The sequence below is a fragment of the Paeniglutamicibacter sp. genome, from assembly GCF_046714615.1.
GTDB lineage: Bacteria > Actinomycetota > Actinomycetes > Actinomycetales > Micrococcaceae > Paeniglutamicibacter.
This window is the reverse complement of sequence record NZ_JBKKAP010000052.1, coordinates 1-52,163: the sequence shown is the minus strand read 5'-3', so window position 1 is coordinate 52,163 and position 52,163 is coordinate 1. Positions and strand designations below refer to the sequence as shown.

The window sequence follows — 52,163 nt, the reverse complement described above, 5'->3', positions numbered from 1 at the left end:
CGCGGCGGCCCGGCCACCGGGGCGCACTATGGAACCCGGTGTCTTGGTGGTATCTACTTCCCAGTAGCCTATGCCGCGCGCCACTGCGTCCGCCAGTGAAATCGGCACAGTCGGAATCCCGGATTCCAGTGCAAATGCACAGGCGTGTTGGGTCTGGTCCTTAAGCACGATCGGTCCGTTGCGGCCGCAGGAATCACCTGCCGCCGCAACGGACCGATCAATGGGTTGACGTGTGGCTACACGCCGGTGGGCCTAGAGTTCCGGCGCGATGGTCTCGGGCAGGTGCCCCTCATCTTCCGGGTGCCGGACCAAGTTGACCAGGGCGAGGCCAAGCCCGCCCCAGACGGTCACGATGGCGATGACCATCATGACGATTGCGATGGGTGTCATCGTGTTTCCTCCGCTTCATCTGCGGCCACCATGGCCGCGTATTCGGGGTCGTTCAATTTGGAATTGGAGCTCCACGGAATCAGCGTGAGCAGCAGCGCGCCAATCACCAGCGCACCTGCCATCCCCCAGCCAAACACGCCAACAAACCAAACGGGGTAACCCTCATAGGTCTCGGCGATCTTGGAAGAGAACTCGTTGTACAGGATGTAGCCCAACACCAGCGGGGCCACCACGGAGACCAAGGCAATCCAGGTCGTGCGCATGCGCACCGAGGACACCTTGTTGAGGTGGTCCGAGAGCATCGGCAGCTTGCGCAGGAACCAGGCGATGAGGATGACGGCGACCAAGGCGCCGGCGAGGATGCCGAAGCTGTTGACGAATGCATCGAAGGTGTCCAACAGGTACAGGCCGGTAGCCGTCGGGAAGAGCAACAGCGACACGAAGGCCACCGGTACGCTCACCACCAACGAGGCCTTAATGCGCGACCAGCCGAGCTTGTCCTGAACTGCGGCGACGATGACCTCAAGGATGGAGATCAGCGACGTGACCCCGGCGAAGACCAGGGAGCCGAAGAACAGCACGCCCATCAATGCTCCGAAGGGTGCCGCGGAAACGATCGTCGGGAAGGCGATGAAGGCCAGGCCGATGCCCGGCACCGCCACGTCTCCCACGGCCGTGCCGGCGTTGTGCGCCATGAAGCCCAGGGCTGCGAAGACGCCGATGCCGGCGAGGATCTCGAAGCCGGAGTTGGCGAAACCGACAACCATGCCCGAACCTGTCAGGTCGGTCTTGCGCTTGAGGTAGGAGGAGTAGGTGACCATGATGCCGAAGGCCACGGACAGCGAGAAGAAGATGTGGCCGTAGGCTGCAGCCCACACGCCCGGGTCTCCCAAGGCCTCCCAGTTCGGGGTGAAGAACGCGTTTAGTCCATCAACGGCACCGGGAAGGAACACCGACTGGACAACAAGAATGATGAACATGACCACCAGCAGAGGCAGGAACACCGCGTTGGCCCGCGAAATGCCCTTGTTCACGCCGGCGACCATGATGCCGATCACGACAACCCAGGTGACCATCAGTGGCCAGAAGACGCCCGGGACAAAGTTGAAGCCGACGTTTACGGACTCGGAGACCTGAAGGAAGTCGCCGGTGAAGAAGGCTCCGGGATCCCCGCCCCAGGCCTTGGTCACCGAGAACCAGGTGTACATGGCGGACCAGGCGATAATGACCGCGTAGTAGATGGCGATGATGAAGCAGACGAGCACCTGCCACCAGCCCAGGACCTCGGCACTGCGGTGCAGGCGCCGGTAGGCCAATGGTGCGGAGCCGCGGAACTTGTGCCCGATCGCGTAGTCGAGGAAGAGCAGCGGGATGCCGGCACTCAGCAGTGCCACGAGGTACGGGACCAGGAAGGCGCCGCCACCGTTCTCGTAGGCGATGTATGGGAAGCGCCAAATGTTCCCCAGGCCGACGGCGGAGCCGATGGCGGAGAGAATGAAGAGTTTGCGCGAGGAGAAGGTTTCTCGACTTGCCAGAGCGGGTTTTCCGCTCTGGGCAGAAGATGGAGTGGTCATGCACCAACGTTAACCCACATGTGAGCCGGACTATAGACAATCGCGCGATACTTCCGCCGCTGCACAGGCAACCAATCGTGCGGATGCACAAAAAGTTACATAAGATTAGTGCATGGCCATCACCCTGCTGAAACTTCTTGAGTCCCGGAGCCTCGGACTCAAGCCCCACACCGACTTCTCCGGCGTGGGACACACACCCATCGAATGGGCGGCCGTCACCGAGCTGCGCGACCCCTCCCCCTTCCTCACCACCGGCGCCATCGTACTCACCACGGGACTTCGACAAACCACGATCGCCAACCAGGAGGCCTTCGTCCGGACTGTGCATGCTGCCGGCGTCCTGGCACTGGGCTACGGCACCGGCCTGAGCCACCGCAGCGTGCCGGCCGCCGTGATCCGCGAGGCCGCCGAGCTGGGCCTGCCGGTCTTCGAGGTTCCCTACGAAACCCCCTTCATGGCCATCACCAAGCTCATTGCCGACGCCTTGAACGCAGACCACCTGCAACGGCTAGAGCAGCTGCTCAAGGGACACCAGCAACTCGCCTCCACGCTGCTCACCGGCGGGCTGCGCGCCATGCTGACCGATCTCTCGCGGATGTTGGGCACTGCGGTCGCGCTGACCCAGTTCGCCGCCCGGATCCACGGTCCGGAGCTGGGCGAAGATAAATGGCACGCGGTGTCTATCGCCAGTGGCCTGCGAGACAAGTGCACCCTCTACCTGGCCGAACCCTACGGCCACGACGGACTGGTGGACTACGCCCAGGGACTGATCGGGCTGGAACTTGCCAACCAGGCACGACTGCGCGAATCCAGGCGGCTTGTCGCCGGACAGGCATTCTCCGATCTGCTGGCAGGCACGCTCACCGGCTCGGAGGCCAACGCCCGGCTGCAGGGAATCGGGATCGATCCAGACCAGCCGCACTCGGTGGTGCTGGTGGCCGCCACGGGGCAGGAAAAGGCCTTGCGCACGCTGCCCATTCCGCCGCAATTCGAGCACGCCGTCTCGGCCATCGTCGAGGACCGGCTGGCGCTGGTGGTGGCGCGCAATGACGGTGCCGGGCTGGCCGATGCCCTCGACGGTTACCTACAGGGTGCGGGCATCGTTGCCCGGGTCGGCTTCGGCGGCGGCTACACCCAACCCAACGGGCTGCGCTGGAGCTTCTTCGAGGCCATCGAGGCGCTGCGCCACGGCGAACGCATCAACACCCCCTCCAAGCTCTCGCTGACCTCGCTGCTGCTCGCCGCCCGCGACGTGCCGCTGCATGCCCTGGCGCAGGAGGCACTGGAGCCGTTGCAGGCCTTTGACAGGAAGCACTCGGCCGAGTTGTTGGGCACATTGCGCAGCTACCTGGAACTCGACGGAAGCGTGGGGGCCGTGGCCGAGGCCCTGGGATTGCACCGGAATACCGTCCGATACCGGCTGCAACAGATCAGCGAGCTCTCCGGCTACGATCCAACGACCACGGCAGACCGGGTGCAATTGTGGCTCGCACTCACGGCCATGGACCTGAACTAGGTACCTGCCCAGATAGGATGGAGGGCATGGCTGATATGTTCCTTGAGAAGTTCCGTTCGCTGGTTCCGCTGTACCTCGAGGACGAGTGGCAAGTCGAGGACGGGCTGACCGAGTCCGAGCTCGATGACGCCCTGTCCCTGGTCCCCTCACCGATCCCGCTGGTGCTGCGCGAGTTCTATCTGGCCCTGGGCGGTTGCGAAGACCTGATGGAGGCCTACCACTACTTCTTCGATCCCGATGAGCTGGAGATCGAGGACGGCTACCTCTTGTTCCTGGAGGACGAAGAGGAAAAGTACGTGTGGGGCATCCGCGTGGACCAGCTCGAGGTCCCGGACCCGATCGTGTACCGCCGCCAGAACGCCCGCGGCATCTGGAAGAGCGAAGAGGGCACCTTCAGCGAATACGTCCTGGACATGTTCAGCTGGGTCTTTGACGAACTTTCCCCCGAGCTGAACAACTAGCTTTCGTTCATGGACGGGTTGTGGAATTCGCACGCTCCGCAAGGCTATCTCTGCCCGTTTTGCGAGCTGCTCGCCGGCGGAGAGCTCTCCCCGGGCAACCTCTGCGTGCCCGGTGACCTGATCTACCGCACCGAATCCGTCGCCGTCATCATGGCGTGCGACGGATTCGGCCCCTACGGCGGACACGCCATGGTCATTCCGGTGGACCACCACGAGGCCCTCTACGACCTGCCCGACGAGGTCGTAGCCCAAATCATGTTCGAAACCAGGCGCATCGCCCTGGCCATGAAGCTGGCATGGAACCCCGAGGGGACCAGCACCCGGCAGCACAACGAGCCGGCGGGAAACCAGCATGTGTGGCACTACCACCAGCATGTCTTCCCGCGCTTCCCGGGCGACAACCTCTACGGGCACCTGCGCCACCGCGTCCCGGTTGAGCTGCGTGCGCAAAAGGCCGCCCAGTTGCGGGCGGCCCTTGGCGAGGGGAACCTTTGGGGAGAGCACCCCGAACGGTTCCGCTTCTAGGCTTCTTCTGCGCTTGCCCTAGAGTTCGCGCGTCACCACGGCATCGGCAAACGCTGCCAGGGATTCCTTGACGGTTCCCTCCGGCAACGGGGCCAGGGCTTCGATGGCGGCATCCGCCCAGTGCCGAGCCACGCCCCAGGCCTGTGTCGTGGCGGGATTTCCCGCAACGGCTTCCACGGCACGGGCCAGGGCGGCGTCCTCGGTCAAATCGCCGTCAACCAACTCCAGCACCGCGGCTGCATCCTTGTCGCCTCCGGCGGCGGCATCGCGCATGAGCAGGATCGGCAGCGTCGGAACACCCTCGCGCAGGTCGGTGCCTGGCGTCTTTCCGGAACGGATCTGCGCGCCGGTGACGTCGATGACGTCGTCCGCCACCTGGAAGGCCACGCCGACCTTCTCGCCGTAGGAACGCAGCACCTCGACGTACTGGCCCACGCCGCCGAAGAGTGCGCCGAAGGCGCCGGAGGTGGCCAGCAGGGATGCCGTCTTGTCGGCAATCACGTTCAGGTGGTGCTCGATCGGGTCATCGCCCTCGCGTGGCCCCACCGACTCGTGGAGCTGGCCCAGGCACAGTCGCTCGAAGGTGCGTGCCTGCATGGACACGGCCTCCGGGCCAAGCTCCGCGCCGATCACCGAGGCGCGGGCGAAGATCAAGTCGCCGGTGAGGATCGCGACGGAGTTGCCCCAGACCTCGTGGGCGGTGGGTGCACCGCGGCGCAGCGGTGCCGAATCCATGACGTCGTCGTGGTAGAGCGTGGCCAGGTGGGTCAGTTCCACGATGGCGGCGGCCTTGATGACGTCCTCCGTCACGCCGTCGCCAAGCAGCGACGTGAGGATCACCAGCAGGGGCCGGATGCGCTTGCCTCCGGCCTCGACGAGGTGGCGGCTCGTGGCATCGATGAGCGGATCGGAGTTGGCGATGGCGTCGCGCAACAGCTTTTCGACCTTGGCCATCCCGGTGGCGATGGCCGGACCGAACTCGGGGTCCTGGGCAATCAGCCCAAAGCCGCCGGGGAGGTTGACGGCCGCAGCCAGGACACCCGTCTCGGGGTTCAAATCAAAGGAGTCGTGCACGCCGTGTCCGGCAGCTGTCCAGTTTGTCTGGGAATCGGTCACTGTTCTAAGACTTACTATCTCTCGACGGTCGGCTCCAGCCGCGGCATGTGGCCGGTTCTGGGTGCTGGTCGGTAGGCACCAGCTGCTCTAGTACATGGACACTCTATCGCCAATCATTGCCCGGGCATCCTATGTGCCGGGATCATGGCAGGTCGGGTGCCCGGCGGCGGCCCGCATCGCGGGACTAGGCCAGGGGTTTGGTGGCCCGGTGAACCGCCACGATGCCCCCGGAGAGGTTGCGGTAGCGGCACGACTCCCAGCCTGCGTCCTCGATCCACGAGGCCAGCCCGTCCTGGGCGGGCCAGGCACGAATGGATTCGGCCAGGTAGACATAGGCGGTGGGGTTCGAAGAGATCTTCTGGGCCACCGACGGAAGCGCACGCATCAGGTACTCGGTGTACACGGTGCGGAACGGTGCGAAGGTCGGGTGCGAGAACTCGGCAATGACCAGGGTCCCGCCCGGCTTGGTCACGCGCAGCATCTCCGTCAGGGCCTTCTTGGGCTCGTTGACGTTGCGCAGACCAAAGCTGATCGTGGAGGCATCGAAGCTGTTGTCGGCGAAGGGGAGGTTGGTGGCGTCCCCTGCCACAAAGTCGATGTCGGGGCGGCGGCGCTTGCCGACCTTGAGCATGCCCTGGGAGAAATCGCACGCAACGACGCCGATGCCGGCATCGGCGTACGGCTCCGAGGAGGTGCCGGTGCCGGCGGCCAGGTCGAGGACCCGCTGGCCGCGCTTGGCGCCCACCGCGTCGACGACGATCTTTCGCCATCGGCGGGTCTGGCCCATGGACAGGATGTCATTCATCACGTCATAACGCGGGGCAACATCATCAAACATGGCTTGGACTTCTTCGGGGCGCTTTTCCAGCGATGCACGGCTCACCGTTTCATTGTCGCAAAGTTCCGCGGCTAGGGGAAAACGTCACTTTGCCGGGCCCCCGGGTGAGCGGCGCCACGTGGCCTCCATGGAGGCTGTTTCCCGGCGGTAAGCTTGGCAGATCATGACTTCCCAACTTTCCGCCGCCTTGGGGGCCCAGGCCCCGGGCATCGTCCCGCACCTGCGTTCGATCACCATCCAGCGACCGGCCATGAGCGAGCACGGCCTGCTCGATTACGTCATCCGCGACGATTCCCTGGTGTGGTCCCGCCGCGGCGAAGGAACCGTCGGTTTTGGGCAGGTCGCACGCTTTGAAGCCACGGGGCCCGAGCGCTTCGCCGAGGCCCGAACCTGGTGGGACGCGGTGGCGGCGGCAGCCGAGGTCGAGGACAACGTGAACCACCCTGGCACGGGGTTGATCGCCTACGGGGCCTTCGCCTTCTCCTTCAGCAGCTCCTACGTCTCCCGGTTGATCGTTCCCAGGATCGTGGTGGGCCGCAACGACGCCTGCAGCTGGATCACGTACACCGTTGCCGATCCCGGGGCCGAGTTGAGCGTGGAATCGGCCGAAGCAGAGCTTGCGGCACTGCTGGAGGACTACTCCCCCGAACATGAACTGGGCGAAGGCATCGACAGGCTCGTGGCCGGCCAGATTTCCGAGGAATCCTACCTGGAATCGGTGCGCAAGGGCGTCTCGGTCATCGAGTCCGGGGCCATCACCAAACTGGTCCTGGCCCGCGACGCCGTCGCCGAGCTCGGCTCGCCGATCGCCGTGGCCCAGCTGCTGCGCCAGCTGGCGCTTCGCTACAGCGATTGCTGGACCTACTCGGTGGACGGGCTCATCGGCGCGACACCGGAAATGCTGGTGCGGGTGCGCGGGGACGTCGCCGAGGCCCGCGTGCTGGCCGGGACCCTGGACCGGGCCACCGCGCCCAGCGGAGACGCAGACTACGCACACCGCATGCTCCTTGAGGACGAGAAGCAGCGCCACGAGCACCAGCTGGCCATCGACTCGTTGACCGAGCAGCTGGGACCGCTGTCCTCGGGGATGGACGCGCCGGACGAGCCATTCGTCCTTCAACTGCCCAACGTCTGGCACCTGGCCTCGGACGTGAAGGCGACATTGGCCACTCGGGCCGACGGTTCGGTGCCGAGCATGCTGGATTTGGCGGAGGTCTTCCATCCCACCGCGGCCGTGTGCGGCACCCCCACCAAGGCGGCCGGCCTGATCCTGCGTGAGCTTGAGGGCATGGACCGCGGACCGTACGCCGGCCCTGTGGGTTGGATCGACACTCGCGGGAACGGCGAATTGGGCATTGCCTTGCGTGGTGGAGTAATTGAATCCCCGACGTCCATTAGGCTCTACGCGGGTTGTGGCATAGTCGCTGCATCGGACCCGGCCGCCGAGCTTGCCGAATCCTGGGCCAAGATGCGTCCCATGCGCGAGGCCTTGGGCATCTAGCCGCTGGCATGCGTTCATACAACAATTGCACAACAGCACTTGTTTACTCATAGAAAAAGAATGTAGCCTGTGAGGCATATCTCATGGGTCTGCGCTTGCGGTTAGAATGATCACCAACGCAAACCCTGCGAGCGATCACCTAGAGAAGGATCACACTCCTATGCGGATTTCATCCAACGTGCTTAAGTCCCTTGCCGTGGCGGCAGTGGGCGTACTTGCCCTGACCGCCTGCGGCAGCAGCGACACCCCCGCTGCGTCGTCGGACGCCAACGCCCTCACCGTCATCAATGCCGGAAAACTCACCGTTTGCTCAGACATTCCGTACGAGCCGTTCGAGTTCGTCAAGGACGGCAAGAACGTCGGCTTCGATATGGACATTGCCGCGGAAATCGCCAAGGACTTGGAGCTCGAACTCAATGTGATCGATTCCGGCTTCGACTCCATCGAGTCGGGACTCTTCAGGACGCAGTGCGATATCGCGATTTCCTCGGTCTCCATCACCGATGCCCGCAAGGGAAACATGGATTTCTCCACCCCCTACATGGATGACGATCTGACCCTCGTCGCCAAGGAAGGCTCCGGGGTGACCGACCTGGAGTCCGCCAAGGGCAAACAGATCGGTGTGCAACAAGCCACCACGGGTGCGAAGTTTGCCCAGGAAAACGGCCTTGATGCCATCGGCTATGAGGACTCGGGTCTCCAGCTCGCTTCCCTGAAGGCCGGAACGACCGTTGCGACCTTGGGAAACCAGTCTGTGCTTGGCTACGCCATCAAGGATGATCCGACGCTCAAGCGCGTTGCCGACTTCAAGACCGGTGAACAGCTCGGCATCGCAGTGCCGAAGGGTGGAACGGTTGTGTTGGACAAGGTCAACACCACCCTCAAGCGCCTGACCGATGACGGCTCGCTGGCCAAGTACCAAGAGACCTGGTTCGGCGCTTCCAACTAGCAGCATCGACGTTTGACGCAAGCACTCAGGCGAGGCCCCGGCTCCCGAACGGATCTTGGGCCTCGCCACCTTTCACGGAAGGCTTCAATCCCATGGCCATGACAACTCGTCAACGCGCCCGATTAAGCAAACTTATACAGATCGTCATATTCATCGGCGTCATCGTGGCCGTGGTGCTGCAGATCGACTGGAAGATCCTCAACGACAATTTCTTCGCGTTCGACAAACTTGGCCCCATCTTCCCGGAACTGATTACCGTCGGGCTAAAGAACACCCTGTACTACACCGTGATCTCATTCGCGTTCGGCATCACTCTGGGGCTGATCCTGGCACTAATGAAGATGGCCAGCTTCGCACCCTATCGCTGGTTTGCCACGGGATTCATTGAATTCTTCCGTGGCGTGCCGGCAATCCTGGTCCTGATTACTTTTGGATACGGTGTGCCAACCGCGTTTCCCGGCACCAGCTGGCCGCAGCCGGTGGTCGTCATGGTTTCCCTTGGTCTGGTTGCCTCGGCCTATATCGCCGAAACCCTCCGAGCAGGACTCCAGGCCGTGCCCAAGGGACAGATCGAAGCGGCACGTTCGCTTGGCATGCCCGCGTGGCGCGCGATGGTGACCATCGTGATCCCGCAGGCATTCAAGATCGTCCTGCCTCCCATGACCAACGAAGTCATCTTGCTGACCAAGGATTCGTCGCTGGCCTTCATCCTTGGTGCGAGCATGGCCCAGTACGAGATGACCAAGTTTGGTCGCGACGGGATCTCCTCCCTGGGGGCCGGCATCACGCCGTTGATCGTGGCCGGTGCCCTGTACCTGGTGATCACCGTTCCGTTGAGCCTGGTCGCTCGAAAGTTCGAATCCCGTTCCGCACGGACGAAGCGATAGGGAAAGACTCATGACAGACAATTCCAACATCCCAGACGGTTTCAAGGCCTCAGGCGTTTCCATTACCGGGCTGCGCAAGTCCTACGGATCCAACGAGGTCCTCAAGGGCATTGACCTTGTGGTCAAGCCCGGAGAGGTCGTCTGCCTTATCGGTCCCTCGGGCTCGGGCAAGTCGACGCTGCTGCGCTGCGTCAATCTGCTCGAGCAGCCCAACGGCGGCACGATCCACGTTGGCGGCTTTGAAACCACCGACCCTGACGTCGATCTCGACAAGATGCGCCAAAAGGTCGGCATGGTGTTCCAGCAGTTCAATCTCTTCCCACACCTGACGGTGACCGAGAACTGCACCGTGGCACAGACCAAGGTGCTGAAGCGCCAAGCCAGTCAGGCCAAGGAAGTGGCCCAAAAGAATCTCACTCACGTGGGCCTGGCAGACTTTGGCGACCGGTACCCCGATGAGCTCTCCGGAGGCCAGCAGCAGCGCGTGGCCATCGCCCGGGCGCTGTCCATGGACCCAACGCTGATGCTCTTTGACGAGCCAACCTCGGCGCTTGACCCGGAAACCGTCGGCGAAGTGCTTGCCATCATGCGCTCGCTCGCCAAGGCCGGCATGACAATGCTGGTGGTGACCCACGAGATGTCATTCGCCAAGGAGGTCGCCGACCGGGTGATCTTCATGGACGGCGGAGTCGTCGTCGAAGAGGGCCCGGCCAAGGACGTCATCGGCAACCCTCAGCAGCCACGCACCCAGGACTTCCTCAAGCGCGTGCTCGATCCCACCCACGTGCAGATCGCAGAGTAGTTCCTGCAATGCCCGAGGGGCGGCTGGCAATCCATATGGATGACCAGCCGCCCCTCGCCCGTTAACACTCGCCCCGGTGGACCGCCTGCGGTTTCGCGTCCACATTGTCCTGGGCACCAAGACCGGACCAAGCCACCTCTTATGGACAGGTGCGTGCTTCTGCCCCAGAAGAAATGGTTAGCTTGCCCATCTCAGGGCTCCCGCAGTCAGCCCCGCTTTCCAGAAGTGTTGCAGGAACAGGAAGAGTCGCAACAGCGGAATGATTGCGGCCAGCGTGTCTATGACCACCACGGCCATCGGGACCTTGCCGTTGGAGGCGAACCAGGACAACAGGCCGACAGTTAACGGCTGAGGCAAGGAATCGTTGATGACCCTCGTCGAAAGCAGCTAGTTGTTCCAGATTTGGACGGCAGAAGTGCGGGCGTGCCACGCATCTTCCCGGCCCCGAACAGCGGTGCCGGATCCGCACCGCTGGCTCCGCAATAGGTCGCCAGCGCTTCAACGAATGACACCGGGCCCGCCCCGTGGATGCTCACCATTTCATCCCGGGGAGGGCCTGTCTGTTTCCTGCTGGATTGGCTTAGCGTGTTTCCGGCCAGGCCATCTCGTTGATTTGTGCGGTGATCCCTGCATGCATGGCGCGCAGGCCAGCACGTGGCACCGCGACCTCGATGATGCGGCGGCCACCGGGGGTCTGCAGCACGTTCCTGAGTTCCTCCACGGTGTTCACGGCCAGGAATTCCCATCCGTACGCCGCGGCCAGCGGCTGGATCCGCACCCGGTGCGGGGTGGCAAAGAGCCGTTCGACCGCATTGGCATAGCGCCCGGATTCCTCAACCGCACCGTGTTCGAGGGTGGAGAAGATGGCGCCTCCTGCATCATTCAGGACCACGACGTCCATCTCGGGTTCGGGTTCACCGTCGCCGATCAGCAACCCTCCCACATCATGCAGGAACGTCACGTCCCCGACCAGAAGTGTTGTCTTCCTGCCTCCACGCGCCTGGGCAATGCCCGTGGCGGTGGCCAGCGTTCCGTCGATCCCGGCCAGGCCCCGGTTTGCGTAGACCCTTGCGGCTGCCCGCTCCGCCGGGAGTCCGCAGAGGTCGGCATCGCGGATGACGTTGGAGGATCCCAGAACCAGGTTCCCGTGGGACAGGGCCCAGACTTCGCGAGCGACCACGGGGCCGTTCAGGCCACCGCTGGCGGCGACCGATACCTGGATGGTTTCCTCGGCCTGCCGGCCCAGACGCTGCCAGTGCCCCAGCCAGCCGTCGGGAGCAACCCCGGCGAACTCCACCAGTGCGGCGGGATCGGCGATGGTTTGCTCGCGCCTGCGTCCTCGTTCAAACCATGGGGCCGGTGCCGGCGACCAGAGCGCCGAGTCGATGTTCGGGTTGCCCAGCAGCATGCCGACCGGCCGGCTGAGGGTCGGTCGACCGAAGAGGACCACGCGTTCGATGCGTGCCATGTGTTTGGCCAGCAGCGTCCGATACGGGCCAATGGCGTTGGGCCCGAAGCGTGCGTTGGAACTCGGCTCGGCAAAGAGCGGCAGACCCAGAGTCCGGGCGAAATCCTCGGCTTCGGGGCCAGCACCGTGACCCGCAACCACCACCGTTCGGCGTTCCGACCCTGGCGTGCGGTTCCTCCACCCCAGGTCCGTGTTCGTTTCGAGCGCGACGGGCGGATAGGACACGTTGGCACCAAAATCCGGCAACCTGTCCCCGGGGGCAGGAACCAGCGGGTCCCGGAAGGCCACGTTGATCTGCACCGGGCCGGGTGCCACCGCGCCGGAACCCTGCGAGGATGCCAGGGCAGCGGCGACCGAGGATTCCGGGTTCGTCCCGGCAGGGATGTCGACGCTGCCGCGCACATGGGCGCCGAAGAGGTCGACTTGGTTGGTGGTCTGGTTGGCGCCGGTCCCGTGCAATTCGGTGGGGCGGTCGGCCGATAGCACCAACAGCCTGGCTCCGACGTGGTTGGCCTCCATGACCGCGGGAAGCAGCTCCCCCACCGCGGTTCCCGAGGTGGTCACCACCGGCACCGGCGCACCACTTGCCAGGCTCAGCCCCAGGGCGGTGAATCCCGCCACGCGTTCATCGATGCGCACGTGGAGGCGAATCGTTCCCGATGCTTCGGCCTCGGCAAGGGTGTAGGCCAGCGGGGCGCTGCGCGACCCGGGGCAGATCACCACGTCACGAACCCCGCGGGTCTGCAGAGCAGCCAGCAGCAGGCGGGCAACATCCATGGAGGCGAGTTCGGGGACGGAATCAGAAGGCATGTCTTCCATCCTAATTCCGACCCCGACCAGAACCGTTCCGCGGCCATTCGGAAACGGCGACGTATCGGACGGCACCCGGCCATTCCAGACAACGTGCAGCAAGATATCCTTCGGGCACGCAAAAGGCCCCCGGCCCCAATCGGCGGTGAACCGTTGGGACCGAGAGCCTTCTGGGCCGAAGGGTCTTGGCTACTACTAGTTCTTGGGCCCGTTGCCCTTGGCCGAGGAGAACACCTGGACCACCGAGGGACGCGGACCGTAAACCTCGCCGCGCTTGGCCTTCGAGGGGCTCAGCACGTAGTCGGGGAAGAACGATGTCGGGTCCTGGAAGGTGCCATTCTCGCCCGGATGCTGGACGGACACGAAGACCGAACCGTCGCGGTCGTGGATCAGCGGGCCGCAGGTTTCGGCCCCGGCCGGAACGGCCAGGAACTGCTCGACGCGGCCGCGCTCCGCACCGGTCAGCGTGACCTTGTGCAGGGCGTCGCAGTACCCGATGGTGCCGGGCTGCCCGTCGGTGGAGATCCAGAGGTTGCCTTTGGAGTCGAAGGCCAGGTTGTCCGGGCAGGAGATCGGGGAGACCTTGTCCTTCGGGTATCCGGAGAAGTAGGTGCTTTCGTCCTTGGACGGGTCGCCGGCCACCAGCAGGATGTTCCAGGCGAATTCGGTGGCCGTCGCGTCGTTGTTGCGCTCGGTCAGCTCGATGACGTGGCCGTCGCGGTTCTTCGTGCGCGGGTTCGCCTCGTCCACGGTCGCCTTGCCGGTCGTGTCGCGCTGGGTGTTGTTGGTCAGCGCGATGTACAGCTTTCCTGTGACCGGGTTCGTCTCCACGTCCTCGGGACGGTCCATCTTGGTGGCGCCGACCTTGTCGCCCGCCAGGCGGGTGTAGACGAGCACTTCCTCAACGCTCATGTCCGGAACCTTCGATTCCCCGTTGACGACCAGGGGAATCCAGGAGCCCGAGCCGTCGAAGGCACCGTCGGAAGGCACGGAGACCGACCCGTCGATTTCGGCGGCCGGGGAATTGCCGGTGAACTTGGCAACGTAGAGGTCGCCCTCGGAGAGCAGGGTCATGTTGTGCTTGCGGTCCCCTCGGCGGTACTTGGCCTTGGAGACGAACTTGTAGACGTAGTCGAAGCGCTCGTCGTCGCCCGAGTATGCAACGACGCGTCCGTCATCTGCGATCCGCACGTTGGCGCCCTCGTGCTTGAAGCGTCCCAGCGCGGTGTGCTTCACTGGGGTGGAGTTCGGGTTCTGCGGATCGATCTCCACGATCCAGCCGAAGCGGTTGATCTCGTTCTCGTAGCCCGGGTTGCGGGCGGAGAAGCGTGGGTCCACGTCTTCCCAGCCGCGCTCGGTGGCCTGGTCGGCAAGGCCGTAGCGAGCATCGGAGGCCGAACCGGTGCCGCGGAAGTACTGGTTGAAGTTCTCTTCGCCGGAGAGCACGGTGCCCCACGGGGTGGTGCCGCCGGCGCAGTTGTTCAGGGTGCCGAGAATCGTGAGTCCTGCCGGGTCGGCCACGGTCTTGAGCAGGTCCGATCCGGCGGCCGGGCCGTCGACGGCAAAGGCGGTGGTGGCGGTGATGCGGCGGTTGCGCTCGCCCCCGCGGACGTAGGACCAGGGCGTGCCGCTCTTGACCCGCTTGACCTCGACCACGGAGAACCCGTGGGCGGCCATGGCGATCTTCGCGGCCTCGGCCTTGTTGGACTCGAACCACACGGGATCGAACATCAGGTCTTCGTTGGTGTACTCGTGGTTTGCCACCAGCACGCCCGAGCGTCCGGAGTACTTGTCAACGATGATGTTCAGGTAGTCGTTGTTGTAGCCGAACTGGCCGGCCTGGCGCTTGGCGCTCTGGTTGGTGATGTCGAACTGCGCGGTGTTGTTGAATAGCGGGTCGCCCCAGCGGATGATCGTCGCCCAGTCGTAGCCTTCCGGAACCGTCATGGCGTCGGTGGTGCGCGGCACCGGGGCAATGGCCTTGAACCTCAGCTTGCCTCCGCCATTCGGGGCAACCAGGGTGTCGGCCTGGGCCGCAGCAGTGCCAAACGTGTCGACTCCGACCACCAGGGCGGCGGAAGCCACGGCCCCCAAGCCGAGGATGGAGCGGCGGCTCAGTGCCGAATCGGCAATGTCCCGGAAGTAGCTGTTTTCGCTGGTGTTGCAGACGTCCTTGGCGCAGGCATTGCCGCACTTGAAGTGGCAGGTTGCGGCATCGCGGTTTCCGCGGGTATGCCCGAGCATGGGTAGGAAGGTACGTGCGAGGCTCATGGTTTTCTCCGTACAACGCTATCGAGTGGATTACTTCGGTTCCAAGCGTTCCAGCCACCGGTGAGCGACGGGCCGCCGCAGGGTTAACGGCGGGAGACGGGCAGGTGTCGGTTTCGACCCATCGGGCTGAATTGTGAGGTGGATCTCGCCATCGCGCGTGCCTTGGCACCGGACGATGGCGGTTCCCTGCTTCGGTTAGGCGTTTGCCCTGCACAACTCCTCGTGGCAGTCGGCCAGCCGCTGCCGCCAGAAGGCCAGGCGCTCGGCGGAGACCGCGTGCCGGCGCACCAGTTCCGGGTCGGCAATGATGTCCCGCAGCTGCAGGGCGCCGTTGACGGCGATGAACCTGTCGGCGGTGATGTCGGAGGAGAAGAGCGAGCCGGTGGCCAGCCCACAGGCGTAGGGCAGCTCCGGCAGCGCGGCGGCCAGGGCCGCGCCCTGCCGCAGGCCGATGGAGGTGTCTAGCGCCGAGGAAACCACGGCCGGCAACCCTGCGTCGCGCACGATTTGGATGGCCCGGCGCACCCCGCCCAGCGGCTGTGCCTTGATCACGATCAGGTCGGCAGCGCCCGCGCGGGCCACCGCCAGCGGATCGGATTCCTTGCGCACCGATTCATCCGCGGCAATCAAGATTCCCAGTCCGCGCCGGGCCACCTCTTCGCGCACCCGGGCCAGCCCCTCGATGCCGGCAACCGGTTGCTCGGCGTATTGCAGTTTGAAGCCTGCCAGCGCTTCCAACGCAGCCATCGCCGCGGCGTGGTCCCACCCGGCGTTGGCGTCGATGCGAATCGCCGCCTCCGGGAGCAGCCGGCGGACCTCTGCCACCCGGGCGAGGTCCTGGGCGAGGTCCTGGCCCGCTTCGGCGACCTTGACCTTGATGGTGTGCGTTGCATCGTAGGAGGCCAGGACGGCCTCGACCCGCTCCGGACCCACGGCCGGAAGCGTGGCGTTGACCGGAACGCTGCTGCGCACGGGTTCCGGGTACCCCTCCCAGGCCGCCTCGATGGCCGAGCGCAGCCAGGAGGCCGCCTCGGTGGCGCCGTACTCCAGGAAGGGCGAGAATTCGCCCCAGCCGGCCGGTCCCTCAAGGAGCATCGCCTCGCGGTGCCGCACCCCGCGGAATTGCACAGTCATGGGCAGGGACACCACGTGCGAGGCGTTGATGAGCTCGTCAAGATCGGGCAGCTGGTTCATGGTTTCCAGCCTATCCGTCGCAACACCTGACACGGCGCCGCCGCTTCTCCCTTCAGCTTCGGCCCCGGGTGCAAAGTTGTGCACCGTCCATCCGAGTGGACCGCCGAAGGCATTGCGCGGGCCCGTTCCAGGGCGTGCCGACCCGGCGAACCCATGGGATAAAGCCCACGTTCCGGGCCCGCAGCGACGAAATTGTGAAATCCTAGTGGCCATGACATCCTCCGCCAAGCATTCGCCGAACGCCGCTCCGGGCCGCGCCTTGTGGCCATGGTACGGCGCCCTTGTGCTTCTGGCCGCCGCCTTCTGGGCGTGCTACATCTTCTTCGTCCACACGAAACTGGGGCAGTGGATCGACGAGGCAGCGCTCCTGGGCGGGGAGGCATTTCTGGCCGCTGACAAGACCCGCGGCCCGGCCCTGGCGTTCCTTGACTACATGCCCGCGGCATCGGCCCTGCTGGCCGGCGGGTTCATCCTCTTCGCCCTGGTTCGGAGGCGCGATTTCCTCCGCCCGATGGTGGCCGGTGCGCTGCTGTTGGGCGCCGCCGGCTCCACCCAGCTGCTCAAGCACGTGGTGCTGGACCGGCCGGACCTGAACATCTCGGGGGCTTCCATGAACTCGTTCCCCTCCGGGCACACGACCTTTGCCGCTGCCGCCATGGCCGCAATCTTCATCGTCACCCCGGAGGCGCAGCGGCCCCTTCTCGCCTTGCTGGGATGGGGTTATGCCGCCATCGCGGGGGCCTCGACCCTCGTGCTGGGTTGGCACCGACCGAGCGACGTGATCGCCGCCTATCTGGTGGTGGCCTGGTGGAGCGTTCTGGCGGGATTGTTCCTGCGCCATGCGCACGGGAGTTCCGCGGCCTCGGAGACCGCCGGGCATGGCACGCGGCCCGCGCCGGAAAGATTCCTTCGGGCCCTGGCCACCCTGGGTGCACCGGCCGCGGCAGGTGCCCTGGCCCTGGCCCTGTTGATGCCGCACCCGGCCATCGGAACCGTGGGGAACGTGCAACTGCTGCTGTTCCTGGCGGTTGGCCTGGCCCTGGTCCTGGGCACCGCCGTGGTCACGGGCTTGTTCGTGCACGTGCTTTTTGCCCGTTACGGGGCACCCATTCGCCGGCGGTTGGTCCGCGGAATAAAGTAGCCAAAGATCCCTGCTCCCAGCAGTGCGACCCCTCCGATTGCCCATACCCCGGCACCCAGGGTCGCCGTGGCCACGAGGGCCGCAAGCACCACCGGCCCGGCCATCGCCCCGGAGTCCGACATCAATCGCCACAGCCCCAGGAACTTCGCCCTGCCGGCCACCGGGGAATAATCGGCACCCAGTGTCATCACGATGCCCGAACCGATCCCGTTGCCGAATCCCAGCACCATGGCCACGGCCATCATGGTCGGCACGCTGTGGGTCATTGGCAGCAGGAACAACGCCACGGCCATCACCACCATGCACGGCACTGCGACCCACACCCGCCCGCGCTTGTCCATGACCTTGCCCGCGGGGTAGAAAATGAGCATGTCAATGGCTCCGGAGACGCCGTAGATCAGGGAAATGGTCGCGGCGTCGAGCCCGAGGTTTTCGCCCCACAACGGAAGCACGACCTGGCGGGTGGAGCGCACCGCGGTAATGCACACGACGCCGAGCCCGATCCCCAGCAGGGTCCGCCAGTGGTCCTTGGCGATGCTCCACATGGATCCGCCGGCGCGGCTTTGGCCGGCTTCCAGCGGGGCGCGCGACACAAGGTCAGGGATCCTGAAACACACGATCATGGCGATGAACATCGCGCCCATCCCCACCCAGTAGGCCCCCGCAATGCCCAACCATTTCATGGCCAGGGTGGCGGCAAAGGGCCCGATGAACACCCCGATGCGCATCACGCCGCCCAGGGTCGACATGGCCCTGGCCCTGAATGCCAGCGGAACGGCTTCGGCCAGATACGTTTGCCGGGCCAGGTTGAACACTGCACCCGCCATGCCCAGCATGGTGACACCCACCGCAAACAGGCCGAGGTTCGAGGGGACGATGCCCAGCACCATGCCCAATGATGCCCAGCCGGCGGCGGCGACCATGCCCATGCGCTCGCCGAATTTCGTCGTCAGCATCGCGGCCGGGACATTGGAGAGCAGGGAGCCGACCCCGACCAGGGTGACGATCAGCGCGGCAGTGGCCAAATTGGCACCGCGGTCCAGGGCGGACAGGGCGATGATGGGCGTTACCGCGCCCAGGCCCAACCCGTACAGCAGTGAGGGTGAGTACACTTTCACCGCGATCCGACGCAGGTTGAAAGGTTGCTCACTCATGCATTCATCCTACGCAACCGGCTATGGCAATAATTCGCGCAGTCTTTGCAGGAAGATCGTTGACTGTTCAGGTCCGTAGGGCAGCAATTCCAGCTGGTACGCGGTGGGGTCGAAGCTTCCGGCCGGCCAGGACGCCACGATTTCCTTCCCCTCCCGGAGGGCGGCAAGCATTTCCCGGTGTTGCCGGCGAACGAAGTCCAGGTCCACCACGTTGCCGTGCCCCGGAACGATCACCGTGTCCTGCTCGCATTGCCGCTCGAGCCTGTCCAGCAGCTCTGCCCAGAGAAATGGATCGGCGTCCTCGAAGTTTGGAGGGCCTCCCTCCTCTACCAGGTCCCCGGTGAAGAGGATCCGGCCGCAGCGCACGAGCAGGTCCCCGGCGGTATGCCCGCGCCCCATGCCAAAGACTTCCAGGGTCCTGCCGCCCAGCTCCAGCGTCGTGCCGGTCTCGGCAATGATCTTGGTTGGTACCACGATGCTCGAGTAGGGCCCCTGGCGCATGGCCATTTCCGGTTCAAGGAAACGCACCAATTGGCGTTCCTCATTGCCATGTCCGCGCAGGTGTTCGACCGCGGCGGCACTGGCGTGGAAATCCTCCACGCCATGGGCCGCAAAATAGTTGTTTCCAAAGACGTGGTCGCCGTGGGCATGGGTGTTGATCACAAGCAGCGGAAGATCGGTGATCCGGCGAATCGCGGCATACAGTCCTGCAGCCTCGCGCGGGCCGGAACCTGTGTCGATGACCGCGGCCAGGTCTTCGCCCACGATGAGCCCGGTATTCATGGAGAAACCCTTATTGAGCATTCGCCAGCAGTGCGCGTCCAGCTGTTCCACGTTGGGGACTAATGGTTTCATCATGGCGGGATCCCCTTTTCTCGGTGCCGGTCACAGCCGGTGTTTCGGCGATATCCACATTCTTCACGAAAAAGCGCCCCGACAAAATCAGTTCCCCGGTGACCGCATGGCCGTCCTCGGGGAACGCTGTCGCACTGCCTTGGAAAGGCAGTTGCTAGGGAACGGTGATCTTGATCTTGCCGAAGGGGACGTTCTCGTCCACGAAGGCCTGTTCGGAGTGGCCTCCGAGCCCGCGGATGTGAACGCCGTATTTGCCTTCCGCGACCGACTCCCGGAAGATCGGCATAATCGTATCGACGTGGAGTTCGTCTTTGCCAACAAGGTAGTGCTCGTATTCAGCGGGTAGCTTGTCCATGGCATCAGGATAGTAGGTCGGCGCCTCTTGCAATAGGGGTGGCGACGAAGAAGAACAAGACGTCAGCCAGCCAATGCGTGAGACGGCCCGGATAATGCCCAAACACCCGTTGCACTGTGTCTTCCCGGATGCACATGTGGGGTTGCCGGGCACCCGGAAATTCCGCCTGTCCCGCGGTGGATTCACAGGTGCCCGCGGCGGAGGTCCATGAAGAACCTGCCGCCGCGGGCACCTGTTTGGCCGCGATTTGTGGACAGCTACAGGTCCGCCAGCACCGCCGCCGGGTTTTCCATGGCGTCGGCCACGAAGCGCAGGAACCCCGCTGCCGTGCCGCCGTCACAGACCCGGTGGTCGAAGGCCAGCGTCAGCTCGGTGACCTTGCGCACCGCGAGTTCCCCGCCAACTACCCACGGCTTGTCGATGATCCGTCCGACTCCCAGGATGGCGACCTCCGGATAGTTGATGATGGCCGCGGACCCATCGACGCCGAAGACCCCGTAGTTGTTCAGGGTGAACGTGCCACTGGTGAGTTCGGCGACCGTGGCCTTGCCGGTCCGGGTGACCTCGGTGAGCCGGGCCAGTTCGGCGTTCAGGCCGCGGGCGCTGAGCCGCTGCGCATTGCGGATGGCCGGGACCATCAGGCCGCGATCGGTCTGCGCGGCGATGCCCAGGTTGATGCCGTCGAAGCCGATGATCTCGGCGTCCCCTTGGGCGTTGTGTTCGATACGGGTGTTCAGTGCCGGATACTTTTGCAGCCCGGCCACCACGAAGCGGGCAATGAACGCCAGGATTCCCGGGGTGTTCTCCGGGTCGGTGGCCTTCATCGCCGCACGCAGCTGCAACAGGTTCGTCGCATCCACGTCGACCCACACCGTCGCCTCGGGGATTTCGCTCCGGGACCGGGTCATGGCCTGGGCAATGGTCTTGCGCACGCCGCTGATCGGGGTCCTGGAGGATATTGCCAGGCCCGAGCGCGCATCGAGTTCTTCCGAGCTCGCGGCGGCAGCAGGCGGGGCCGTTGCCGGTGCGGCGGCGGTGACGCCCACCGGCTCCGGAGCGGAAACGGCGGCCGGAACGGTCGTGGCCGCAGATGCCGCCTCGATGTCCGAACGCAGGATCAGTCCGTCGGGACCGCTGCCGGTGAGCTTGGCAATCTCGATGCCGCGGTCCCTGGCCAGCTTGCGGACCAAGGGCGAGATGACCAGCGGGGCACTGCGTGGATCCGCGACGACTGCACGTTCCGGGACGTTCGGGGCCGGGGCGTTGGCGGCACCGGGACGCGGGCGGCGCTTGCGCGCCTTCGCGGAAAGCCCATCCGGGGTGCCGTAGCCAATGAGCACGTTGCCCGACCCTTCGCTCTCAGGGCTCTTGGTCCCGGCGCGTTCCTCGTCCCGGTAGTTCTGGGCGACCTCGCGCACCGGTGTCGTGGCCCGGGGTTCCGGGACAGCCGCGGGCGCGGTGGCGCCTTCTTCCAGCACCGAAAACAGTGGCGAGTCGACCATGACCATCTCGCCGACGCTGCCATGGAGTTCATGCACGGTTCCGGCATAGGGGCTGGGCACCTCCACCATTGACTTCGCGGTTTCGACCTCCGCGATGGGCTGGTCGATGACGATGGTGTCGCCGACGGCGACCAACCACTTCACCAGCTCGGCCTCGGTCAGGCCCTCACCCAGGTCCGGCAGCAGAAAGGTTTTCACACTCATGCCCCTTCCTCCCATTGCAAGGCATCGACGGCATCCAGGATGCGGTCCACGGATGGCAAGTAGTACTTCTCCAGTTTGGGCGCCGGGTACGGAGTGTCGAATCCGGTCACGCGCAGCACCGGTGCGGCGAGGGAATGGAAGCACCGCTCCTGGATCCGGGCGACGATTTCGCTGGACACCGAGGCGAAGCCCGGGGCCTCCGCGATGACCACGGCGCGCCCGGTCTTGCGTACCGAGGCGCAGATGGTGGCGTCATCCAGCGGGACGATGGTGCGCACGTCGATGACCTCGAGGCTGCGCCCCTCCAGGGCCGCGGCCTCTGCGGCTGCCATGGCTGTGGAGACCGAGGGCCCGTAGGCGATGAGCGTGGCGTCGGTGCCGGAGCGTGCGATGGCTGCCCGTCCCTCGGTCGGCGGCACGGCGTCGGTCTCGTGCGAAACGCGAAGTGCGTCCAGGTCCACCTGCTCCTTGGTCCAGTACAGCTTCTTGGGTTCCATGAAAATGACCGGGTCCGGGGAGTCGATGGCCTCGCGCAGCATCAGGTAGGCATCGCCAACCGTGGCCGGGGTGAACACCTTGAGCCCCGGAGTGTGCGCGTAGTAGCTTTCGGAGGAATCGCAGTGGTGCTCCACTCCCCCGATGCCGCCGGCATACGGGATGCGGATGACCATCGGCAGCGGCATCCTGCCCTTGGTCCGGTTGTGCATCTTGGCCACGTGCGAGGCGATCTGTTCGAACGCCGGATAGGCAAAGGCGTCGAACTGCATTTCAATGACCGGGCGCATGCCGTTCATCGCCATGCCGATGGCCATGCCCACGATGCCGGATTCCGCCAGGGGCGTGTCGAAGCAGCGGTCCGTGCCGAAGCGCTTGGTCAGTCCGTCGGTGATGCGGAAGACGCCACCGAGGATCCCGACGTCCTCACCGAAGACCAGGACCGAATCCTCGGCGGCCATGGAGTCGGCCAGGGCGGTGTTCAGTGCCTTGGCGAAGGTCACGGGCTGGGTTCCGGTGTCTGCGGTGCGCGCCGCGGCAGCGGCGGTGGCCGCACTGACGTTGGCCGCCGGGGTTGTGGTTACCGTGGCGCTCATTTTGCGTCCTCCTCGCGGGCGAGTTCGTCGGAGAGCATTGCCGCTTGCTCTCTCAACTGGGTGGTTTGGGTCGAATAGACATGGGCGAAGAGGTCGGCCGGATCCGGGGTGTTTTCCGAGTTCATGCCGTCGCGCAGGGATTGGGCCACGGCCTCGGCGCTGGCGGTGATCCGTGCCTCGGTGGCCTCGGGCAGCAGCCCGGCCTCAACGAGGTAGCCGCGCATGCGGGTGACAGGGTCCTTGGCTAGCCAGCCCTGGACCTCTGCATCCTCGCGGTAACGGGTGGCGTCATCGGCGTTGGTGTGCGCCTGCATCCGGTAGGTGTGGGCCTCGACCAGCAGCGGGCCGTTGCCCTCGCGGGCCAGGCGCACCGCACGACCCAGCACGGCCAGCAGGGCCACGAGGTCGTTGCCGTCAACGCGCTCGCCGGCCATGCCGTAACCGACCGCCTTGTGGGCCAGGGACGGGGCAACCGACTGCTGGGAGAGCGGAACGGAGATCGCGTATTGGTTGTTCTGGACGAAGAAGATCACCGGCAGGTTGAAGACCGCGGCAAAGTTCAGCGCCTCGTGGAAGTCGCCCTCACTGGTGGCGCCGTCGCCACACATGGCCAGCACCACGGTGTCTTCGCCGCGCAGCTTGGCCGCGTGGGCAACGCCCACGGCGTGCAGCAATTGGGTGGTCAGCGGGGTGGACTGGATGGACACCTTGTATTTCTTCGGGTCGTACCCGCTGTGCCAGTCCCCGCGGAACCCTGCCATGACCTCCATGGGAGCGACACCCTTGGCCATGACTGCAACGGTGTCCCGGTAGGTGGGGAACATCCAGTCGTCCTCTCCCAGGCACAGGGCCGCAGCGACCTGGGCTGCCTCCTGTCCGTGGCTGGAGGGGTAGACGGCCATGCGGCCTTGGCGCACCAAGGCGGAGTTCTGGTCATTGACCCGGCGTCCGATGACGAGCTGCTCATAGGCGTCCACCAGTGCCTTGGGGCTGGGCAGCGGATATTCGTGCCCCGGCTCCGCACCCTGCTCCCCCGCGGGGTGCAGCTTGCCGTTGATATCAAGCATGTGGATTTCGGTGCGCGCCGGGAGCATGTAGTCCTCGGGCGTGATCCCGAACTTGCTACTCACCTGCTGGATTGCTTCGCGCGCTTCTGTGTTTGTCACGGTTCACGCCTTTCTGCTGTTATCGGTGACGCAGGTGTCCGGACAGGCCTGTCGCCGCGTCAGTTCTTGTCTCAAGTATGGGTATTTTCGATGAAATGTATCCAGCTTCTTGGAACATTCTGGAAAACTGCGCATGAGATCTATATTCTTGAAGACGGATCGAAAGTGTGACCGTCGCTACATGATGGTTTTTGGACAAAGTGAAAGAGGCATTTGATGGAGACTCCCCCAGTTCGACTCGACGAGGTGGATCGGCGCATCCTGGAGGAGCTAACCAAGGACGGCCGCCAGTCCGTGACCACCGTCGCGCAAAAGGTCCACGTCTCCCGTGCGCACGCCTACTCGCGGATCAACCGCCTGCAGGACGAGGGTGTCATCACCCGCTACACCGCCGTCGTCGACCCGCTGCGCGCCGGCCTGCGGGCCAGCGCCTACGTGACACTGAAACTGCGCCAGCACTCCTGGCGGGAGATGCGCGAGCGGCTCGCCGCAATGCCCGAGGTGCACCACGTGGGGCTGGTCGGCGGCAACTTCGACGTGATCCTGTTGGTCAGGGCGCGGGACAACGTCGATCTGCGCCGGGTCATCTTTGACCAGCTGCAGTCAATGCCCGGGGTGCTGGACACCCAGACGTTCCTGATCTTCGAGGACGTCGACACCCGCTGATCCAACTGCTCCATCCAGCGGCGGTGGTACGTTCGCATAGTCAGAGGCGCCCGGCGCTGCCTGGCAGAGGACAAACTTGCAGCCATTTCCGTTCCCATCCAGGAGTGCCCCGTGCCGAGTCTTGCCAGCCGCATGATGCCGCCAGTGTTGCGCGCCCTCGGCTACCGGCGTCGCTTCGCCAGCCCCCAGGCCACGACGAAACTCATCGCGGCACGGCGGTTGCGCCCCCTCCCCTATGGACCGCCGCGCCGGCTTCCGGCCGGCGTGGACATACGGATCAGTCACGACAGCGACTGGCCCATCTATGAAGTGCTGCCTGTCGGGGCTGTACCCCGGGGACAGATCGTCTATGTTCACGGCGGTGCGTGGATCAACCAAATTGCCATCCAGCATTGGCAATTTGTTGCAGAACTCGCTGCTGCCACCGGATCCCGGGTACTGGTCCCCATCTACCCCCTTGCCCCACGGGGCACCGCGGCCACGGTTGTTCCGCGGGTCGCCGAGCTGCTGTTGGAACTGGCCGCGGGGCATGGCGCGGAAAACGTGTCGGTCATCGGCGACTCGGCGGGCGGGCAAATCGCACTTTCGGCTGCCCTTCTGGCTCGTGACCGCGGCATGCCCCTCGCCCACACCGTACTCATTGCGCCGGCGCTTGACCTCAGGCTGAACAATCCCGACATCGACGCAATCGAACCGAACGACCCGTGGCTGGTCCGCCCGGGTCTGCGAACGGCTGTCGAGCTTTGGCGCGCGGGGCTGCCGCTGGACGACCCCGTGGTTTCCCCGCTGTTCGGCGATTTGGCAGGGCTCGGCCCACTGACGGTGTTTGTCGGCACCCGCGACATCACCCATCCCGACTGTGTCCTTCTGGTCTCCAAGGCCCAGGGCGCCGGAGTCGCCACGGAATTCCACGAGGCTCCCGGCATGGTGCATGTCTATCCGTTGCTGCCCATTCCGGAAGGGCGGAGGGCACGGCGCACCATTGCACGACTGTTGCAGCAAGCACCGGCATCCGGGGCGTACACCCGGGCGGCGGATCCCCCGCGTTAGCATCGGGTTCAAGCCACCCCTACGACGAATGACGGTTCCCCATGAGTGAGCGACGGGCCCCGGAGAAGGCGGCCGTGTCATTGCCCGGGCTGCGAAACAGACCCGGCTTCGTCACCCTGATGGTTTCGGTGGCCTTCGGAGCCATCTCCTCCGGCGTCCTGAATGTGGCCAACGACTTGGTCGCCATCTACGCCCTCGGTGCCAGCGCCACCCAGATCGGAATCCTCAATGCCTCCGAATCGGTGGCCTTCCTGTTCTTGGCCATCCCGGCAGGAATCATCCTCGATCGGGTCAACCGCATCAAGACCATGGTCTGGGCACAGCTGGCAGCGGGCTTGTCGATTCTTTCTGTTCCGCTGGCATGGGCGCTGGGTGGTCTGGGCTACCCGCAGCTGGTGCTCGTTTCCTTCCTGGTGGGTGTGGCGGGCATGTTGTGGGGCGTGGGTTCCGGTTCTGCAATACCGGGCATCGTGGGCCGAGACTTGGTCTCCACGGCGTTTGCCCGGAAGGAAACCGTCGACACCTCGGTGGGGATCACCTCCCCGGGACTGGCAGGTGTCCTGGTGGCCATGGTGTCGGCACCGTTCACCCTGATCGTGGCCGGGGCCGCGAATCTTCTCGCCGCGGCAACCCTGCTCTGGGGCTTCCGCACAACAGCGGACTCCTCCGCTCCCCTTGAAGAACCGCCACCGCGGATCGGCTTCAGGCAGTCCTTCGGGGATGGACTTCGATTCACGCTTAGGCACCCAACGATTCGCGCCCTGGTTTCCTCCTCGGCGATCACCAATATGGCCCTGGCCTTCGGTTCCGCCATTGAAACCCTCTTCTTCGTCACGGTCCTGGGCTTCAGCCCCCAGGCCATCGGGCTGGTCATCTCAACGATTGCCGTCGGCGGGCTGCTCGGTTCGTTGGCGGTTCCGGCGCTGGTGACGAAACTGGGCGAGCACAAGGTTCTCGCGCTTTCGGTACTCTGTCTGCCGCTGGCGGTCGTGATGATTCCGCTGGCGGGCAGTTCCAACGATGGCGCGCTCATCCTGGTCATCGGCCATTCGGTGCTTTACAACGCGCTCATGGTTTCCTACAACGCCACCGCCTATGGACTGCTGGCCAAGGCCACACCCGAGACAATGATGGGGCTTCAACAGGGATTCCGTTTGGTGTTCACCATGGGACCGGTTCCCGTGTTGGGGATCATCGGCGGGCTGGCTGGCGATGCGCTGGGACTGCAGCCGGCCATGTGGATCTGGGTGGGCGTGACGGCGTTTGCCACGTTGCCGTTGCTTGCGTTGCTGCGAAGCGACAACTGGCCGGAACGTTAGACCCCGACTCCATTTGACGCCCGGTGCAAAGCAGACAACGCCACCGCCGTTGTTGGCGGCGCCGCTCAATCCTGGCTGCAGCAACCTAGCCCTTGAAGACGGGCTTCCTCTTTTCCTGGAAGGCCAGGAAGCCCTCGGCGTAGTCGTCGGTCGCGCACAAGTCTGCTTGGGCCTGGTTCTCGTTGGCCATCGAGTCCCACAGCCCCAGGCGAGCGTCGCGAATCTCGGCGACCAGTTCCTTCGAGGCCCGGAAGGCACCGGTGGCACCGGAGGCAACCTTGGCGACGATCCGTCGCGTGGTCTCCAGCAATTCGTCGGCAGGCATGGCACGTGAGAAGAGTCCGGAGGCCACCGCGTCGGCACCGCTGATCAGCTCCGCGGTATAGATCAGATCCAGCGTGCGGTGCGTGCCCAGGCGCTCGGTGAACAGCCAGTGTCCACCCGAGTCCAGGGTCGCGCCCAGGTTGGCGAAGGGCGAACCGATCTTCGCATTCTCGGCCACGTAGACCACGTCGGTGGCGATGGCCAGGCCCAGCCCGGCCCCGAGGCAGGCCCCCTGCACCGCGGCGAAGGTGGGCGCCGGGAAGGAAGACATCTTCGCCAGCAGCGGCTGCACCTTGCCGCCCAGGTAGCCCATGACGTCGTCGTCGGCAGGAACCACCCCGGAGATGTCGCGTCCGGCGCAGAAGCCGCGGCCCTCGCCGCGCAACAGCAGGGCGCGCACCTCGCCGGTTTCCACACCCTCGGCGGCCTTGTCATAGGCCGCTTCCAGTTCCGCCAGTGCCGCCTCGTTCAGCGAGTTCATCTTTTCCGGGGCGTTGAGCACGATCTCCGCCACGCCGCCGGAAATGTTCAGTTCAATCATCGTGGGTCCGTTCGCTGAGGGTTTCTCGGGTCCTATGGCAAGGATCCACGCGCCTGGGCGGATGGATCCTTGCCGGTGTGGTTGGTGCCTAGGCGTCGTAGTCGACCAGGACGCGTTCGGTCGTGGGGCGCGACTGGCAGGTCAGCACATAGCCCTTCTCGATCTCGTCGGGTTCCAGGGCGAAGTTCTCGTCCATGGCCACGCTGCCCTCCACGACCTTGGCGCGGCAGGTGCCGCACACGCCGCCGGCGCAGGCGAACGGGACATCCGGGCGCACGCGCAGGGCCGCGTTGAGGATCGTTTCGCGGGCGTGGACAGGGCTCTTGACCTCGCCCTGCAGTCCGTCGAGCTTGAACGCGATCTGCAAGGTCGCATCCGACTCGTCGATGATGACCGGGCGGCCGATGTTTCCCTCGGGGCGGTGGGGCTCTCCGGTGGTGAACAGTTCGTAGCGGACCTTCTCGGCGGGCACGCCCTGAGCGGCGAGGTTGTCGCGCACCAGCTGGACCAGTTCGAAGGGGCCACAGAGGAACCATTCATCGACCTGGTCGGTGCGGATGACCGCACCGAGCAACTTGTTCAACTTCTCGGCATCGATGCGACCCGAGAGCAGTGGGGAGATGCGCTGTTCGCGGCTGAGCACATGGTGCAGGGCAAAGCGGGCCGGGTAGCGGTCCTTGAGGTCGGCCAGTTCCTCCAGGAACATCACGTCCATGGCTGCCTTGTTCGCGTAGATGAGATCGAAGTGCACGTTCGCATTGGCTGCCAGGACCGTGCGGGCGATGGCCATGACCGGGGTGATGCCCGATCCGGCGGCCACGGCAACGAAGGTGTCCTCGGTTTCCAGGTCGATGTCCCCGGGATCATTCATCGCGTTCATCTTGTGCTTGGAGATGAAGCCGCCGGTGGGGCTCATGACATCCATGGTGTCCCCGGCACGCAGGGATTCGTTCGCCCAGGTGGAGAAGATGCCGCCGATGTCGCGCTTGATGGCCACGTGGATGGCGCCGGCGGTGGGCTCGGCGCAGATGGAGTAGCTGCGGCGCAGCTCCACGAGGTTGCCCTCGGCGTCCTCCAGTTCCTTGCGCAGGGCCACGTACTGGCCCGGCAGGTAGTCGTACTGGCCGGCGAGGTCCGCGGGGACCTCGAAGATGACCTCGATGGCGTCGGCGGTGAGCCGGCGGACCTCGGAGACCGTGAGGGTGTGGAATGTGGTCCGGCGGCGGCCCGGGACCTCTGGGTCAACATCCTGCGGGCTGGGCAGGGAGGCAGTCGTGTCTGTCATGAGAGCACCTTGAAGTAGTCGAAGGGTTCCAGGCAGTCCTTGCATTGGTACATGGACTTGCACGAGGTGGAACCGAAGCGGGAAAGTTCCTTGGTATTCAGCGAGTGGCATTGCGGGCACTTCACGCCCAGGCCCAGGGTCACCGGCCCGCGGTGGCCGGTGCCCGTGGGCGGGGCGATGCCGTAGGCCTGGAGCTTGGCCTTGCCGGACTCTGTCATCCAGTCGGTGCTCCAGGCCGGGGAAAGGACCAGGTTGACCCGGACCTTCTCAAACCCGGAGGCCGTGAAGACGGTTCCGAGGTCCTCGGTGATTGCGTCCATCGCCGGGCATCCCGAGTACGTGGGGGTGATGGTGACAACTACGGTGTCGCCCTGAAGCTCCACGTCCCGCAAGATCCCCAGGTCCGCGATGGTGAGCACCGGGATCTCGGGGTCGGTCACGCGCGCGGCGATCTCGCGCAGCTCGGTGATGGTGGCAATCATGATCTTTACTGTCCTTTGCTTACCAGGTGGCGCCGGGGTGCTTGCGCGCCAGCACCTGCATCTCGGCCAGAATGAAGCCGAGGTGTTCGGAGTGCTCTCCGCGGCGGCCGCGGGCCATCGCGAACGGAACGGTGGGGAGCTCGAGTTCCGCGTCATGCAGCACGGCGGTGAATTCCTCTTCCCAGGCCGCGCGCAGCGAGGAGGGGGCCACGGCGACGTCGCCCAGGGCGGCGTGCAGTTCCTCGTCCTCGAACATCTCCCCCACGTAGGGCCACAGGATATCCAGGGCGTGGCGCATCCGGCGCGCCGATTCCTCGGTGCCGATGCCCAGCCGCAGCGTCCAGGCGATGGCGTGGTCTCGGTGGTAGTCGACCTCCTTGACGGCCTTGGCGCTGATGGCAGCGATGGTCGGGTCGGTCGATTCCAGCAGCGCCGTGTAAAGCAGGTGCTGGTAGATGGAGATGATCAGTTGGCGCATGATCGTCACGCCGAAGTCGCCGTTGGGTTGTTCGACGATGTGCAGGCAGCGAAAGGCCTCTTCCTCGCGCCAGTAGGCCAGGTCGTCCTCGGTCTTGTCCCAGGCCTTGGCGGCGTAGGAAAGGAAGGATCGGGCGTGGCCCAGCTGGTCAAGGGCGATGTTGCCCAGGGCGATGTCCTCCTCGATCTCCGGTCCGCGCGAGATCCAGTGCGAGAGCCGCTGGGCCAGGATCAGGGCGTCGTCGCCCAGGCGCAGGGCGTACTCGGCGACCTGCTCGCTGGGCTTTGCCTGCGCGATGGCGATGTCCTCGGGGCGCAGCGCGTTGCCCGGGGTGACGCGGGTGGCTGAGGCCGTGGAGTCGCCGAAGCTGTCCAGCGAATGGTCGATGTCGTGTGCGCTCACAGGTGCTTCACGCCCTCACTCTTGGTGTAGTACGTTGCGTGGCGGTAGTCCTTGCCCTGCGGGGACTCGAAGTACATGCCCTTGGCGTCGGGGTCCGAGGCGATGATGTCGGTGCTGGCCACGACCCACAACGAGATGCCTTCGTTGCGGCGGGTGTACAGGTCCCGGGCGTTCTTCAGTGCCATCTCGGAATCCGGTGCGTGCAGGGATCCGGCATGGACGTGCGAGAGTCCGCGGGAGGAACGGACGAATACTTCCCAGAGCGGCCAGGTGCCTTGTTTTTCGGTCATGAGTTATGCAACCTCGGTCTTTCGAGCCATCTTTGCCGCATATGCCGCGGCAGCTTCGCGCACCCAGGCGCCTTCATTGTGTGCATCGCGGCGGCGCTGCAGGCGCTGGGCGTTGCAGGGTCCGTTGCCGGCGATGACTGCCTTGAACTCGACCCAGTCCAGGTCCATGTGCTTCCAGGTCCCGGTTTCCGCGTCGAAACGCAGCTCGGGGTCCGGCAGGGTCAGCCCCAGCACCTTGACCTGCTCGACGATCATTCCCACGAAGCGCTGGCGCAATTCGTCGTTGGAGAACCGCTTGATCTTCCACGCGGTGGACTGGCCCGAGTTCGGGGAGTCGGAATCCGGCGGACCGAACATCATCAGCGAGGGGGCGTAGAAGCGGTTGATTGCGTCCTGCGCCATCTTCTTCTGTGCCTGCGTGCCGTTGGCCAGTTCCAACAGGATCTCGAAGCCCTGGCGCTGGTGGAAGGACTCCTCCTTGCAGATGCGCACCATGGCCCGGCCGTAGGGACCGTAGGAGGCGCGGCACAACGGGACCTGGTTGGCGATGGCCGCGCCGTCGACGAGCCAGCCAATGGCGCCCATGTCTGCCCAGGAGCGTGCCGGGTAGTTGAAGATCGAGGAGTACTTGGCCTTGCCCGTCATCAACTGGTCGTTGAGCGTATCGCGCGGCGTGCCGAGGGTCTCGGTGCCCGAATACAGGTAGAGGCCGTGTCCCGCCTCGTCCTGCACCTTGGCCATGAGGATGGCCTTGCGCTTGAGCGACGGGGCCCGCGTGATCCAGTTGGCCTCGGGCTGCATCCCGATGATTTCGGAGTGCGCGTGCTGTGACATCTGCCGCGTCAGGGTCTTGCGGTATGCCTCGGGCATCCAGTCGCGCGGTTCGATGCGTGAATCCTCGGCAATGATCGCGTTAAAGCGTTCCTGCCCTGCTTGCTCCTCAGGAGAAAGTACCGCGGATAGCGATCCGCCGCTTTCTTGCTGTGCAGCCATAGTGCTCACCTCACTGTGACAAAAGATTATTTACTGACCGTTCGTTCAGAATATGCGGACGACCGCCTTTTCGTCAATCGCGGCGCGTCCGCAGGTCGCCATCGCGACACCCCGAAATTGCCGGGGCGCGGTGTCGCGCGCCCGTTTGCCGGCCGCGGGGAACCGCGGGCACCCTACACGCCCACGGCCGCCGCGTCCGCTCGAAACGTGGCCGGGGCGGGCCAGAAATCGGGGTTTCGGTGCGTGACATGCCCCAACCGGCCAGCGGCATGTTTGTGACGCGAAAAGTCGCCACCGCCGTTTCTGTCGTCACCGAACGCAATAAATGGCGCACCCGAACCCGCCCGTGTGACGCAAGAAGTCGTAGCGTGCCCCTGAGTGACAGACCCATGGCCGAGGCCATTCCCCGCGGCGCAGAATTGACCATCCCCTCGCGGCAACCGACTCCCATCGGTGCCAACCCTGCACGGAAAGCCATCGCATGATCAGCCTGAAGAACCTCACCAAGGTCTACGGACACGGAGAAAAGTCCGTCACCGTCCTGGACAACCTGGAGATCGAAGTCGCAAACGGTGAAATCCTCGCCATCGTCGGCCCCTCGGGCGCGGGCAAATCAACCCTGGCCCAGTGCATCAACCTCCTGGAGCGTCCCACCTCCGGACAGGTGATCGTCAACGGCGAGGACCTGGCCCAGCTTCCCGAACGCAAATTGCGGGTTGCCCGGCGCCGCATCGGCACGATATTCCAGTCGGCCAGCCTGCTCTCACGCCGCACCGCTGCAGAGAACATCGCCCTGCCGCTGCAGTACCTGGGCGTGACCCCGGCGGAAACCAAGTCGCGGGTCGGTGAGCTACTCGAACGAGTGGGGCTCTCCCATCGGGCAAGCCACTACCCCTTTGAGCTTTCCGGCGGCCAGCTGCAGCGCGTGGGCATTGCCCGGGCCTTGGCCCTGCGTCCCTCGGTGCTGCTCTCCGATGAGGCAACCTCGGGCCTGGACCCGGAAACGACGCGATCGGTGGTCTCGTTGCTGCGCCAGTTGCGCGACGACCTGGACCTGGCGGTCGTGTTCATCACCCACGAAATGGACACGGTGCTGCACGTCGCCGATTCCGCCGCGCGACTGGAGAACGGCAGGATCACCGAACAGGGGTCCCTGGTCAACCTGCTCACAGACCACGACTCCGCCCTGGGACGGGCGCTACAACCACACCTGTCACCGGCCGAACCCGGGGCAGGATCCCGTGCCTGGCACGTCACCTACGATTCGCGGACAGTGCCAACCGACTGGCTCCAGCTGGTCTCGGCCGAGCTTCAGGAACCTGTGGCGCTGCTGGCCGCCACGATCCAAAGCATCGACGGAACCAGCACCGGCAACGCAACGGTGGGGCTCAGCTCCCCCGCGCCCCTGGCCATCGCAGCCTTCTCGCGCCACGGGCTGCGGGCAGTCCCCCGGGAATCCGCCATCCCGAATTCCGCCCTCACCAACTCGTCCGCTCCACGACCCACGGAGGACCTCCAATGGGCATAGACATTTCCGCAGCTGTCCAGATCCGCGCGCTCTCCGACACCGCCTTGGCCGACCTGCCGGCACTACTGCTGCCCGCGCTCGGCGAGACCCTGACCATGGTCGGCATCGTGATGATCATCGTCATCCTGGCGGGAACCCCGATCGCCGTTTCCCTGCACAACATGGCCCCGGGCGGACTCTTTGAGCACCGCGGCACCTATTCGGTGCTCAGCTGGATCGTGAACATCGGCCGATCCCTGCCGTTCCTGGTTCTCATGGCAGCGATCGTCCCGTTCACCCGGTTCGTCACCGGCACCAACATCGGCATTGCCGCCGCGGTGGTTCCCATGTCGCTGGCGGGGATCCCGTTCTTCGCCCGGCTCGTGGAGAACTGTTTGCGAGACGTCCCGCTCTCGGTCACCGCTGCCGCACGCGCCTCGGGCGGTTCGCCCTTGCAGATCATCCGCAGTGCGCAGCTTGGCGAGGCGGTCCCGGCAATCCTGGGCGGGCTGACCATCAACACCATCGCGATGATCGAGTACTCGGCGATTGCCGGAACCATCGGCGCAGGAGGCATCGGCTACGTCGCTGTCACCTACGGCTACCAGCGCTTCGACCAGACCGTCATGCTTGCGACCGTGATCCTGCTGATCCTCATGGTCACCATCGTCCAGCTCACCGGCGACGCCCTGGTGCGGGCAACCACCCCGCACAAGCGCCGCCGCGCATAGGCACCGCGCCGCCCGCGCCCTCGCATTCTTCCTTTCCTTCCCGACACTCGTCCGTTCACTCCCCTGCCCGAAAGGTAGCTCCCCATGACCATCACCGATCCCAAGACCGACACCGGACCCGAGTCCCACGGCTTCACAATAAGCAAGAAAAAGAAGTGGCCATGGGCCCTCGGCGCCATCGCCCTCGCTGCCGCCATCGCAGCGGCCGCAATCATCAACTCCAACGCCGGCGACAAGTCGCCGAATACCGTTGCCGGAGCCACGTTGACCGTGGTCACCGCCGAGGGCAACCACGCCGAGCAGGCGCTGGTGAACTTCGTGGCCGAGGAAATCGCCCCCAAGTACGGCATCAAGGTGGCCTTCAAGGGGCTGGCCGACTCGACCACGCTGAACCGCGCGGTGTCCACCGGCGAGGTCGCCGGAACCATTTACCAGCACAAGCTCTGGCTCTCCCAGGTGCTTGAGGCCAACCCAGACTTCAAGCTCACCGCCGCCACCCCGGTCTTCCGCTGGGGCTTCGGGATCTGGAGCGAGAAGTACAAGTCCGTTGAGGAGATCCCCGACGGAGCCACGATTTCCCTGTACTCCGATCCTGCCAACGAGGCCCAGGGCCTGTGGCTGCTGGAGCGCGCCGGGCTGATCAAGCTCGCCGACGGCGTCGATAAGTGGAAGGCAACCCAGAAGGACATCGCCGAGAACCCCAAGGACCTTAAGTTCAAGCTGCTTGACTTCGGCGCCCAGTCCCGCGCCCTGCCGGACCTGGATGCAGCGGTGGGCTACACCGAGTACTACGTCTCGGCCAAGGTTCCGCTCGAGCAGCAGATCTACGCCCCGGCGGCACCCGACGAATTCGCCGGGCAGCTGACCATCGGCGCCGAATTCCAGGACACCGAGAACGTGAAAAATCTGGTCAAGGCGTTCCAGGATCCCGCGGTGCAGGAATTCCTGCGCACCGACCCGGCCGTCAAGGATCTCTTGATTCCGATCGACGCCAAGTAGACCTTCGGGAAAATGAGAAAACCCCCGTGGACGCCGGATTCAACCGGTGCCCACGGGGGTTTGCTTCGTCTACGCCTTGGCGACTAGGCGGCGAGGCGGGGAAGAATGAAACGGTCCAGGGAAATGCGACCCGCGCCCAGCAGCGCGATGGCAGCGGCACCTGCGGCAAGTGCCAGCACGAGCTCGAAGCCGCCGACCTCGACGAACACGCCCGCCGAGGCATGCACCAGGAACAATGCGCCGAGCATGTTCACGGTCAGCAGCACGGCGAAGATGCGGGTGAGCACGCCGAGGATCAGCGCGATGCCGCCAACGATCTCAAGGGTTGCAACCACTGGGGCCACCAGGCCGGCCGCGGGAACGCCCATCTGGCCGAATGCGGCGGTGGTGCCGTCCAGGGTGAACTGGAAGAACTTCTGCCAGCCGTGGGCGGCGAAGAGGAAGCCGATGACGATGCGCAGCGTCGTCTGTGCGGCGGTTGCCAATGCGGGGTTCTTTAATGCGTTGTCCATGAAAAATCCTTAGGTCGATTCGTCGCAACCGTGCCCCGGCATGGAGGTCGGCCGCGGCGGGCCGGTTCATCCGGTCCGCAAGCTCATAACAACCATGCCATAAACTTAGTTGAACCTTCAAGTGATGTGAGATACGCCTCACGCCCGAGAGGGCATCCGGGCCGCCCGGTACGTCACAAATGGCCGAAACAGCGTGCCGGTTGAGGAACCTCGCAGGTTGAGGAGCGAGTATTGCCATCATGGTTTTCCGTTCTAACGTTCTTCGCACCCTCGGCGCCTCGGCGCTTCTCCTCCTCCTGGCCGGCTGTAGCGCCCCACTCAGCGCGCATTGGCAGGGGTTCCCTCCGGCGCCACAGGCCAAGCCGGGCACGGCGGAAACGGACTCCGCGCCGGCTCCCGCCGGCCCCGACTGCGCGGAGGTCAAGTGCGTGGCGCTGACCTTTGACGACGGGCCCGGCCCCTACACCGAGTCGCTGCTCGACGTCCTGGATGAGCACGATGCCAAGGCGACGTTCTTCCTGATCGGCATTGACGTCGCGAAGCACCCCGACATCGTGCGTGACGAATTCGCCAGGGGGCATGAGCTCGGAAACCACACCTGGTCGCACCAGGACCTCGCCAAGCTGTCCCCGGACGCTGGCCAGCGCGAGTTGCGCAAGGCGAACGATGCCATCAAGGAGGCCACCGGCGCCGCCCCGACGGTGATGCGCCCCCCATACGGCACGATTACAGAGAGCCTGAAGAAGTCACAACCCGTACCGGTGGTGATGTGGAGCGATGACACCCTGGACTGGAAGACCCGCAATGCCAAGAAGACCATCAAGGCGGCCGAGAACATCGAGCCCGGGTCCATCGTCCTGATGCACGACATCCACAAATCCACCATCGACGCCATGCCGAAGATCCTGACCGACCTTGAGTCGCAGGGCTACCATTTCGTCACCGTCAGCCAGCTGGTCGGCAGCCCCAAGCCCGGAGTCGCCCACAAGACGGGCCAGCAGCCGGCCGCCACGAACTGAGCAGCCGGTCCGCCCGGCAGCCACGAACACAAAGGCCCGCACCGCCCCGCAGGAGCCCCTGGGATGGGGCCTGCGGGGCAGTGCGGGCCTTGCGTGTAGCCAGGGAACAATCCCCGCTTAGAGGACCTTGGAGAGGAACTCCTTGGTGCGGTCCTGCTGGGGGTTGCCGAACAGCTCGGCCGGCGGGCCGGACTCGCAGACCACGCCGTCGGCCATGAAGACCACGCGGTCGCCAATCTCCTTGGCGAAGCCCATTTCGTGGGTCACCAGGACCATGGTCATGCCCTCGGCCGCCAGGTCGCGAATGACCTGGAGGACCTCGCCGACCATCTCCGGGTCCAAGGCGCTAGTGGCCTCGTCGAAGAGCATGATGCCGGGGCTCATGGCCAACGCGCGGGCGATGGCCACACGCTGCTTCTGGCCGCCGGAGAGCGACGCCGGACGGGCATCTGCCTTCTCCTTCAGCCCCACGCGCTCAAGCAGCTTCAGCGCCTGTTCGCGGGCCTCGGCCTTGGTCGCCTTCTTCAGCTCCACGGGGGCCAGCATGATGTTCTCCACCACCGACATGTGCGGGAAGAGGTTGAAGTGCTGGAACACCATGCCCACGTGGCGGCGCACCTCGTTGATGTCGACCTTCGGGTCGGTCACGTCGAATCCGTCGACGATGACGTGGCCGGCGGAGATCTCCTCGAGCTTGTTCAGGCAGCGCAGCAGCGTGGACTTTCCGGAGCCCGAGGGCCCGATCACGCACACCACCTCGCCCTCGGCGATTTCGACATCGATGCCCTTGAGCACCTCGTTGGTGCCGAAGGACTTGCGCAGACCCTTGACGGCGATCTTCGCCTCGCGCGGCGAGGCTGGGGTTGCTTCACTCATTTGTTGAACTTCCTATCCGCGAAGTTGGCCAGTTTGGTCAGCGCCATGATGGCGACGAAGTAGATGACGCCGACGATCAGCAGCGTCTCGGTGACCCGGAAGTTGGACGCGTAGATCTGCTGGCCCTGGTAGAGCAGCTCGGTAAATCCGATGGCCAGCAGCAAGGACGAGTCCTTGAGCATGATGATCAGCTGGTTGATCAGCGAGGGGGTCATCATCTTGAAGGCCTGCGGGACCACGACCTTCTGCATGGACTTGCCGTAGCCAAGGCCCAGCGAGCGGGATGCCTCCAGCTGTCCGGGGTCCACGGACTGGATGCCGCCGCGCACGATCTCGGCCACGTAGGCGCCGGAGTTCAGCGACAGGGTCAGCACGCCTGCGACCCAGATGCTGATCGGCTGCCCGGTCAGCTGCGGGATGCCGAAGTAGAACATGAATGCCCACAGCAGCAGCGGGGTGCCGCGGAAGACGTTTACGAACGTGGTGGCGATGCCGCGCAGCACGATGTTGTGGGAGATCTTCATGAACCCTGCCAGCAGGCCCAGGACCATCGCCACGGCGAAGGAAATGGCCGTCACCAGGATGGTGTTGCCGAGGCCCTTCATCAATGCCGGGAGCGATTCGGTGAGCAGCTCCCAGAAGCTGGTGGGAACCGCGGCGGTGGGATCGGCGAGGTACTTGTCCAGGATCTGGTCGTATTCGCCGCTGGCCTTCAGCTTGGCCAGGCCGTCGTTGAAGGCGGCCAGCAGGGCGGAGTTGTTGCCCTTGTCGACAGCAAAACCGTAGGAACCGCCCGGAACCTTGTCGGTCACGGTCTTGAGCCCGTTGTTCTGGGCCACGCCGTAGGCGAGCACCGGGTAGTCGTCGAAGACCGCCACGGCGGAACCTGCCTTCACCGATTCGTACATGGTGGCCGACTGGTCAAGCGCGGTGACCTCGAAACCGTATTGCCCGGCGATCGACCTGGCGTAGGTTTCGCCCTCTGACCCGGTCTTGGCGACCACGGTCTTGCCGTTGAGGTCTTCGTAGCCCTTGATGGCGTCATCGTTCTTGGCGACGGCCATCTGGATTCCCGACTCAAAGTAGGGTTCGGAGAAGTCGTAGATGGCCTTGCGCTCGTCGGTGATCGACATGCCCGCAATGACGCCGTCGACCTGGTTCGAGGACAGCGCCTGCAAGGCCGCGTTGAAGCCGAGCGAGCGGATCTCTACAGTGAAACCCTCTTCCTCGGCAATCGCCCGGACGAGGTCCATGTCGATGCCTGTCAGCTCGCCGTTCTGGCGGAACTCGAAGGGCGCGAAGGTGGTGTCGGTGCCGATGACAAAGGTCTTGCCTTCGACTCCCGAGTCGGCGGGTGCTGCCAGGGCGGCGCCGGCGCCGCCGAGCAGCACGAACATGCCCACGAGCCCGGCAATCACCGCCCTGAGCCAGGTCCGTGGACCTCGAGTCTTACTTGACGTCTTCAAGGGTCGTTCACTCTCCTTTTTGTTCGTTGTCTCCGCCTTCGGGGTATGAGGGCGCTAACACGGGTCATAGCCTAGGTGCTCTTGACCTCCGGCGATACCAACCACGCGGCGGTGTGCCGCATCGGTTGGACATCCCGCGTGGTTGGTTTCCATCGCGTGACTGCACAAAACCACACATTATACCGGGGCCTGGAGCACGCGCGGAACCCGGAAGTCCGCCAGCCGCGTGAAGAGGATGCCGCCGGGGCCGCGCACGGCGGCGGCACCGTGTTCGTCGAGATCGAAGGAAAGCTCCTCCCCGTACCCGGCAAAGCCATTGGGGTCCGCGGATCCCAGCGTCGTCCCGTCCACGTATTCCAGCGGCCTGGCGATCTCGGGCTTGGGTGCTTCGCCCGGGGCCAGCCAATAGAGCTTGCCGCCGAGTTCGGCAATGTCCACCACGTCCCAGAGCGAGGCGAACCGGCCGGTGAAGCGCCGAAGCACCGCCGGGTCAACTGACGCCCAGGAATCGGGCACCGGTGCCTCGGCGAGCGCCGCGAGGGCAAAGAGCGCTTCGCCCCAGGCGGTGGCCGGGCCGTCGACGGCGTTGGTGAGCATGCTGAGCACCACTCCGGTTTCGGGCACCGCCCAGGAACGGGTGATGTGTCCCGGGTATCCGCCGCTGTGGCCAAAGGTAAGCCGACCGGCGACCTTCTGCACGATGAACCCCAGGCCATAGCCGCGCCCCGGGGTCCCGGAGTCCTCCGCCTGGCGCTGCATGCGGCGCTTGGAATCATCGCCCAGCACGCTCGGGCTTGCCCCCAGGAGGTGGGAGCCGAAGTAGGTGGCCATGTCCCTGGCCGTGGAATAGAAACCGGTGGCCGCCGCGAGCGCGTGGGTGGCGATGTGCTCGATTTCGGTGCGGTCCTCCAGCGCGTGGTTGCTTCCGGCGAGCGCGAGCGGACCGTAGCCGGCGGCGAGCCCGGGCGCGCGGGCGTCGAGGTCTGGCCCCGTGTCCGTCAACTCGAGCGGTGTCAGGATGCGGGCTTCCACGAAGTCGGCGTAGCTTTGCCCCGCGGCGGCCTCGATGACCAGGCCCAGCAGCCCGTACCCGATGTTGCTGTACTTGAAGTGTTCGTTGCGCTCCAGCACCTTGCCCCTCCGGGCGATCTCCAGCACCTCTGATGCGTCGGGGAAGGGACGGCCCAGGGTCCAGAAGTCGGCATTTGTCCCGTCGCGGATGATTCCCGCGGAGTGCGAGAGCAATTCCCCCACCGTCACCTCGCCCACGTCGCTGCCGGCCAGGGAGGTGAGCCACGCCTCCAACGGGTCTTCCAGCGAGAGCTTCCCGTCCTGGCGCAGGAGCATCACGGCGGTGGCGGTGAAGGTCTTGGAGTGGGAGGCGACCCTGAACAGGTGCGCATCGGTCATGGCCTCGGGCGGTGAGAGTCGCGCGTAGCCGCCGCTGAAGGCGCCAAGCAGTTCGCCGTTCACTGCCACGGCCCCCTGGAACCCGGGCTGCCGTGCCATCGCGCGGTCGAACTCCAGGAAGCCGGGCGCGTACGCCAGCACCGACTCCCAAATGGCCCTGGTGGGTTCCTGCCCTTGGACTCCGTGCGCTGTGCTCATGAAGCCATCCTGCCACCACGTGCCAAGTGGCCGGCACATTGGGCCCGCACGTCTGAGCGGCCAACGGTTGGGCAGCCGTTAACCGCGGCGCAAGGTTCCCGTTTCCGGCGTGAGGTTGGCTGGTTCCCATGGATATCTCCCCGCTCCCCGATCGCCGCTCGCTCTTGAAGGGCGCCGGCGCGCTCTCCGCCCTCGCCGTGACCTCCTTCGCCGCCCCCGCAGCCCTCGCTTCGGCGCGTCCGTCCGGCGTGCCGCTGGCGACCCGCCGCCTGACCCTGCCCTCGGGCATCTCCACCGGGGATGTCTCCACGAACTCCGCGGTCCTGTGGTCCCGTGCCTCGGGGCCGGGACGCCTGCACGCGGTGCTGCGCGCCGCCGACGAGCAGGGCAATCCGCTGAAGGGGCGTTTCGCCCGAACGGTGAAGTTCACCGGTCCCCAGGCGCACTCCGGCACCGACTTCACGGCCAAGATCAATGCGCGCGGGTTGCCCGCGGGCACGCGCTTCGACCTGGAGCTCTACTTCGAGGACGAATCGGGACGGCGCAGCGAGAGCGGCAGCGGTTCCTTCAGCACGGCACCCGCCCCCGGCAGGGGTCGGAACCACGAAACCGCTGCGCAGGGCTTCGTCTGGACCGCCGACACCGCCGGCCAGGGCTACGGCATCAACGAGGAGATCGGCGGGATGCGCGGCTATGCCGCCATGCACGCGACCAAGCCCGACTTCTTCCTGCACTCGGGCGACACCATCTATGCGGACGGGCCCATGTCTGCCGAAATGACCGAGCCGGACGGGAACATCTGGCGCAACGTCATCACCGAGGAGGTGTCCAAGGTCGCCGAGACCCTCAACGAGTACCGCGGCCGCCACCGCTACAACATGATCGATGCCAACCTGCGGGCCATGTACGCCCAGGTCCCGGTGATCGCGCAGTGGGACGACCACGAGACCGTGAACAACTGGTACCCGGGCGAGACCATCGACGATCCGCGCTACACCGTGCGCGACGTGGACACCCTGGCAGCCCGCGGCCGCCAGGCGTGGCAGGAATACATACCCATCGCCGACGCCCGTGCCCTGCGCCCGGGCACCGGGTTCGAGCCTTCCCGCATCTACCGCCAGGTCCGACGCGGCCCGCACCTGGACGTGTTCGCCCTGGACATGCGCTCCCACAAGGGCCCGAACACCGCGGGCCTGGAAACCGAGGAGACTTCCCTGCTGGGCGAGGAACAGCTGCAGTGGCTCATCTCCTCGCTGCGCGACTCGGACGCAACGTGGAAGGTCATCGGCAACGACCTGCCGCTGGGGCTGATCGTGCCCGACGGGAAGGCCCAGGAGTCGATCTCCAATGCCGAGCACGGCGCCCCGCTGGGTCGCGAGCTGGAGCTGGCCCGCCTGCTCTCGGAGATCAAGAAGCACGACATCAAGAACGTGGTGTTCCTGACCGGGGATGTGCACTACTGCGCGGCGCACCACTACTCCCCCGAGCGCGCAGCCTTCTCCGACTTCAACCCGTTCTGGGAGTTCGTTGCCGGGCCCATCAACGCCGGCTCCTTTGGCCCCAATGCGCTGGATGGGACCTTCGGCCCGCGGGTCGACTTCCAGCAGGCCGGCCCGACGATGGCCTCCCCGCGCTCGGGCGAGCACCAGTACTTCGGCCACGTGGATGTTGCAGGCGACGGCTCCGCATTCACCGTGAAGCTCATCAACGCCAACGGCGACGTGCAGTACACCCGGACGCTGAGCCCGCAGCGCTGATCCATTGCCGTCAGCACAGCCGGAGCGGTCCGGGGCCGAGTCGGGCCTTGGAACCGCTCCCTGTGGCGTTGGGACCGGAAGGTGTTTTTGTCCGCGTTGGGCGAAGCCATGGGCCTATTGGGGGGCATGTCGGATTGAATGGAAGCATGAGCCACGCCGAGCATGCACCCGCCGCACCGCAGACCCCCAAGGTCCCCACCGTTCGCACCCACCACGGGGACACCTTCACCGACGACTACGAATGGTTGCGGGAGAAGGACAGCCCGGCTGTCCGCGCCCACCTCGAGGCGGAAAACGCCTACGCCGAGGCAGTGACCGGCAACCAGCAGGCCCTGCGCGAGGCGATCTTCAACGAGATCAAGGCACGCACCGTGGAAACCGACCTCTCGGTCCCTGCCCGCAAGCGCGGCTGGTGGTACTTCACCCGCACGGCCGAGGGTTCCCAGTACGCCATCCACTGCCGCGTGGCTGCCACGGACACCGGGGACCTGGCCGCGGACTGGACCCCGCCGGGCATCGAGGCAGGCGTGGCGATCGAGGGCGAGCAGGTCCTGCTGGACGGCAACCAGGAGGCCGAGGGCAAGCCCTTCTTCTCCCTGGGCGGCATGGCCGTGAGCGAAGACGGCACCCTGCTGGCCTACGCGCAGGACAATGCAGGCGACGAGCGCTTCACCCTGCGCATCAAGAACCTGTCCACCGGGGAGCTGCTACCCGACACCATCGAAAATGTGTTCTATGGCCTGTCGTTCTCCCCCGACGGGCGACGGGTCTTCTACACCGTGGTCGACGACTCGTGGCGCCCCCACCAGATCAAGGCACACACCCTGGGCACGGATCCCTCCACCGATACCGTGGTGTTCCAGGAGGACGATCCGGGCATGTGGCTGGGCTTCGACCTCTCGGCGGACCGCACCGAGCTGTTGGTCTCCATCGGCAACTCCGAATACTCCGAGACCCTCACCCTTGACCTGCTCGACGAACAAGCGGTCCCGGTGATGCTCATCTCCCGCGAGCACCGCATCCTGCACTCGGCCGACCCCGTCACCCTCGACGGCGAGCGCGCCTATGTCCTGACCCACGACCGCGACGCGCTGAACAACATGGTCTCCCTGTTGCGCGCCGACCAGATCCCCCTGCCCTACGCGCAGCAGCGCTGGGAGACGGTGCTCGAGCACCGCGACACCGTCAAGGTCGAAGGCACCGCCGCCACAGCCACCCACCTGGTTGTTTCGGTGCGCAAGGACACCACCGAACGCGTCCAGATCCTGCCCCTGGCCGGGCTCGGCACCCCCGACCAGCAGCCAGCGGCGGAGCCCGCCTTCGACGAGGAGCTCTACACCTGCTCGCTGGCCAACGCGGAGCTCGAGGCACCGATGATCCGCCTGTCCTACACCTCGGACTTCACCCCGGCGCGCGTCTACGACTACACCCTGGCGAACGGGACCCTGTCCCTGCGCAAGCAAACCCTGGTCAACGACTACGACCCTGCCAACTACCGCGCCACCCGCGAGTGGGCCACCGCGGCGGACGGCACCCAGATCCCGCTGACCATCCTGCGCCGGGCGGAGATCACCAACGAGTCCCCCAACCCGGTGCTCATCTACGGCTACGGCAGCTACGAGATGTCCATGGACCCGGGATTCGGCATCCCCCGGCTCTCCCTGCTGGACCGCGGCGTCGTCTTCGTCATCGCGCACGTGCGCGGCGGCGGCGAACTGGGCCGCCAGTGGTACCTGGACGGGAAGAAGCTGACCAAGAAGAACACCTTCACCGACTTCGTGGACGCCACCCGGCACCTCCTGGACACCGGCTGGGCCGACCCCCGGCGCATCGTCGCCCTCGGCGGCTCGGCCGGCGGCCTGCTCATGGGCGCGGTGGCGAACCTCGCCCCGCAGCTCTACTCCGGCATCATCGCCCAGGTCCCGTTCGTGGACGCGCTGACCTCCATCCTGGACCCGGACCTGCCCCTCTCCGCGCTGGAATGGGAGGAATGGGGAAACCCGATCGAAGACCCGGCGGTGTATGCGTACATGAAGGCCTACACCCCGTACGAGAACGTTTCGGCGCTGCCCTACCCGAAGATCGCCGCTGTCACCTCGCTGAACGACACCCGGGTGCTGTACGTCGAGCCGGCAAAGTGGGTCGCGAAGCTGCGCGAGGAAACCACCGGCACCGCACCCATCGTGATGAAGATCGAGATGGACGGCGGGCACGGAGGCGCCTCGGGCCGCTACGAGGGTTGGAAGACCCGCGCCTGGGACTACGCCTTCGCCCTTGACACCCTGGGCCTGAACCCCGGCGGCGCTTGAGCACCCCGCCCATCCGGCCGGCAGCGGTCCGGAACCTCGGGGACGACCCGCGGTTCCGGGCCCTGCTCACCCTTGCCAGTGACGCCACGGGCACTGCACTCGATGCCCTACTCGAACGCGTCGCGGACATGGGCCTGCTGGTGGCCTTCGATGGCCACGGCGCCCCCGTGGCCCTGGCCGTGTACCAGCGCCTGGATCGCCACGCCGTGGAGATCGAATGCCTTGCCGTTGCCCCGGGACAGCGGCACGGCGGCGTGGCCACCGCCCTGGTACACCGGGTCCGGGAGATGTCGGCCGCCATGGTCGTGGCGCGCACCGACGAGGACGCCATCGGCTTCCACCGGGCCGCCGGATTCCACATCAGCGATTCCCCGTCCGACCAGCGCAAGCCCGGGCGCCGACGCTACCTCTGCGTGCTGCCCCACGCGCCCCTGGTGCGGGACCCCGAGCCCGATGACGGCAGCGTCGAGTGGATCCACGGGGCGCCCGCCCCTGCGCCGGTGCTCATCGTCGCCCCCTCGCCGGCCTGGCCACGGGACTTCACGGCGCTCGCCGGGGCCATCCGTGACACCCTCGGGGACCGGGCGCTGGCCATCGAGCACCTGGGTTCCACCTCGGTGCCCGGACTGCCGGCCAAGCCGATCATCGACGTGGTGCTGACCGTGGAGGATCCGGACCGGGAAGAGCGCTATGTGCCCTTGCTTGAGGCGGCGGGTTTCGTTTTCCGCCTGCGCGAGACCGGCTGGTACCGCCACCGGCTCCTGGTAGCCGGCCCCGGTTCAGGCCTTCCGGCCGCCAATGTCCACGTCTTTGCCCCGGGTTGCCCGGAGACCGCCCGGATGACCGCTTTCCGTGATTGGCTGCGCACCCATGAGGCCGACCGTCTCGCCTACGCGCGGATCAAGCGCAACACGGCAGCGGCAACCAATGAATGCGGAGGCGGAGCGGGGCTGGTGATGGACTACAACAGGGCCAAGGAACCATTCATCCGCGCCCTCTACGCCAAGATCCACCAGGGCCTGAGTGGAAGCGGTCCCGACATGCCCATCCCGGGACCGGACATGTAGCAGCGCCCCCGGCGATGTGAACCGGGGACGCCGTCACATTTACGGTTCAGTGCCGATCCACGGACGCGGCGACACTACCCCTGTTGGTGCTCCAGCTTGTGGGAGCTGTCGATGCTCGGCTTCATCGCCAGCAACGTTGCAACCACGGCTATGCCGCCACCGATCCAGGCCGTCAGTGCAGGGACGTTCGACCCGGCAAACGACCCCAACCCGGGCAGGATGATGGCCACCATCGCGGCCAGGAGCTGCCCAACCTCGATCCCATACAGGTTTGGCCCGCCCAGATTGATCAGGCCGACCGCAAACAGCAGTGTCCCGGTGGTGATCAACAGCGGCACGGAATTCCCGATGCCCTCGGACCACAGGGGTGTCAATGCCATGACAAGACCCACGATAACCACGGCCCAGTCTTCCCAGCGCCTCCACCTACGCATCTACGCTCAACTCCTTTGGCACGGTAGATTCATTCCATTTTCAAGTCTCGCCCGGCCCACTCGCTGCGAGTAGAGACTTTCGTCCCGCTGTTTCCCCGCCGCACCATGGGAAAGCGACTGGACGCTTGCGGCCGATTGGGCAAAACATGGCAACGACATGTCCCGCGAAAACTCGGGATTCCGCCCCTCCCGTCTTGACTTATCTCACTTTTCAGGATTACCTAATGATCGTTCGGTAAATAACTGAGAGGTCTTCCATGAGCGACACTGGCGTCGATGCACCGCTGATGCATCCCATCCTGAGAAACGACTACGCGGCCAAGTGGTTGGGCATCGAGGTGCTGAAAGTTGCCGACGGTCACGCAACCATCTCCATGGAGCTGCGCCAGGAAATGCTCAACGGATTCGGCATCGCCCACGGCGGGATGATCTTCGCCCTCGCCGACACCGCGTTCGCCATGTCATGCAACCCGCACACCGGTTCCGCGGACACCATCACCGTGGCCGTCGGCGTTGACATCAACTTCCTCAAGCCCGGCATCCCCGGCCGGACCCTGACCGCCGTGGCCAACCGCCGCCAGCAATCCGGACGCAGCGGCATCTACGACATCCAGGTCCTCCAGAGCGTCCCGGACGCCGACGACGAGGTGCTGGCCGAATTCCGTGGCCGCTCCCGCACCATCCCCAAGCGTTCCTGAGACCCAGACACACTCCCCCACCTCCCACAACATCGCACGTAAGGCCAAATCATGACCCAGACCTCCGCCCGGATCGAACTGCCCAACCCGTTGGATCCCGAAGAAACCATGAGCCGCGACCAGATCGAATCGATCCAGCTCACGCGCCTGCAGGACACGCTGGCCTACGCGTACGACCGGGTGCCGCTGTACAAGGAAAAGTACGACAGCGCCGGCGTACACCCGAGCGATTTGAAGGAACTGGCCGACCTTGCCAAGTTCCCCTTCACCGAAAAGGAAGACCTGCGCAAGACCTACCCGTTCGGCATGTTCGCCGTCCCGCAGCACGAGGTCGCCCGCATCCACGCTTCCTCCGGCACCACCGGCCGGGCCACCGTGGTCGGCTATACCCAACAGGACCTGGACGACTGGGCCAAGATGGGCGCGCGCTGCCTGCGCCTTTCGGGCGTGAAGCCGGGCTGGAAGGTCCACAACGCCTACGGTTACGGCCTGTTCACCGGCGGCCTGGGGGCCCACGCCGCCGCCGAGCGCCTCGGCACGACCGTGATCCCGATGTCCGGCGGACAGACCGAGAAGCAGATCACCATGATCAACGACTTCGAGCCTGACGCAATCCTGTGCACCCCGACCTACCTGCTGACCATCGGCGATGCCATGCAGCGGGCGGGCATGGACCCGCGCAAGACCTCGCTGAAGGTCGCGGTGCTCGGCGCCGAACCGTGGACCGAGGAAATGCGCCACGAGCTCGAGGTCATGTTCGACATCGACGCCTGCGACATCTACGGGCTCTCCGAAGTCATGGGCCCGGGCGTCGCGGGTGAATCAAACGTCACCAAGGACGGCAGCCACATCTGGGAGGACCACTTCCGCCCGGAGATCATCGACGCCTTCGACCCCACCAAGGTCCTGGGCGACGGCGAGCACGGCGAGCTGGTGTTCACCTCGCTGACCAAGCAGGCGCTGCCGATCATCCGCTACCGCACCCACGACCTCACCCGGCTGCTGCCCGGCACCGCACGTCCGGGCCACCGCCGCATGGGCCGCATCACCGGGCGCAGCGACGACATGATCATCCTGCGCGGGGTCAACCTCTTCCCGTCCCAGATCGAAGAGATCGCCCTGCGCATCGATGGCCTTTCACCGCACTTCCAGCTGGAGATCACCCGGCCCGGGCGCATGGACCAGCTCGCGGTGAAGATCGAACGCCGCGAGGACTGCACCACCGACCGGGCGGAGGCCGCAGGCAAGGAACTCGCAGCGCAGATCAAGATCCATGTGGGATCGTCCTGTGCCATCCAGGTCGTCGACCCGGGAACCCTGGCCCGCTCCTCGGGCAAGCTGCGCCGCATCTACGACCTGCGCAACAAGTAGGTCCGCCGTTGCGCCGGGGCGGGATGGCCAACCAGCCTCCCGACCCCGGCGCATTCTTCCCGCCACCGATTTCCGGACCGACCGTTCGTGAGAGAATGAGGAATCATGACTGCCAGCATTGCAAACTCCTCACCGATCAAACGCGGCCGCCCCGGATACGACCAGGATTCGGTCCTGTCCATCGCTGTGGAAGTCTTCAACAAGCACGGCTACGACGCGACGTCGATGGGCAAGCTCGCTGAAAACCTGGGAATCAGCAAGTCCGCCATTTACCACCATGTGCCTTCCAAGGGCGACTTGCTGCGCCTGGCCCTCGACGAGGCGCTGGTCCCCCTCGAGGCCATCGCCGATGACGAGCGGGCCGTCATGGGCACCGCCGAGGAGCGCCTGAAGTTCTTCCTCCGCTCCACGATCCGGGTCCTGGTCAAGCGCCAGCAATACGTGACCCTGCTGCTGCGGCTGCGCGGCAACACGGAGATCGAGCGCGACGCGCTGGAGCGCCGCCGCGCGGTGGACCGCCGGGTCTCGGACCTCGTGGTGGAGGCCCAGCAGGAGGGCTCGTTGCGCAGCGACATCGATCCACGCACCGCCACGCGCCTGCTTTTCGGCACCATCAACTCGCTGGTCGAGTGGTTCCGGGAAGACGGAAACGTCACGGCGGAACAGGTCGAAGAGCACGCCATCACCATGATGTTCGATGGGTTACACCAGGGCGACCGATAGCCGCTCGAACCGCCAGACACGCTACGATCAATAGTTGAGGCATCGCACCGCCCCCACCGTTTTTCTTTGTGAATAGGCAGTATTCTTCGTGGACGAACTTTTCTACAATCTCTTCACCCAGGCCCCGGGAACCGATTCCGGAACCCAGGTGGCACTCTTTGCCGTCTCGGCACTGCTCAGCTGCATTGCCATGGTGGTGCTGGCCAGACGCAACGACCTGGGCTGGTGGGCCCAGATCCTGGCCGTCTTCGCCGGCCCCCTGGTCATCGCGCTGCAGTTCGAGGCCTCCATGCTCCTGTACGCCGTGCCGGCCCTGCTGGCCGCGGCCTTTGGCCTGTGGCGCTTCTCCCGGTTTGATAACTCCGGACGTTTTGGCCGCAAGGTCATCCAGCGTGGCTTCGGCATCAAGCCACTGCTGGCAGGCGTGTTGCTGGTGGTGGTTTTCACTGCCCTGCGGATGGGCCGCATGCTGACCTCCGGGTTCATCTTCACCGATGGCACGGCATCCTTGTGGATCTCCTTCGCCGCCGAGTCCGCGCTGGTCGTGGCCCTCATCGGCATCGCGTGCGGGTACCGCTGGGCCTGGTTGGCCAGCACAGTCTCGGCCATTGTCTATGTCGCCCTGCTCTTCGACACCAACCCCGCCCTGGCTTTGCTCGGCGTCACGGTCTTCCAGGCATTGGCGGGCATCTATGGCTGGTTCGCATGGCGGAACGTGCCCAGTGAACGTTCCATCAAGGCCGACGAGACAAAAAACGCGAAGTACCCGCCGAGCCCCTATACGGCATAGGCGCGACCGAGCACCGCTTCACTTCGCCATGGCCCGGAACCCATGAGGTTCCGGGCCTTTTGGGTCCCCGCAACGTGGCTGGTTCGTGGCGCCCGCCTATGGTCGGATGGGTAGCGGGATCACCCGCGCCGGGCCATCACTGCGCAGCCTGGCGCACGTCTGGACATCAAAACGTTCCGGCAAGCCCTGTTCGTCCAGATAACGCAGCTTGGCCCGCGCCAGGCCCTCCACCACGAACCCGGAGTTCCTTGCCACCGCCGCCGACTCCGGGTTGTTCGTTCTGTAGGCCAGCTCGAGGCGGAAGAGGCCCAGCGTCCCAAAACAGTGCCCTGCCAACGCAGCCGTGGCACGCGAGGCCAGGCCGGCTCCCCGCGCGCAGGAAGAAACCCAATAGGAGACCCACGCCGTTTCGTTGCGGCAATCAATGGAGCCGGCCATGACGTGCCCAACCGCTACTCCGTCCTTCTCGATGGCAAAGGCCACGGCGGACCCGTTGTCCGGGTCGATCCATGGCGCCACCCAACGCCGTGCCGCCGCCTCGGAATTCACCGGTTCCCCGGATTGGGCAGCCATGTCGTCGGCCCCAAAGGCCAGCAGAATCGATTCAATGTCGTCTGCCGAATCGGTCCACGGCCGCAAACGGCCAGCTGGTTGGGAGGCTGGATGGGGAGTCATGGTCCTACCCTAGGCCGGTGAGCCAATCCCTCGGTCGGCAGGTCCATTTCCCTTGGGTCCGAGCGGCGTTGCGCGCTGCCGGGGTTCTGGCGAAAAACAAGACATTGTGATCAACAACCCAATATGACAGAAGCGTTTCGTTGCATACTGCGGGCAAGTGGCGGACATCATGTACATTTGCTGGAACTTGAGATTTCGTTCGACCCCGGTGCGGCACAACGTAGTGCCCCACTTAGCAACATATGTCCCGTCTGCCACGGTGACTACAAGGAGCAATTGCCATGAGCGCCCAAACCCTAGAAGCACTCGCCGATGCCCAGGCCACGACGAAGAAGTCGGCCGGGCACATCATTGTCGACACCCTGGTTGCCCACGGCGTGGAACGCACCTATGTGATTCCCGGCGAAAGCTACCTGGACGTCTTGGACGGCCTGCACCACTCCCCCATTGAGACCATCATCTGCCGCCACGAGGGCGGCGCAGCCTACATGGCCGAAGCCGACGGCAAGATGCACCAGCGTCCGGGCATCGCCATGGTGACCCGCGGCCCGGGTGCCGCCAATGCACACGTGGGCCTGCACACCGCCTGGCAGGACTCGACCCCGATGGTGCTCTTCGTCGGCCTGATCCCCTTCGCACACCGCGACCGCGAGGCCTTCCAGGAATTCGACATCAAGGGCTGGTTCGACACCGGCGCCAAGCGCGTCATGGTCCTTGACCACCCCGAACGCGCCTCGGAGATTGTCGCCGAAGCCATGTTCGCCGCCATGAGCGGGCGTCCCGGTCCCGTCGTCGTTGGTCTTCCCGAAGACATCATCCGCGAAATGGTCGAGCCCTCCCTGCACCCGGTCATCCCGGTGGCCACCGGAGGCATGACGGTGACCGACTGGAAGCAGCTCAAGGCAGCGCTGGAGGAATCCACCAAGCCGCTGTTCGTCCTGGGCGGCAACGACTGGACCCAGGAAGGCACCACCGCGCTGACGTCATGGCTCGAGGAGCACAACCTGGCCGCCGCCGTCGAGTGGCGCTGCGAGGGAACTATCCCCTTCAGCTCCCCTTCCTACGTCGGCCCGATCGGCTACGGCCGCCCGAAGCCGACCTACGACCTACTCGAGGAAACCGACCTGCTGATCTTCGTCGGCACCGTCCCGGGCGACGTGATCACCGATGGTTTCCTGGTGCGCCAGGACTGGACCAAGAAGAACTTCCTGGTCACCATCGACCCGTCGCTGCGCGGCCGCTCAGGCCCCGTCTCGCACCAGATCGTCTCAAAGCCCGACGTCTTCGTGCGCGACCTGGTCATGATGGACTTCGCCGGGAAGCCGGAATGGAAGTCCTTCACCGAGCGCATGCGCGGCGAGCAGGAAAAGTTTGCGGCACTGCCCGCCGCGACCCCGTCCGAAGGCCCCGCCCGCATGGACACCATGATGGCCAACCTGGTGGCCGGCCTGCCGCACGACGCCATGATCACCCTGGGCGCCGGCGAGCACACCAACTGGGCACACCGCTACTTCCCCACCGAGGTTTACGCGGCAATGATTTCTGCACGCAACGGTTCCATGGGCTACTCGGTGCCCTCGGCCATTGCCGCATCGCTGAACTTCCCGGGCCGCCGCGTGGTCACGATTGCCGGCGATGGTGAGTTCCTCATGAACGGCCAGGAGCTGGCCACCGCCGCCCAGTACGGTGCCACCCCGCTGGTCATCGTGATGGACAACCAGGAATACGGAACCATCCGCATGCACCAGGAACGCCACTACCCCGAACGCATCTCGGGCAGGCAGCTCAAAAACCCGGACTTCGCGCTCATGGCCCAGGCCTTTGGCGGATTCGGTGTGCGGGTCGAAAACGACAGCGACATCCCGGCTGCACTTGAGGCCGCCCTGACGGCCATTGACGAGAAGGGCCAGTTCGCCCTGATCCACCTGATCGTGGAGCAGCGCGTCAAGGCCTACTGAGCCAGGTGCTGACGGGACGCGGGCTGCCAATTCTCGGTCAGCTGATCGCGGACGGGCTGGTCG

49 protein-coding genes are annotated in these 52,163 nt (G+C 65.3%); 23 read left to right on the top strand and 26 right to left on the bottom strand.

Features of this window, described 5'->3' with window-relative positions:
- Positions 1-252: 252 nt before the first annotated feature.
- Positions 253-390 (bottom strand): methionine/alanine import family NSS transporter small subunit, encoded by a 138-nt coding sequence (locus ACLQ7E_RS05995; protein WP_411731660.1) that lies wholly within the window; start codon positions 388-390, stop codon positions 253-255.
- Positions 387-1,964 carry a sodium-dependent transporter gene (locus ACLQ7E_RS05990; RefSeq protein ID WP_411731659.1) on the bottom strand — a complete coding sequence of 526 codons (1,578 nt, stop codon included), beginning with the start codon at positions 1,962-1,964 and terminating at the stop codon, positions 387-389. Before ACLQ7E_RS05990 ends, ACLQ7E_RS05995 begins: the two co-directional genes overlap by 4 nt.
- A gap of 112 nt (positions 1,965-2,076) precedes the next feature.
- On the opposite strand from ACLQ7E_RS05990, the gene ACLQ7E_RS05985 reads away from it, so the two are divergent.
- Genes ACLQ7E_RS05985 through ACLQ7E_RS05975 form a run of 3 tightly spaced genes read left to right on the top strand, consistent with a single transcriptional unit; the run spans position 2,077 to position 4,466 of the window.
- A complete protein-coding gene (locus ACLQ7E_RS05985) occupies positions 2,077-3,480 on the top strand; it encodes a PucR family transcriptional regulator (RefSeq protein WP_411731658.1) in 1,404 nt (467 codons plus the stop codon).
- Positions 3,481-3,506: 26 nt separating this feature from the next.
- Positions 3,507-3,941, top strand: coding sequence for a hypothetical protein (locus tag ACLQ7E_RS05980; RefSeq protein ID WP_411731657.1), 435 nt, complete (start codon positions 3,507-3,509; stop codon positions 3,939-3,941).
- 9 nt (positions 3,942-3,950) lie between these two features.
- Positions 3,951-4,466: an HIT family protein gene (locus ACLQ7E_RS05975; RefSeq protein ID WP_411731656.1), complete on the top strand. Its 516-nt coding sequence runs from the start codon at positions 3,951-3,953 to the stop codon at positions 4,464-4,466.
- A gap of 18 nt (positions 4,467-4,484) precedes the next feature.
- Here the strand turns inward: ACLQ7E_RS05975 and ACLQ7E_RS05970 are convergent, their stop codons facing one another.
- Entirely contained in the window at positions 4,485-5,582 is a 1,098-nt protein-coding gene (locus ACLQ7E_RS05970) for a polyprenyl synthetase family protein (protein ID WP_411731655.1), read from the bottom strand.
- Positions 5,583-5,766: 184 nt separating this feature from the next.
- Complete coding sequence (locus tag ACLQ7E_RS05965; RefSeq protein ID WP_411731654.1) at positions 5,767-6,465, bottom strand: demethylmenaquinone methyltransferase; 699 nt, start codon at positions 6,463-6,465, stop codon at positions 5,767-5,769.
- A gap of 118 nt (positions 6,466-6,583) precedes the next feature.
- Here ACLQ7E_RS05965 and ACLQ7E_RS05960 point away from each other — a divergent pair, with 118 nt between their 5' ends.
- From ACLQ7E_RS05960 to ACLQ7E_RS05945, 4 genes are all read left to right on the top strand, one after another.
- Positions 6,584-7,921: an isochorismate synthase MenF gene (locus ACLQ7E_RS05960; protein WP_411731653.1), complete on the top strand. Its 1,338-nt coding sequence runs from the start codon at positions 6,584-6,586 to the stop codon at positions 7,919-7,921.
- Positions 7,922-8,081: 160 nt separating this feature from the next.
- Positions 8,082-8,870, top strand: a complete 789-nt coding sequence (locus tag ACLQ7E_RS05955) for an ABC transporter substrate-binding protein (RefSeq protein ID WP_411731652.1) — start codon at positions 8,082-8,084, stop codon at positions 8,868-8,870.
- 92 nt (positions 8,871-8,962) lie between these two features.
- A complete protein-coding gene (locus ACLQ7E_RS05950) occupies positions 8,963-9,757 on the top strand; it encodes an amino acid ABC transporter permease (RefSeq protein ID WP_411731651.1) in 795 nt (264 codons plus the stop codon).
- A 10-nt stretch (positions 9,758-9,767) separates the two neighbouring features.
- Complete coding sequence (locus ACLQ7E_RS05945) at positions 9,768-10,559, top strand: amino acid ABC transporter ATP-binding protein (protein ID WP_411731650.1); 792 nt, start codon at positions 9,768-9,770, stop codon at positions 10,557-10,559.
- Between the two features lie 177 nt (positions 10,560-10,736).
- Here the strand turns inward: ACLQ7E_RS05945 and ACLQ7E_RS05940 are convergent, their stop codons facing one another.
- The 4 genes from ACLQ7E_RS05940 to ACLQ7E_RS05925 all read right to left on the bottom strand — a co-directional run bounded on the left by ACLQ7E_RS05940 (position 10,737) and on the right by ACLQ7E_RS05925 (position 16,302).
- Complete coding sequence (locus tag ACLQ7E_RS05940; RefSeq protein WP_411731649.1) at positions 10,737-10,916, bottom strand: hypothetical protein; 180 nt, start codon at positions 10,914-10,916, stop codon at positions 10,737-10,739.
- A gap of 223 nt (positions 10,917-11,139) precedes the next feature.
- A complete protein-coding gene (menD, locus tag ACLQ7E_RS05935; RefSeq protein WP_411731648.1) occupies positions 11,140-12,837 on the bottom strand; it encodes a 2-succinyl-5-enolpyruvyl-6-hydroxy-3-cyclohexene-1-carboxylic-acid synthase in 1,698 nt (565 codons plus the stop codon).
- A gap of 195 nt (positions 12,838-13,032) precedes the next feature.
- Entirely contained in the window at positions 13,033-15,108 is a 2,076-nt protein-coding gene (locus ACLQ7E_RS05930; RefSeq protein ID WP_411731647.1) for a PhoX family protein, read from the bottom strand.
- A 195-nt stretch (positions 15,109-15,303) separates the two neighbouring features.
- The gene (locus tag ACLQ7E_RS05925) at positions 15,304-16,302 is read right to left on the bottom strand and encodes an o-succinylbenzoate synthase (RefSeq protein ID WP_411731646.1); all 999 of its coding nucleotides are present in this window, start codon (positions 16,300-16,302) and stop codon (positions 15,304-15,306) included.
- A gap of 211 nt (positions 16,303-16,513) precedes the next feature.
- Here ACLQ7E_RS05925 and ACLQ7E_RS05920 point away from each other — a divergent pair, with 211 nt between their 5' ends.
- The gene (locus tag ACLQ7E_RS05920) at positions 16,514-17,443 is read left to right on the top strand and encodes a phosphatase PAP2 family protein (protein WP_411731662.1); all 930 of its coding nucleotides are present in this window, start codon (positions 16,514-16,516) and stop codon (positions 17,441-17,443) included.
- Here the strand turns inward: ACLQ7E_RS05920 and ACLQ7E_RS05915 are convergent.
- The 6 genes from ACLQ7E_RS05915 to ACLQ7E_RS05890 all read right to left on the bottom strand — a co-directional run bounded on the left by ACLQ7E_RS05915 (position 17,398) and on the right by ACLQ7E_RS05890 (position 23,770).
- Positions 17,398-18,597, bottom strand: coding sequence for an MFS transporter (locus tag ACLQ7E_RS05915; protein WP_411731645.1), 1,200 nt, complete (start codon positions 18,595-18,597; stop codon positions 17,398-17,400). The genes ACLQ7E_RS05920 and ACLQ7E_RS05915 overlap by 46 nt on opposite strands.
- 21 nt (positions 18,598-18,618) lie before the next feature.
- Positions 18,619-19,455 (bottom strand): MBL fold metallo-hydrolase, encoded by an 837-nt coding sequence (locus ACLQ7E_RS05910; RefSeq protein ID WP_411731644.1) that lies wholly within the window; start codon positions 19,453-19,455, stop codon positions 18,619-18,621.
- A gap of 151 nt (positions 19,456-19,606) precedes the next feature.
- Positions 19,607-19,807 (bottom strand): hypothetical protein, encoded by a 201-nt coding sequence (locus tag ACLQ7E_RS05905; protein WP_411731643.1) that lies wholly within the window; start codon positions 19,805-19,807, stop codon positions 19,607-19,609.
- Between the two features lie 257 nt (positions 19,808-20,064).
- The gene (locus ACLQ7E_RS05900) at positions 20,065-21,513 is read right to left on the bottom strand and encodes a dihydrolipoamide acetyltransferase family protein (RefSeq protein ID WP_411731642.1); all 1,449 of its coding nucleotides are present in this window, start codon (positions 21,511-21,513) and stop codon (positions 20,065-20,067) included.
- Positions 21,510-22,604: an alpha-ketoacid dehydrogenase subunit beta gene (locus ACLQ7E_RS05895; RefSeq protein WP_411731641.1), complete on the bottom strand. Its 1,095-nt coding sequence runs from the start codon at positions 22,602-22,604 to the stop codon at positions 21,510-21,512. The genes ACLQ7E_RS05900 and ACLQ7E_RS05895 overlap by 4 nt, the downstream gene beginning before the upstream one ends.
- Positions 22,601-23,770, bottom strand: a complete 1,170-nt coding sequence (locus tag ACLQ7E_RS05890; protein WP_411731640.1) for a thiamine pyrophosphate-dependent enzyme — start codon at positions 23,768-23,770, stop codon at positions 22,601-22,603. Before ACLQ7E_RS05890 ends, ACLQ7E_RS05895 begins: the two co-directional genes overlap by 4 nt.
- Before the next feature lie 216 nt (positions 23,771-23,986).
- On the opposite strand from ACLQ7E_RS05890, the gene ACLQ7E_RS05885 reads away from it, so the two are divergent.
- The 3 genes from ACLQ7E_RS05885 (at position 23,987) to ACLQ7E_RS05875 (ending at position 26,805) form a co-directional block, all read left to right on the top strand.
- Complete coding sequence (locus ACLQ7E_RS05885; RefSeq protein WP_411731639.1) at positions 23,987-24,436, top strand: Lrp/AsnC family transcriptional regulator; 450 nt, start codon at positions 23,987-23,989, stop codon at positions 24,434-24,436.
- Positions 24,437-24,547: 111 nt separating this feature from the next.
- Positions 24,548-25,486 carry an alpha/beta hydrolase fold domain-containing protein gene (locus ACLQ7E_RS05880; protein WP_411731638.1) on the top strand — a complete coding sequence of 313 codons (939 nt, stop codon included), beginning with the start codon at positions 24,548-24,550 and terminating at the stop codon, positions 25,484-25,486.
- Between the two features lie 41 nt (positions 25,487-25,527).
- Positions 25,528-26,805 (top strand): MFS transporter, encoded by a 1,278-nt coding sequence (locus ACLQ7E_RS05875; RefSeq protein ID WP_411731637.1) that lies wholly within the window; start codon positions 25,528-25,530, stop codon positions 26,803-26,805.
- 85 nt (positions 26,806-26,890) lie between these two features.
- Here ACLQ7E_RS05875 and ACLQ7E_RS05870 read toward each other — a convergent pair whose 3' ends face one another.
- From ACLQ7E_RS05870 to paaA, 6 genes are all read right to left on the bottom strand, one after another.
- Positions 26,891-27,670 (bottom strand): enoyl-CoA hydratase/isomerase family protein, encoded by a 780-nt coding sequence (locus ACLQ7E_RS05870; RefSeq protein ID WP_411731636.1) that lies wholly within the window; start codon positions 27,668-27,670, stop codon positions 26,891-26,893.
- Positions 27,671-27,758: 88 nt separating this feature from the next.
- Positions 27,759-28,955 (bottom strand): 1,2-phenylacetyl-CoA epoxidase subunit PaaE, encoded by a 1,197-nt coding sequence (gene paaE, locus ACLQ7E_RS05865; protein ID WP_411731635.1) that lies wholly within the window; start codon positions 28,953-28,955, stop codon positions 27,759-27,761.
- Complete coding sequence (paaD, locus tag ACLQ7E_RS05860; RefSeq protein WP_411731634.1) at positions 28,952-29,437, bottom strand: 1,2-phenylacetyl-CoA epoxidase subunit PaaD; 486 nt, start codon at positions 29,435-29,437, stop codon at positions 28,952-28,954. The genes paaE and paaD overlap by 4 nt, the downstream gene beginning before the upstream one ends.
- 19 nt (positions 29,438-29,456) lie before the next feature.
- Positions 29,457-30,317: a 1,2-phenylacetyl-CoA epoxidase subunit PaaC gene (gene paaC, locus ACLQ7E_RS05855; RefSeq protein WP_411731633.1), complete on the bottom strand. Its 861-nt coding sequence runs from the start codon at positions 30,315-30,317 to the stop codon at positions 29,457-29,459.
- Positions 30,314-30,607, bottom strand: coding sequence for a 1,2-phenylacetyl-CoA epoxidase subunit PaaB (gene paaB, locus ACLQ7E_RS05850; protein WP_411731632.1), 294 nt, complete (start codon positions 30,605-30,607; stop codon positions 30,314-30,316). The genes paaC and paaB overlap by 4 nt, the downstream gene beginning before the upstream one ends.
- Positions 30,608-30,610: 3 nt before the next feature.
- On the bottom strand, positions 30,611-31,600 hold the full coding sequence (gene paaA / locus ACLQ7E_RS05845; protein ID WP_411731631.1) for a 1,2-phenylacetyl-CoA epoxidase subunit PaaA: 990 nt from the start codon (positions 31,598-31,600) through the stop codon (positions 30,611-30,613).
- 481 nt (positions 31,601-32,081) lie between these two features.
- Between paaA and ACLQ7E_RS05840 the strand changes: the two genes are divergently transcribed.
- The 3 genes from ACLQ7E_RS05840 (at position 32,082) to ACLQ7E_RS05830 (ending at position 34,837) form a co-directional block, all read left to right on the top strand.
- Positions 32,082-33,128 (top strand): methionine ABC transporter ATP-binding protein, encoded by a 1,047-nt coding sequence (locus ACLQ7E_RS05840; protein ID WP_411731630.1) that lies wholly within the window; start codon positions 32,082-32,084, stop codon positions 33,126-33,128.
- Positions 33,119-33,838 (top strand): methionine ABC transporter permease, encoded by a 720-nt coding sequence (locus ACLQ7E_RS05835; RefSeq protein WP_411731629.1) that lies wholly within the window; start codon positions 33,119-33,121, stop codon positions 33,836-33,838. The genes ACLQ7E_RS05840 and ACLQ7E_RS05835 overlap by 10 nt, the downstream gene beginning before the upstream one ends.
- An 84-nt stretch (positions 33,839-33,922) precedes the next feature.
- Complete coding sequence (locus tag ACLQ7E_RS05830; protein WP_411731628.1) at positions 33,923-34,837, top strand: MetQ/NlpA family ABC transporter substrate-binding protein; 915 nt, start codon at positions 33,923-33,925, stop codon at positions 34,835-34,837.
- Positions 34,838-34,920: 83 nt separating this feature from the next.
- On the opposite strand, the gene ACLQ7E_RS05825 is transcribed toward ACLQ7E_RS05830, so the two are convergent.
- Entirely contained in the window at positions 34,921-35,349 is a 429-nt protein-coding gene (locus tag ACLQ7E_RS05825; RefSeq protein ID WP_411731627.1) for a DoxX family protein, read from the bottom strand.
- A gap of 239 nt (positions 35,350-35,588) precedes the next feature.
- Between ACLQ7E_RS05825 and ACLQ7E_RS05820 the strand changes: the two genes are divergently transcribed.
- Entirely contained in the window at positions 35,589-36,368 is a 780-nt protein-coding gene (locus tag ACLQ7E_RS05820; protein WP_411731626.1) for a polysaccharide deacetylase family protein, read from the top strand.
- Between the two features lie 117 nt (positions 36,369-36,485).
- Here the strand turns inward: ACLQ7E_RS05820 and ACLQ7E_RS05815 are convergent, their stop codons facing one another.
- From ACLQ7E_RS05815 to ACLQ7E_RS05805, 3 genes are all read right to left on the bottom strand, one after another.
- A complete protein-coding gene (locus tag ACLQ7E_RS05815; protein ID WP_411731625.1) occupies positions 36,486-37,244 on the bottom strand; it encodes an amino acid ABC transporter ATP-binding protein in 759 nt (252 codons plus the stop codon).
- Positions 37,241-38,641 (bottom strand): amino acid ABC transporter substrate-binding protein/permease, encoded by a 1,401-nt coding sequence (locus ACLQ7E_RS05810; protein WP_411731661.1) that lies wholly within the window; start codon positions 38,639-38,641, stop codon positions 37,241-37,243. The genes ACLQ7E_RS05815 and ACLQ7E_RS05810 overlap by 4 nt, the downstream gene beginning before the upstream one ends.
- Before the next feature lie 246 nt (positions 38,642-38,887).
- Entirely contained in the window at positions 38,888-40,318 is a 1,431-nt protein-coding gene (locus tag ACLQ7E_RS05805) for a serine hydrolase domain-containing protein (protein WP_411731624.1), read from the bottom strand.
- A 128-nt stretch (positions 40,319-40,446) separates the two neighbouring features.
- Here ACLQ7E_RS05805 and ACLQ7E_RS05800 point away from each other — a divergent pair, with 128 nt between their 5' ends.
- The 3 genes from ACLQ7E_RS05800 (at position 40,447) to ACLQ7E_RS05790 (ending at position 45,451) form a co-directional block, all read left to right on the top strand.
- Positions 40,447-42,075, top strand: a complete 1,629-nt coding sequence (locus tag ACLQ7E_RS05800) for an alkaline phosphatase D family protein (protein ID WP_411731623.1) — start codon at positions 40,447-40,449, stop codon at positions 42,073-42,075.
- Positions 42,076-42,221: 146 nt separating this feature from the next.
- Complete coding sequence (locus ACLQ7E_RS05795; protein WP_411731622.1) at positions 42,222-44,384, top strand: S9 family peptidase; 2,163 nt, start codon at positions 42,222-42,224, stop codon at positions 44,382-44,384.
- Entirely contained in the window at positions 44,381-45,451 is a 1,071-nt protein-coding gene (locus ACLQ7E_RS05790; protein ID WP_411731621.1) for a GNAT family N-acetyltransferase, read from the top strand. The genes ACLQ7E_RS05795 and ACLQ7E_RS05790 overlap by 4 nt, the downstream gene beginning before the upstream one ends.
- Positions 45,452-45,525: 74 nt before the next feature.
- On the opposite strand, the gene ACLQ7E_RS05785 is transcribed toward ACLQ7E_RS05790, so the two are convergent.
- A complete protein-coding gene (locus ACLQ7E_RS05785) occupies positions 45,526-45,885 on the bottom strand; it encodes a hypothetical protein (protein ID WP_411731620.1) in 360 nt (119 codons plus the stop codon).
- A gap of 257 nt (positions 45,886-46,142) precedes the next feature.
- Here ACLQ7E_RS05785 and paaI point away from each other — a divergent pair, with 257 nt between their 5' ends.
- The 4 genes from paaI to ACLQ7E_RS05765 all read left to right on the top strand — a co-directional run bounded on the left by paaI (position 46,143) and on the right by ACLQ7E_RS05765 (position 49,467).
- Positions 46,143-46,583, top strand: coding sequence for a hydroxyphenylacetyl-CoA thioesterase PaaI (gene paaI / locus ACLQ7E_RS05780; protein WP_411731619.1), 441 nt, complete (start codon positions 46,143-46,145; stop codon positions 46,581-46,583).
- Positions 46,584-46,634: 51 nt separating this feature from the next.
- Complete coding sequence (locus tag ACLQ7E_RS05775; protein WP_411731618.1) at positions 46,635-47,954, top strand: AMP-binding protein; 1,320 nt, start codon at positions 46,635-46,637, stop codon at positions 47,952-47,954.
- Between the two features lie 105 nt (positions 47,955-48,059).
- A complete protein-coding gene (locus ACLQ7E_RS05770) occupies positions 48,060-48,677 on the top strand; it encodes a TetR/AcrR family transcriptional regulator (protein WP_411731617.1) in 618 nt (205 codons plus the stop codon).
- A gap of 88 nt (positions 48,678-48,765) precedes the next feature.
- Entirely contained in the window at positions 48,766-49,467 is a 702-nt protein-coding gene (locus ACLQ7E_RS05765; RefSeq protein ID WP_411731616.1) for a nicotinamide mononucleotide transporter, read from the top strand.
- Positions 49,468-49,563: 96 nt separating this feature from the next.
- Here ACLQ7E_RS05765 and ACLQ7E_RS05760 read toward each other — a convergent pair whose 3' ends face one another.
- Positions 49,564-50,142: a GNAT family N-acetyltransferase gene (locus ACLQ7E_RS05760; protein WP_411731615.1), complete on the bottom strand. Its 579-nt coding sequence runs from the start codon at positions 50,140-50,142 to the stop codon at positions 49,564-49,566.
- A 281-nt stretch (positions 50,143-50,423) separates the two neighbouring features.
- On the opposite strand from ACLQ7E_RS05760, the gene ACLQ7E_RS05755 reads away from it, so the two are divergent.
- A complete protein-coding gene (locus tag ACLQ7E_RS05755; RefSeq protein ID WP_411731614.1) occupies positions 50,424-52,100 on the top strand; it encodes a thiamine pyrophosphate-dependent enzyme in 1,677 nt (558 codons plus the stop codon).
- Positions 52,101-52,163 lie beyond the last annotated feature (63 nt).

Bases quoted from the DNA above. Each gene is read 5' to 3' on its own strand.
- ACLQ7E_RS05995 (WP_411731660.1), bottom strand. From the start codon at position 390: ATGACACCCATCGCAATCGTCATGATGGTCATCGCCATCGTGACCGTC.
- ACLQ7E_RS05990 (WP_411731659.1), bottom strand. From the start codon at position 1,964: ATGACCACTCCATCTTCTGCCCAGAGCGGAAAACCCGCTCTGGCAAGT.
- ACLQ7E_RS05985 (WP_411731658.1), top strand. From the start codon at position 2,077: ATGGCCATCACCCTGCTGAAACTTCTTGAGTCCCGGAGCCTCGGACTC.
- ACLQ7E_RS05980 (WP_411731657.1), top strand. From the start codon at position 3,507: ATGGCTGATATGTTCCTTGAGAAGTTCCGTTCGCTGGTTCCGCTGTAC.
- ACLQ7E_RS05975 (WP_411731656.1), top strand. From the start codon at position 3,951: ATGGACGGGTTGTGGAATTCGCACGCTCCGCAAGGCTATCTCTGCCCG.
- ACLQ7E_RS05960 (WP_411731653.1), top strand. From the start codon at position 6,584: ATGACTTCCCAACTTTCCGCCGCCTTGGGGGCCCAGGCCCCGGGCATC.
- ACLQ7E_RS05955 (WP_411731652.1), top strand. From the start codon at position 8,082: ATGCGGATTTCATCCAACGTGCTTAAGTCCCTTGCCGTGGCGGCAGTG.
- ACLQ7E_RS05950 (WP_411731651.1), top strand. From the start codon at position 8,963: ATGGCCATGACAACTCGTCAACGCGCCCGATTAAGCAAACTTATACAG.
- ACLQ7E_RS05945 (WP_411731650.1), top strand. From the start codon at position 9,768: ATGACAGACAATTCCAACATCCCAGACGGTTTCAAGGCCTCAGGCGTT.
- menD (WP_411731648.1), bottom strand. From the start codon at position 12,837: ATGCCTTCTGATTCCGTCCCCGAACTCGCCTCCATGGATGTTGCCCGC.
- ACLQ7E_RS05930 (WP_411731647.1), bottom strand. From the start codon at position 15,108: ATGAGCCTCGCACGTACCTTCCTACCCATGCTCGGGCATACCCGCGGA.
- ACLQ7E_RS05925 (WP_411731646.1), bottom strand. From the start codon at position 16,302: ATGAACCAGCTGCCCGATCTTGACGAGCTCATCAACGCCTCGCACGTG.
- ACLQ7E_RS05920 (WP_411731662.1), top strand. From the start codon at position 16,514: ATGACATCCTCCGCCAAGCATTCGCCGAACGCCGCTCCGGGCCGCGCC.
- ACLQ7E_RS05915 (WP_411731645.1), bottom strand. From the start codon at position 18,597: ATGAGTGAGCAACCTTTCAACCTGCGTCGGATCGCGGTGAAAGTGTAC.
- ACLQ7E_RS05910 (WP_411731644.1), bottom strand. From the start codon at position 19,455: ATGATGAAACCATTAGTCCCCAACGTGGAACAGCTGGACGCGCACTGC.
- ACLQ7E_RS05905 (WP_411731643.1), bottom strand. From the start codon at position 19,807: ATGGACAAGCTACCCGCTGAATACGAGCACTACCTTGTTGGCAAAGAC.
- ACLQ7E_RS05900 (WP_411731642.1), bottom strand. From the start codon at position 21,513: ATGAGTGTGAAAACCTTTCTGCTGCCGGACCTGGGTGAGGGCCTGACC.
- ACLQ7E_RS05895 (WP_411731641.1), bottom strand. From the start codon at position 22,604: ATGAGCGCCACGGTAACCACAACCCCGGCGGCCAACGTCAGTGCGGCC.
- ACLQ7E_RS05885 (WP_411731639.1), top strand. From the start codon at position 23,987: ATGGAGACTCCCCCAGTTCGACTCGACGAGGTGGATCGGCGCATCCTG.
- ACLQ7E_RS05875 (WP_411731637.1), top strand. From the start codon at position 25,528: ATGAGTGAGCGACGGGCCCCGGAGAAGGCGGCCGTGTCATTGCCCGGG.
- ACLQ7E_RS05870 (WP_411731636.1), bottom strand. From the start codon at position 27,670: ATGATTGAACTGAACATTTCCGGCGGCGTGGCGGAGATCGTGCTCAAC.
- paaE (WP_411731635.1), bottom strand. From the start codon at position 28,955: ATGACAGACACGACTGCCTCCCTGCCCAGCCCGCAGGATGTTGACCCA.
- paaD (WP_411731634.1), bottom strand. From the start codon at position 29,437: ATGATTGCCACCATCACCGAGCTGCGCGAGATCGCCGCGCGCGTGACC.
- paaB (WP_411731632.1), bottom strand. From the start codon at position 30,607: ATGACCGAAAAACAAGGCACCTGGCCGCTCTGGGAAGTATTCGTCCGT.
- paaA (WP_411731631.1), bottom strand. From the start codon at position 31,600: ATGGCTGCACAGCAAGAAAGCGGCGGATCGCTATCCGCGGTACTTTCT.
- ACLQ7E_RS05840 (WP_411731630.1), top strand. From the start codon at position 32,082: ATGATCAGCCTGAAGAACCTCACCAAGGTCTACGGACACGGAGAAAAG.
- ACLQ7E_RS05835 (WP_411731629.1), top strand. From the start codon at position 33,119: ATGGGCATAGACATTTCCGCAGCTGTCCAGATCCGCGCGCTCTCCGAC.
- ACLQ7E_RS05830 (WP_411731628.1), top strand. From the start codon at position 33,923: ATGACCATCACCGATCCCAAGACCGACACCGGACCCGAGTCCCACGGC.
- ACLQ7E_RS05825 (WP_411731627.1), bottom strand. From the start codon at position 35,349: ATGGACAACGCATTAAAGAACCCCGCATTGGCAACCGCCGCACAGACG.
- ACLQ7E_RS05820 (WP_411731626.1), top strand. From the start codon at position 35,589: ATGGTTTTCCGTTCTAACGTTCTTCGCACCCTCGGCGCCTCGGCGCTT.
- ACLQ7E_RS05815 (WP_411731625.1), bottom strand. From the start codon at position 37,244: ATGAGTGAAGCAACCCCAGCCTCGCCGCGCGAGGCGAAGATCGCCGTC.
- ACLQ7E_RS05810 (WP_411731661.1), bottom strand. From the start codon at position 38,641: ATGTTCGTGCTGCTCGGCGGCGCCGGCGCCGCCCTGGCAGCACCCGCC.
- ACLQ7E_RS05805 (WP_411731624.1), bottom strand. From the start codon at position 40,318: ATGAGCACAGCGCACGGAGTCCAAGGGCAGGAACCCACCAGGGCCATT.
- ACLQ7E_RS05800 (WP_411731623.1), top strand. From the start codon at position 40,447: ATGGATATCTCCCCGCTCCCCGATCGCCGCTCGCTCTTGAAGGGCGCC.
- ACLQ7E_RS05795 (WP_411731622.1), top strand. From the start codon at position 42,222: ATGAGCCACGCCGAGCATGCACCCGCCGCACCGCAGACCCCCAAGGTC.
- ACLQ7E_RS05785 (WP_411731620.1), bottom strand. From the start codon at position 45,885: ATGCGTAGGTGGAGGCGCTGGGAAGACTGGGCCGTGGTTATCGTGGGT.
- paaI (WP_411731619.1), top strand. From the start codon at position 46,143: ATGAGCGACACTGGCGTCGATGCACCGCTGATGCATCCCATCCTGAGA.
- ACLQ7E_RS05775 (WP_411731618.1), top strand. From the start codon at position 46,635: ATGACCCAGACCTCCGCCCGGATCGAACTGCCCAACCCGTTGGATCCC.
- ACLQ7E_RS05770 (WP_411731617.1), top strand. From the start codon at position 48,060: ATGACTGCCAGCATTGCAAACTCCTCACCGATCAAACGCGGCCGCCCC.
- ACLQ7E_RS05760 (WP_411731615.1), bottom strand. From the start codon at position 50,142: ATGACTCCCCATCCAGCCTCCCAACCAGCTGGCCGTTTGCGGCCGTGG.
- ACLQ7E_RS05755 (WP_411731614.1), top strand. From the start codon at position 50,424: ATGAGCGCCCAAACCCTAGAAGCACTCGCCGATGCCCAGGCCACGACG.